The sequence below is a fragment of the Enterobacter sp. ku-bf2 genome (assembly GCF_001742765.1).
Classification (GTDB): Bacteria; Pseudomonadota; Gammaproteobacteria; order Enterobacterales; family Enterobacteriaceae; genus Enterobacter; species Enterobacter quasiroggenkampii.
Genome location: NZ_MDVW01000012.1, coordinates 340602 through 398272 on the forward strand (window position 1 = coordinate 340602; position 57671 = coordinate 398272).

Annotated in this window: 51 protein-coding genes, 1 other RNA gene and 2 pseudogenes (2 of these 54 cut by a window edge); 25 read left to right on the forward strand and 29 right to left on the reverse strand. The window is 55.2% G+C overall.

Annotated elements, in window-relative coordinates:
• The 3 genes from mltC to mutY all read right to left on the reverse strand — a co-directional run.
• A protein-coding gene (gene mltC, locus BFG58_RS14005; RefSeq protein ID WP_014885201.1) for a membrane-bound lytic murein transglycosylase MltC crosses the window boundary here: on the reverse strand, window positions 1-750 show its 5' portion. It extends 327 nt beyond the left edge of the window; 750 of the gene's 1077 nt are visible here — the first part of the coding sequence; its start codon is at window positions 748-750; its stop codon lies off the left edge, out of view.
• 124 nt (window positions 751-874) lie between these two features.
• Entirely contained in the window at window positions 875-1147 is a 273-nt protein-coding gene (locus BFG58_RS14010) for an oxidative damage protection protein (protein ID WP_008499765.1), read from the reverse strand.
• A 25-nt stretch (window positions 1148-1172) separates the two neighbouring features.
• Window positions 1173-2225, reverse strand: coding sequence for an A/G-specific adenine glycosylase (mutY, locus tag BFG58_RS14015; protein ID WP_175430174.1), 1053 nt, complete (start codon window positions 2223-2225; stop codon window positions 1173-1175).
• 144 nt (window positions 2226-2369) lie between these two features.
• Here mutY and trmB point away from each other — a divergent pair, with 144 nt between their 5' ends.
• Genes trmB through BFG58_RS14030 form a run of 3 tightly spaced genes read left to right on the forward strand, consistent with a single transcriptional unit; the run spans window position 2370 to window position 4188 of the window.
• On the forward strand, window positions 2370-3089 hold the full coding sequence (gene trmB, locus BFG58_RS14020; RefSeq protein WP_045909936.1) for a tRNA (guanosine(46)-N7)-methyltransferase TrmB: 720 nt from the start codon (window positions 2370-2372) through the stop codon (window positions 3087-3089).
• Window positions 3089-3415, forward strand: a complete 327-nt coding sequence (locus BFG58_RS14025) for a YggL family protein (protein WP_003862421.1) — start codon at window positions 3089-3091, stop codon at window positions 3413-3415. The genes trmB and BFG58_RS14025 overlap by 1 nt, the downstream gene beginning before the upstream one ends.
• Window positions 3416-3471: 56 nt before the next feature.
• A complete protein-coding gene (locus BFG58_RS14030) occupies window positions 3472-4188 on the forward strand; it encodes a DUF2884 domain-containing protein (RefSeq protein WP_008499762.1) in 717 nt (238 codons plus the stop codon).
• An 85-nt stretch (window positions 4189-4273) separates the two neighbouring features.
• Here BFG58_RS14030 and BFG58_RS23355 read toward each other — a convergent pair.
• The 6 genes and pseudogenes from BFG58_RS23355 to BFG58_RS14055 form a co-directional block, all read right to left on the reverse strand.
• A pseudogene (locus BFG58_RS23355) lies at window positions 4274-4609 on the reverse strand (endonuclease domain-containing protein); the annotation flags it as partial.
• 63 nt (window positions 4610-4672) lie between these two features.
• A complete protein-coding gene (hemW, locus tag BFG58_RS14035; protein WP_069719979.1) occupies window positions 4673-5815 on the reverse strand; it encodes a radical SAM family heme chaperone HemW in 1143 nt (380 codons plus the stop codon).
• Window positions 5808-6401: an XTP/dITP diphosphatase gene (locus tag BFG58_RS14040; RefSeq protein WP_069719980.1), complete on the reverse strand. Its 594-nt coding sequence runs from the start codon at window positions 6399-6401 to the stop codon at window positions 5808-5810. The genes hemW and BFG58_RS14040 overlap by 8 nt, the downstream gene beginning before the upstream one ends.
• A gap of 3 nt (window positions 6402-6404) precedes the next feature.
• Complete coding sequence (gene yggU, locus BFG58_RS14045; protein ID WP_045909934.1) at window positions 6405-6701, reverse strand: DUF167 family protein YggU; 297 nt, start codon at window positions 6699-6701, stop codon at window positions 6405-6407.
• Window positions 6698-7264: a YggT family protein gene (locus BFG58_RS14050; protein ID WP_045909933.1), complete on the reverse strand. Its 567-nt coding sequence runs from the start codon at window positions 7262-7264 to the stop codon at window positions 6698-6700. Before BFG58_RS14050 ends, yggU begins: the two co-directional genes overlap by 4 nt.
• Before the next feature lie 21 nt (window positions 7265-7285).
• Window positions 7286-7987 (reverse strand): YggS family pyridoxal phosphate-dependent enzyme, encoded by a 702-nt coding sequence (locus tag BFG58_RS14055; protein ID WP_069719981.1) that lies wholly within the window; start codon window positions 7985-7987, stop codon window positions 7286-7288.
• Between the two features lie 17 nt (window positions 7988-8004).
• On the opposite strand from BFG58_RS14055, the gene BFG58_RS14060 reads away from it, so the two are divergent.
• A complete protein-coding gene (locus BFG58_RS14060; RefSeq protein ID WP_069719982.1) occupies window positions 8005-8985 on the forward strand; it encodes a type IV pilus twitching motility protein PilT in 981 nt (326 codons plus the stop codon).
• A gap of 10 nt (window positions 8986-8995) precedes the next feature.
• Here the strand turns inward: BFG58_RS14060 and ruvX are convergent, their stop codons facing one another.
• From ruvX to metK, 8 genes are all read right to left on the reverse strand, one after another.
• Window positions 8996-9412 carry a Holliday junction resolvase RuvX gene (gene ruvX / locus BFG58_RS14065; RefSeq protein ID WP_021242076.1) on the reverse strand — a complete coding sequence of 139 codons (417 nt, stop codon included), beginning with the start codon at window positions 9410-9412 and terminating at the stop codon, window positions 8996-8998.
• Window positions 9412-9972 (reverse strand): YqgE/AlgH family protein, encoded by a 561-nt coding sequence (locus BFG58_RS14070; RefSeq protein ID WP_008499752.1) that lies wholly within the window; start codon window positions 9970-9972, stop codon window positions 9412-9414. The genes ruvX and BFG58_RS14070 overlap by 1 nt, the downstream gene beginning before the upstream one ends.
• Before the next feature lie 87 nt (window positions 9973-10059).
• Complete coding sequence (gshB, locus tag BFG58_RS14075) at window positions 10060-11007, reverse strand: glutathione synthase (protein ID WP_024906557.1); 948 nt, start codon at window positions 11005-11007, stop codon at window positions 10060-10062.
• A gap of 19 nt (window positions 11008-11026) precedes the next feature.
• Complete coding sequence (rsmE, locus tag BFG58_RS14080) at window positions 11027-11758, reverse strand: 16S rRNA (uracil(1498)-N(3))-methyltransferase (RefSeq protein WP_021242075.1); 732 nt, start codon at window positions 11756-11758, stop codon at window positions 11027-11029.
• Between the two features lie 52 nt (window positions 11759-11810).
• Window positions 11811-12518 (reverse strand): deoxyribonuclease I, encoded by a 708-nt coding sequence (gene endA / locus BFG58_RS14085; protein ID WP_069719983.1) that lies wholly within the window; start codon window positions 12516-12518, stop codon window positions 11811-11813.
• Window positions 12519-12612: 94 nt separating this feature from the next.
• Window positions 12613-13110, reverse strand: coding sequence for a SprT family zinc-dependent metalloprotease (locus tag BFG58_RS14090; protein ID WP_021242073.1), 498 nt, complete (start codon window positions 13108-13110; stop codon window positions 12613-12615).
• A 58-nt stretch (window positions 13111-13168) separates the two neighbouring features.
• Entirely contained in the window at window positions 13169-14566 is a 1398-nt protein-coding gene (galP, locus tag BFG58_RS14095) for a galactose/proton symporter (RefSeq protein ID WP_008499747.1), read from the reverse strand.
• Window positions 14567-14993: 427 nt separating this feature from the next.
• Window positions 14994-16148 (reverse strand): methionine adenosyltransferase, encoded by a 1155-nt coding sequence (gene metK, locus BFG58_RS14100; RefSeq protein WP_014885184.1) that lies wholly within the window; start codon window positions 16146-16148, stop codon window positions 14994-14996.
• Between the two features lie 138 nt (window positions 16149-16286).
• On the opposite strand from metK, the gene BFG58_RS24095 reads away from it, so the two are divergent.
• The 4 genes and pseudogenes from BFG58_RS24095 (at window position 16287) to speA (ending at window position 18928) form a co-directional block, all read left to right on the forward strand.
• Window positions 16287-16457, forward strand: coding sequence for a hypothetical protein (locus tag BFG58_RS24095; RefSeq protein WP_045335271.1), 171 nt, complete (start codon window positions 16287-16289; stop codon window positions 16455-16457).
• A gap of 170 nt (window positions 16458-16627) precedes the next feature.
• Window positions 16628-16717: pseudogene (locus tag BFG58_RS24410) on the forward strand (hypothetical protein); the annotation flags it as partial.
• A 94-nt stretch (window positions 16718-16811) separates the two neighbouring features.
• Complete coding sequence (gene yqgB / locus BFG58_RS23360) at window positions 16812-16943, forward strand: acid stress response protein YqgB (protein WP_127312443.1); 132 nt, start codon at window positions 16812-16814, stop codon at window positions 16941-16943.
• Between the two features lie 8 nt (window positions 16944-16951).
• Window positions 16952-18928 carry a biosynthetic arginine decarboxylase gene (speA, locus tag BFG58_RS14110; RefSeq protein WP_008499744.1) on the forward strand — a complete coding sequence of 659 codons (1977 nt, stop codon included), beginning with the start codon at window positions 16952-16954 and terminating at the stop codon, window positions 18926-18928.
• 53 nt (window positions 18929-18981) lie between these two features.
• Here speA and BFG58_RS14115 read toward each other — a convergent pair whose 3' ends face one another.
• The 6 genes from BFG58_RS14115 to BFG58_RS14140 all read right to left on the reverse strand — a co-directional run bounded on the left by BFG58_RS14115 (window position 18982) and on the right by BFG58_RS14140 (window position 33975).
• Window positions 18982-27219: a hemagglutinin repeat-containing protein gene (locus BFG58_RS14115; protein ID WP_069719984.1), complete on the reverse strand. Its 8238-nt coding sequence runs from the start codon at window positions 27217-27219 to the stop codon at window positions 18982-18984.
• A 14-nt stretch (window positions 27220-27233) separates the two neighbouring features.
• Window positions 27234-28967, reverse strand: coding sequence for a ShlB/FhaC/HecB family hemolysin secretion/activation protein (locus BFG58_RS14120; protein WP_069719985.1), 1734 nt, complete (start codon window positions 28965-28967; stop codon window positions 27234-27236).
• A 17-nt stretch (window positions 28968-28984) separates the two neighbouring features.
• Window positions 28985-29896, reverse strand: coding sequence for a fimbrial protein (locus tag BFG58_RS14125; RefSeq protein ID WP_231597130.1), 912 nt, complete (start codon window positions 29894-29896; stop codon window positions 28985-28987).
• Between the two features lie 105 nt (window positions 29897-30001).
• Window positions 30002-32584 (reverse strand): fimbria/pilus outer membrane usher protein, encoded by a 2583-nt coding sequence (locus BFG58_RS14130; RefSeq protein WP_069719986.1) that lies wholly within the window; start codon window positions 32582-32584, stop codon window positions 30002-30004.
• A 32-nt stretch (window positions 32585-32616) separates the two neighbouring features.
• Entirely contained in the window at window positions 32617-33351 is a 735-nt protein-coding gene (locus BFG58_RS14135) for a molecular chaperone (protein ID WP_080474241.1), read from the reverse strand.
• A 63-nt stretch (window positions 33352-33414) separates the two neighbouring features.
• Entirely contained in the window at window positions 33415-33975 is a 561-nt protein-coding gene (locus tag BFG58_RS14140) for a fimbrial protein (protein ID WP_045909925.1), read from the reverse strand.
• Window positions 33976-34423: 448 nt separating this feature from the next.
• Here BFG58_RS14140 and speB point away from each other — a divergent pair, with 448 nt between their 5' ends.
• Entirely contained in the window at window positions 34424-35344 is a 921-nt protein-coding gene (gene speB / locus BFG58_RS14145; RefSeq protein ID WP_069719987.1) for an agmatinase, read from the forward strand.
• Between the two features lie 51 nt (window positions 35345-35395).
• On the opposite strand, the gene BFG58_RS14150 is transcribed toward speB, so the two are convergent.
• On the reverse strand, window positions 35396-36664 hold the full coding sequence (locus BFG58_RS14150; RefSeq protein ID WP_069719988.1) for an OprD family outer membrane porin: 1269 nt from the start codon (window positions 36662-36664) through the stop codon (window positions 35396-35398).
• A 209-nt stretch (window positions 36665-36873) separates the two neighbouring features.
• Window positions 36874-37632 carry a M48 family metallopeptidase gene (locus BFG58_RS14155; RefSeq protein ID WP_021242066.1) on the reverse strand — a complete coding sequence of 253 codons (759 nt, stop codon included), beginning with the start codon at window positions 37630-37632 and terminating at the stop codon, window positions 36874-36876.
• Between the two features lie 272 nt (window positions 37633-37904).
• Between BFG58_RS14155 and tkt the strand changes: the two genes are divergently transcribed.
• From tkt to BFG58_RS14190, 7 genes are all read left to right on the forward strand, one after another.
• Entirely contained in the window at window positions 37905-39896 is a 1992-nt protein-coding gene (gene tkt, locus BFG58_RS14160) for a transketolase (protein WP_039265485.1), read from the forward strand.
• A 325-nt stretch (window positions 39897-40221) separates the two neighbouring features.
• Window positions 40222-41241 (forward strand): erythrose-4-phosphate dehydrogenase, encoded by a 1020-nt coding sequence (epd, locus tag BFG58_RS14165; protein ID WP_045909922.1) that lies wholly within the window; start codon window positions 40222-40224, stop codon window positions 41239-41241.
• A 49-nt stretch (window positions 41242-41290) separates the two neighbouring features.
• A complete protein-coding gene (gene pgk, locus BFG58_RS14170) occupies window positions 41291-42454 on the forward strand; it encodes a phosphoglycerate kinase (RefSeq protein ID WP_008499732.1) in 1164 nt (387 codons plus the stop codon).
• A 92-nt stretch (window positions 42455-42546) separates the two neighbouring features.
• Window positions 42547-43626: a class II fructose-bisphosphate aldolase gene (fbaA, locus tag BFG58_RS14175; protein WP_008499731.1), complete on the forward strand. Its 1080-nt coding sequence runs from the start codon at window positions 42547-42549 to the stop codon at window positions 43624-43626.
• Window positions 43627-43812: 186 nt separating this feature from the next.
• Entirely contained in the window at window positions 43813-44667 is an 855-nt protein-coding gene (locus BFG58_RS14180) for a small-conductance mechanosensitive channel MscS (RefSeq protein ID WP_069719989.1), read from the forward strand.
• Window positions 44668-44812: 145 nt separating this feature from the next.
• Window positions 44813-45448, forward strand: a complete 636-nt coding sequence (gene argO / locus BFG58_RS14185) for an arginine exporter ArgO (RefSeq protein ID WP_021242063.1) — start codon at window positions 44813-44815, stop codon at window positions 45446-45448.
• 91 nt (window positions 45449-45539) lie between these two features.
• The gene (locus BFG58_RS14190; protein ID WP_008499728.1) at window positions 45540-46271 is read left to right on the forward strand and encodes an oxidative stress defense protein; all 732 of its coding nucleotides are present in this window, start codon (window positions 45540-45542) and stop codon (window positions 46269-46271) included.
• 43 nt (window positions 46272-46314) lie between these two features.
• Here the strand turns inward: BFG58_RS14190 and argP are convergent, their stop codons facing one another.
• Window positions 46315-47208 carry a DNA-binding transcriptional regulator ArgP gene (gene argP, locus BFG58_RS14195; RefSeq protein ID WP_008499727.1) on the reverse strand — a complete coding sequence of 298 codons (894 nt, stop codon included), beginning with the start codon at window positions 47206-47208 and terminating at the stop codon, window positions 46315-46317.
• Between the two features lie 127 nt (window positions 47209-47335).
• Here argP and rpiA point away from each other — a divergent pair, with 127 nt between their 5' ends.
• Both rpiA and serA read left to right on the forward strand, forming a co-directional pair.
• Window positions 47336-47995, forward strand: a complete 660-nt coding sequence (rpiA, locus tag BFG58_RS14200; protein ID WP_014885151.1) for a ribose-5-phosphate isomerase RpiA — start codon at window positions 47336-47338, stop codon at window positions 47993-47995.
• 266 nt (window positions 47996-48261) lie between these two features.
• On the forward strand, window positions 48262-49494 hold the full coding sequence (serA, locus tag BFG58_RS14205; RefSeq protein WP_021242062.1) for a phosphoglycerate dehydrogenase: 1233 nt from the start codon (window positions 48262-48264) through the stop codon (window positions 49492-49494).
• 154 nt (window positions 49495-49648) lie between these two features.
• On the opposite strand, the gene BFG58_RS14210 is transcribed toward serA, so the two are convergent.
• From BFG58_RS14210 to zapA, 3 genes are all read right to left on the reverse strand, one after another.
• Window positions 49649-50245, reverse strand: coding sequence for a 5-formyltetrahydrofolate cyclo-ligase (locus tag BFG58_RS14210; RefSeq protein ID WP_063622407.1), 597 nt, complete (start codon window positions 50243-50245; stop codon window positions 49649-49651).
• Between the two features lie 24 nt (window positions 50246-50269).
• A non-coding RNA gene (gene ssrS / locus BFG58_RS14215) (6S RNA) lies at window positions 50270-50453 on the reverse strand.
• A 41-nt stretch (window positions 50454-50494) separates the two neighbouring features.
• Window positions 50495-50824, reverse strand: coding sequence for a cell division protein ZapA (gene zapA / locus BFG58_RS14220; RefSeq protein ID WP_006811891.1), 330 nt, complete (start codon window positions 50822-50824; stop codon window positions 50495-50497).
• A 168-nt stretch (window positions 50825-50992) separates the two neighbouring features.
• Here zapA and BFG58_RS14225 point away from each other — a divergent pair, with 168 nt between their 5' ends.
• From BFG58_RS14225 to gcvP, 7 genes are all read left to right on the forward strand, one after another.
• Window positions 50993-51571: a YecA family protein gene (locus tag BFG58_RS14225; RefSeq protein WP_024906571.1), complete on the forward strand. Its 579-nt coding sequence runs from the start codon at window positions 50993-50995 to the stop codon at window positions 51569-51571.
• 31 nt (window positions 51572-51602) lie between these two features.
• On the forward strand, window positions 51603-52916 hold the full coding sequence (pepP, locus tag BFG58_RS14230; RefSeq protein ID WP_086374948.1) for a Xaa-Pro aminopeptidase: 1314 nt from the start codon (window positions 51603-51605) through the stop codon (window positions 52914-52916).
• The gene (ubiH, locus tag BFG58_RS14235) at window positions 52913-54091 is read left to right on the forward strand and encodes a 2-octaprenyl-6-methoxyphenyl hydroxylase (RefSeq protein WP_069719990.1); all 1179 of its coding nucleotides are present in this window, start codon (window positions 52913-52915) and stop codon (window positions 54089-54091) included. Before pepP ends, ubiH begins: the two co-directional genes overlap by 4 nt.
• Before the next feature lie 12 nt (window positions 54092-54103).
• Complete coding sequence (gene ubiI, locus BFG58_RS14240; protein WP_048029109.1) at window positions 54104-55306, forward strand: FAD-dependent 2-octaprenylphenol hydroxylase; 1203 nt, start codon at window positions 54104-54106, stop codon at window positions 55304-55306.
• 397 nt (window positions 55307-55703) lie between these two features.
• The gene (gene gcvT / locus BFG58_RS14245; RefSeq protein WP_045910150.1) at window positions 55704-56798 is read left to right on the forward strand and encodes a glycine cleavage system aminomethyltransferase GcvT; all 1095 of its coding nucleotides are present in this window, start codon (window positions 55704-55706) and stop codon (window positions 56796-56798) included.
• Window positions 56799-56821: 23 nt separating this feature from the next.
• Complete coding sequence (gene gcvH / locus BFG58_RS14250) at window positions 56822-57211, forward strand: glycine cleavage system protein GcvH (protein ID WP_008499718.1); 390 nt, start codon at window positions 56822-56824, stop codon at window positions 57209-57211.
• A 127-nt stretch (window positions 57212-57338) separates the two neighbouring features.
• A protein-coding gene (gcvP, locus tag BFG58_RS14255) for an aminomethyl-transferring glycine dehydrogenase (RefSeq protein ID WP_048029111.1) crosses the window boundary here: on the forward strand, window positions 57339-57671 show its 5' end (the start). Its footprint extends 2541 nt past the window's final position; 333 of the gene's 2874 nt are visible here — the first part of the coding sequence; it begins with the start codon at window positions 57339-57341; its stop codon lies beyond the right edge, outside the window.

Here is a 57671-nt window from a genome sequence, read left to right on the forward strand (position 1 = left end):
TTTCCCCTGCGCGCGGAAGACGTCTTTCCCGGCGCTGTGCTGCACCACCTGCATCAGCCCCAGGGCGTCGGAACGGCTTACCGCATACGGGTTAAACGAGGATTCGGTCTGCATAATCGCCAGGATCAGCGACTCATCCACGCCGTACTTACGCGAGGCCTGACGCACCATGCCCAGATATTTATGCGCTCGCTTGTCGAGGTGGTTCGGGACGAGGTTGATGGTGACGCTGTAGATAATCTTCAGACCGTTAGAGCGGCTCTTCAGGCGCGTCTGCAGCAGGTAGTCGGCAAATTTCGTGGCGCGACCTTCCCAACGGATCGGCTGACCAGTCTGATCGACAACCTGACCATACAGGAACGGCTCTTTCGAGATGGTGATATCGTCGGCATCGGAGTAGAGATCGATAGAGCCCGGATCGTCACCCATCAGCAGGGTTTTGATAATCGCCTGACGGAGTCGTGCCGCAGGGTCCGTGCCTGCGATGGTCTCAATCGTGATCGTCCCCTCATCAAAGTTGATGTGGCTACGGGTCAGATAGGCGTCGGTGTACTTAACGTAGTCCTTAGGTCCGGCAATAAGAACTTCGTTAAATCCCCATATATTCTCGATGTTATGGGCAAACTGCCCCATCAAAATGTCAAAACCGTTGGTGTCCTTGATCCAGGCCTCGTTGTAATCATCGCCTTTTTTTGACGAACACGAGACCAGCAACGGCGCAACAAGGGCTAGCGCTAAAAGTTTTTTCATCATTCCGGGAGTGCGTGTTGTGTTTGCCTGGTCGTTGCTGTTGCCCGGCGGCGCTATGCTTGCACGGGCCTACGGTTTTGTAGGCCGGGTAAGCGTAGCGCCACCCGGCAACAGCCGCTCGATATTATTTTTCCGGTGGCGTATAGCCTTCGATGTGCACGTCTTTACCTTCGAACAGGAAGCTCACCATCTCCTGCTCCAGCAGCTTGCGGTGTTCCGGGTTCATCATGCTGAGTTTCTTCTCGTTGATCAGCATGGTCTGCTTTTTCTGCCACTGTCCCCAGGCTTCTTTGGAGATTTCATTGTAGATGCGTTTACCCAGCTCGCCCGGATAAAGCTGGAAATCCTGGCCTTCAGCGTCACGCTGCAGGAAAGTACAAAAAATCGTTCTGGCCATACTCATTCCTCTTTTTTGACCGATGCTAAACCATTGCACCGGCACGTAATTGCTGTAACAGGCGCTCCACGGGAGCCGCCAGCCCGACTGATGGCGGTTGCGCTAAGTTATACCAGAGAGCGGTGCCTTCATCCATGCACGAGGCGAAGGAGGACACGGGAAGCCACATCGGCACAATATCCAGATGGAAATGGCTGAAGGTGTGGCGAAACGCGGTCAGCTGCGTCAGGTTATCGGCAGCAATCCCACGCTGTTTAAGCCATTCACGCAGCAAGTCTTCATCTTCAAACTGTGGGAAGCAGTATAGACCACCCCACAGACCGCTCGGCGGACGCTGGGCCAGGAAGACCTCGTCACCGTGCTGCATCAGCAGCATGTAGCCGGTGCGCTCCGGCAGCGTCTGTTTGGGTTTCTTACCCGGATACTGCGCCCAGGAATGGTTGGCATACGCCACGCAGAGGTTACTCACCGGGCAGAGTTCGCATTTGGGCTTTGAGCGCGTGCAGACCATCGCGCCAAGATCCATCATTGCCTGGTTGAAGCGCTCGACGCCGTTGGCCGGGGTAACCGCTTCACTGATTTCCCACAGGCGTTTTTCAACGTCCTTCTTCCCCGGCCAGCCGTCAACGGCATAGCAGCGTGCCAGCACGCGCTTTACGTTGCCGTCGAGGATCGGGAAATGCTTGCCTAAAGACAGGGAGAGAATAGCGCCTGCGGTTGAGCGTCCCACGCCGGGGAGATCGGCCACCTCGTCGAAGGTTTCCGGGAATTTTCCGTTGTGGCGCGTCGCAACCTGCTGAGCGGCCTTGTGAAGGTTACGCGCGCGGGCGTAATAGCCAAGACCGGTCCACAGGTGCAGCACCTCGTCCAGCGGGGCGTTGGCCAGATCGGTCACCGTCGGGAAGCGCGCCATAAAACGCTCGAAGTAAGGGATTACCGTGGCGACCTGCGTTTGTTGCAACATCACCTCGGAGAGCCATACTTTGTAAGGCGTTTTTTCAATTTGCCAGGGCAGGGTTTTACGCCCGTATTTGTCGTACCAGTCCAGCACCTGGGCTGAAAATTGAGAGGCTTGCATGGTCATCGATTCGCATAATCAGGGACGCAGATTGCAGCACAGCGTCAATCTGCTGTAAACCGGATCTTTCCCATGCTTGCATAGAAGCCTTAACTTTGGATAATGCCCGTTTCCCGAACATTCTCACAAGCAGACAACTCTTTTATGAAAAACGACGTCATTTCACCGGAATTTGATGAAAACGGTCGCCCGCTGCGCCGTATTCGCAGCTTTGTCCGTCGTCAGGGCCGCCTGACAAAAGGTCAGCAACACGCGCTGGACAACTACTGGCCGGTGATGGGCGTTGAGTTCAGCGAGCAGCCTCTGGATTTCAGCGAGCTGTTTGGTCGCGACGCACCGATCACGCTGGAAATTGGCTTCGGTATGGGCGCCTCGCTGGTGACCATGGCGAAAGCGCGCCCGGAGCAGAACTTCCTCGGTATCGAAGTCCACTCCCCGGGCGTCGGCGCGTGTCTGGCAACGGCCCATGAAGAGGGCGTTGAGAACCTGCGCGTGATGTGTCACGACGCGGTGGAAGTGCTGCACAAAATGATTCCTGACAATTCTTTAACCATGGTTCAGCTCTTTTTCCCTGACCCGTGGCACAAAGCGCGTCATAATAAACGCCGTATCGTTCAGGCGCCGTTTGCCGAGCTGGTTAAAAGCAAGCTGAAGCTGGGCGGTGTCTTCCATATGGCGACCGACTGGGAACCGTATGCGGAACATATGCTGGAAGTGATGTCGTCGCTGGACGGTTACAAAAACCAGTCTGCGAGCAACGACTATGTACCGCGTCCGGAATCGCGTCCGGTAACGAAATTTGAACAGCGTGGCCATCGTCTTGGTCACGGTGTATGGGACTTAATGTTCGAGAGGGTGAAATAATGGCAAAGAATCGTAGCCGTCGTCTGCGTAAAAAGATGCACATCGAAGAATTCCAGGAAGTGGGCTTCTCCGTTGCGTGGCGTTTCCCGGAAGGCACCAGCGTTGAGCAGATCGATCAGGACGTGGATGCGTTCATCAACGAGGTGATCGAGCCAAACAAACTGGCCTTCGACGGTAGCGGCTATCTGGCCTGGGAAGGCCTGATCTGCACCCAGGAAGTGGGTAAATGCACCGAAGAACATCAGGCTCTGGTCCGTAAATGGCTTGAAGACCACAAGCTCGAAGATGTCCGCGTCAGCGAACTTTTCGACGTTTGGTGGGACTAATAAAGCAGTAAGGGGCCAGCATTAGCTGGCCCGTTTTGTCTGAGGGAGTGTTTAAGATGCGCAAAACGTTGCTGGCTGTTGCTTTAATGGCAACCGGATTCACCGCCCATGCGGATTATCAATGTAGCGTCACCCCGCGTGATGACGTGGTGTTAAGCCCGCAAACCGTGCAGGTCAAAGGCGAGAACGGCAATCTGGTGATTACGCCAGAAGGGAACGTCACCTATAACGGCAAGCAGTACAACCTGACTGCCGCACAGCGCGAGCAGGCGAAAGACTACCAGTCCGAATTGCGTACCGCGCTGCCGTGGATTAATGAAGGTGCCCTGACGCGCGTCGAAAAGAGCCGCGTGGCGCTGGATAAGATCATCACCAAAGAGGTGGGGGAGAGCAGCAACATGCGCACCCGCCTGACGAAGCTGGACAAGCAGCTTAAAGAACAGATGAACCGGATTATCGAGACGCGCTCCGACGGCCTGACGTTCCACTACAAGGCGATTGATCAGGTCCGTGCCGACGGGCAGCAGCTGGTGAACCAGGCGATGGGCGGCATCCTGCAGGACAGCATCAACGAGATGGGTGCCAAAGCGGTGCTGAAAGGCGGCGGTAACCCGCTGCAGGGCGTGCTGGGCAGTCTGGGCGGCCTGCAAACCTCCATTCAGAACGAGTGGAAAAACCAGGAAGATGATTTCCAGCAGTTCGGCAAAGACGTGTGTAAACGCGTGGTGTCGCTGGAAGACAGCCGGAAGGCGCTGGTGGGGACGCTGAAGTAAGGTCTCTGCGCACTGGGCCCCTCACCCCAGCCCTCTCCCCATGGGAGAGGGTGTAATCGTTCCCTCTCCCTGTGGGAGAGGGGTAGGGTGAGGGCATCAGGCATTGCAGTCGTTGCAGAATAGCCATCAACACCACCTCCTCATTAGCTCTGAATTCATTATTCCAGAACCGTACGACTTCCCATCCGTTCGCATTCATAAACTCGGTTCGACGTGAGTCATACTTATCTTTGTTCTGATGCTGACCACCGTCCAGCTCGATAATCAGCTTCGCCTTAAAGCAGGCAAAATCGACGATATACGGCCCAATCGGCATCTGACGGCGAAACTTATACCCAAAGAAACGACGACCTCTGAGCAAATACCAGAGGTGCAATTCTTCGGGCGTCATTTGTTTGCGGAGTTGTTTTGATTTTTCCATCCCCACACTCTGCCAGCCTTTCCCTCAGCCGGCAGAGCGGGATGCAAAATCCTGAATCAGCCTTCAGGAATCTTCGGCGAGGAACAGCTCAAGAAGGGAATTGAGGAACAGTTTGCCGTGCTCGGTGATCTGCCAGTAATCATCACATTCCGTGAGATATCCCTGGGCCAGCGCCTCGTCGATCTGCGGGCGAATCACCGATTCCGGCAGCCCGGTATAACGCGCAAACTCCGCGCGCGGCGCGGCTTCCAGCAGGCGGAAGCGGTTCATAAAGAACTCAAACGGTTTATCCGCCGCCTCGACGTCGTGCTGACGCTCCAGGTAGCGGCCTTCCATATACCCGCGCGGGTGACGGGTTTTGGCGGTGCGCAGAATGCGCCCGTCCGGAAAAGTCACCTTACCGTGCGCGCCGCAGCCAATCCCGAGATAGTCGCCAAAACGCCAGTAGTTCAGGTTGTGCTGACACTGGTAGCCCGGCTTCGCATACGCCGACGTTTCGTACTGCTGATAGCCCGCAGCGGTTAAAAGCCTGTGACCCTGCTCGAAGATATCCCACAGCGCGTCGTCATCCGGCAGCACCGGCGGGCGCGAGCCAAACAGGGTGTTGGGCTCGATGGTGAGCTGGTACCACGACAGGTGCGGCGGGTTCAGCGCAATGGCCTGGCGCAAATCGTCCAGCGCCTCTTCCAGAGACTGATCCGGCAGGCCGTGCATCAAATCGAGGTTAAAGCTGCGAAGATTAAGACCGGTCGCCAGGTTTGCCGCGCGCTTCGCCTCTTCCGGGCCGTGAATACGCCCCAGGCGCTTCAGTTTCGGCTCGCTAAAGCTCTGCACGCCGATGGAGATGCGGTTCACGCCCGCGCGCTGATAGTCGACAAAACGGTCGGCCTCAACGGTGCCGGGGTTGGCTTCCATCGTAATTTCAGCATTCGCTGCCAGGTTCAGGCGCGCACGCACGCCGTCCAGCAGCGTTTGCATCGCCGGGCCTGACAGCAAGCTCGGCGTACCGCCACCAATGAAAATGGTCTTAACTTCACGTCCCTGTGCGTAAGGTACATCGGCGTCCAGGTCGGCCAGCAGATGCGCAACGTAGTCATCGTGCGGCACTTCGCCCTTCAGCGCGTGCGAGTTGAAATCGCAGTACGGGCATTTCTGCACGCACCACGGGATGTGAATATAAAGACTCAGAGGTGGCAAATTAGCCATTACGCAGTGCTTCCAGTAACAGTTTCAGCGCGCGTCCACGGTGGGAAATCGCGCTTTTCTCTTCGCGGGTCAGTTCCGCAGCGGTTTTGCCCTCGGAAGGGACAAAGAAAATCGGGTCATAACCAAAGCCGCCGTTGCCAGCCGCTTCACGGGTAATCACGCCCGGCCAACTGCCGTGGCAGACGATCGGCGTCGGGTCCTCCGCGTGACGCAGATAGACCAGCACGCAGTGGAACTGCGCGGTGCGCTGCTCGTCCGGGACGTCTTTCAGGGCGACAAGCAGCTTTTCCAGATTCTGCTGGTCGGTAGCGTCAACGCCGGAATAGCGCGCGGAGTAGATCCCCGGCGCGCCGCCAAGGGCGTCTACGGCCAGGCCGGAGTCGTCGGCAATCGCGGGCAGGCCCGTAATCTGCGTGGCATGGCGGGCTTTGAGGATCGCGTTTTCGATAAACGTCAGCCCCGTCTCTTCGGCGGAATCCACGCCAAGATCGGTCTGGGCGACCACGTCCAGACCAAAATCATTTAATAGCGAGGCCAGCTCGCGCACTTTACCGGCGTTGCCGGTCGCGAGAACAACTTTCTGCATGGTTTAGTCCTGTTCTGTCAGAGCCGCGACTTCCGTCGGGATAGATTGCGGATTAAGGATTTTTACCTGTTTATGTCGCCCCAGTTCGCCTTTTTCAATGATGACCTGGCTTTTGGCGACGCGAAACTGTTTTGCCAGATATTTGGTCAGATGCGCGTTCGCCTGGCCGTCAACCGGCGGGGCGGTGATGGCGACTTTTAACTCGTCGCCATGCAGTCCAACAATATTGTCACGGCTGGCTTTCGGCTGAATATACAGCCGTAAAACCAGCCCGTCAGCGCAGGTGCTTACTGCACTCATAGCGCCATCCACAGCCCCGGCAGCAGCATATCGCCCGTGGACTGCAGCAGTTCAGCGATCCCCATGTTGATCACATAGAGCAGCAGAACCAGGATCATCGGCGAAAAATCGATGCCGCCCATAGACGGAAGCAGGTTACGGATCGGACGCAGCAGCGGCTCGGCCAGCTGAATCAAGGCATACTCTACCGGGCTACGGCCCTGGCTGACCCAGCTCATGATCGCCATGACCAGCAGCACCCAGAAAATCAGCAGGCCGATGGTTTTGATCAGAATCAGAACGGCGGCAATCCAGATAATCGGCTGGAAGGTGATGACCATAAACAGCACGATCGCTTTGATAACGCTCAGAATAAACGCCACCAGCAGAGACGAGCTGTCGATGGGACCCATAGCCGGGATAATACGGCGCAGCGGTCCGACAACAGGTTGCGTGATTTTCACGACAAACTGCGAGAACGGATTGTAAAAATCACAGCGGGCCCACTGCATCCAGACGCGCAGCAAAAGCGCCATCGTGTACAGCTCAATGACCGTTGAGAGCAGGAAAGTCAACGTCTTCATGGCGTTCCTCAGGTTTCCTTATTATTTTGAGTAGTCGCGCGCACCGAAAATTGCCGTGCCGATGCGCACCATCGTGCTGCCTGCCGCAATAGCGGCTTCCATATCATCCGACATGCCCAGAGAAAGCGTGTCTACCTTGTGATAGCGCGCTTTAAGCGCCTCAAATGCTACAGCCATTTGCTGTGCCACGGCAAACTGCCTTTCATAACTTGACTCAGGCGCCGGGATTGCCATCAAACCGCGCAGGGTTAAGCGCGGCAGTTCGGCCACTTCGGCTGCCAGCGCATCCAGCTCGCTCAGCGCAATGCCGGACTTGCTGTTTTCGTCACTGATGTTGACCTGAATCAGCACGTTAAGCGCTGGCATCTCTGCCGGACGCTGGTCGTTCAGACGCGCCGCAATACGCAGGCGGTCAATGGTGTGACACCAGTCGAAGTGCTCTGCCACCAGACGGCTTTTGTTCGACTGCAGTGGGCCAATAAAGTGCCACTGCAGATCCGTCTTCCCCTGTTCCTGGAAGTAGCGAATTTTATCCACGCCTTCCTGCACGTAGTTTTCACCGAATGCCCGCTGGCCTGCGTCAATGGCTTCTGCGATGGCGCTCGCAGGCTTGGTTTTGCTGACTGCAAGCAGCGTAATTTCTTCTGAAGCCCGGCCGCAACGCGCTGCGGCGGCTGAGATTTTGTCCCGGACCTGTGCCAGGTTATGCGCAATGTCGTTCATTTTCCGAGGAGTAGTCTATGGATGTGGAAGAAATTGTGGCCCTTAGTGTAAAGCATAACGTCTCCGATCTACACCTGTGCAGTGATTCGCCACCCCGCTGGCGCAGAATAGGCCGCCTTGAACCGGCACCGTTTCCTCCTCCCGACGTCGGGGCGTTGTTAAAAGCGTGGCTCAACGATGAGCAGCAGGGGATATGGTGGGCCAGCGGGCAGGTGGATTTTGCCGCGACGGTGGCGGGAGGTCAGCGCCTGCGCGGCAGTGCCTTTAAGCAGATGCGCGGTGTCTCTGTAACGCTGCGGCTGTTGCCGCGTACCTGTCCGCAGCTCGCTTCACTGGGTGCGCCGAGGGCCATCCCGGAACTGTTAACCAATGCGTCCGGGTTGATTCTGGTGACGGGGGCGACCGGCAGCGGTAAATCTACGACGCTGGCGGCGATGGTTGATTTTCTCAACCACCATACTGACGGCCATATCCTCACGCTCGAAGATCCGGTGGAATTTATCTACCATAGCGAGCGTTGCCTGATCCAGCAGCGGGAGATCGGTCAGCACAGCCCGTCATTTGCCGACGCGCTGCGCAGCGCCTTACGCCAGGATCCTGACGTGATTCTGCTCGGGGAGCTGCGCGACAGCGAAACGATCCGCCTGGCGCTGACGGCAGCAGAGACCGGGCATCTGGTGCTGGCGACCCTGCATACGCGCGGGGCATCGCAGGCGATCGAGCGGCTGGTCGATACGTTCCCGGCGCAGGAGAAAGATCCGGTGCGTAACCAGCTGGCCGGCAGCCTGCGTGCGGTGCTGGCGCAGAAACTGCTTCCCGATCTTCAGGGCGGGCGCGTCGCGCTGTATGAGCTGCTGGTGAATACCGCGGCGGCGGCGAATCTCATTCGTGAAGGAAAAACGTGGCAGCTGCCCGGCATCATTCAAACCGGTCAGCAGGCAGGCATGCAGAACTTTGACCAGAGTCTGGCGGAGAGACGGGCGCAGGGGCGGCTGTAGGCCCCTGTGCTTAAAAGCCCTGCTCGAAATAGCTTTCGAGGATGATGACGGCAGAAGCGGAGTCGACGCTGCCTTTGTTCAGCGCCCGGAAGCCGCCGTGCTCAAACAGACCCGCGCGCGCTTCGACGGTGCTCAGACGCTCGTCGTGCAGCTTCACGGAGACGCCAAAGCGGCCATGGATTTTATTGGCGAACTTACGCGCCCGGGCGGTCAGCGGCTGTTCGGTACCGTCCATGTTCAGCGGCAGCCCAACAATCACGTCATCCGGCTGCCACTCCTTGAGCAGGCGCTCAATGAGGTTCCAGTCCGGCGTACCGTCGTTGGCCTTCAGGGCCGTAAGCGGGCGCGCGGTACCGGTGATGCGCTGCCCCACGGCGACGCCGATGCTTTTGGTACCAAAATCGAAGGCCAGAAGCGTTCCGCTCATCAGGCGTGCCCCGCTACGCCAGGCATGGTCAGAATATCAATACCAATCAGTTTCGCCGCGTCGCGCCAGCGATCGGCTATCGGCGTTTTAAACAGGATATTCATGTCCGCAGGCGCGGTGAGCCAGGCGTTATCGAGGATCTCCTGCTCAAGCTGGCCTTTCTCCCACGAGGAATAGCCCAGCGCCACCAGCACTTCAGAAGGCTGCTCTGCGGTGCCCAGCGTTTCGAGCACGTCACGCGAGGTCGTGATAACGGTGTTGTCGGAGATGCGAATGCTGGAAGAGAATACTGGCGGCGTATGCAGGATAAAACCGCGATCTTCTGCAAGAGGTCCACCCAGCATCACGGGCTTATCAAGCCGGATTTCCGGCAGTCGCGCTTCAGCCGGGATTTTCAGCTTGTCCAGAATCCCTTCAACCTGAAGATTTTCCAGCGGTTTATTAATGATAATGCCCATCGCACCGTCTTCATTGTATTCACAAATATAAACCACGGCGCGGCGAAAAATCGGGTCCTGGAGAGCAGGCATGGCAATAAGAAAGTGATGCTGTAAATTCATTGTCAGAGGTACTGTTTCCTGGTTTAAAAAGCGACAGCGCCCAGTATGGGGACAAACTCAGGCGCTGTCACTAATAGTATTGTTAGGTTATTTTTGTAAACGTTTTTCGATAGCGTCCATCAGCATGCCGGTGATTGAGACAGGGAATTCCGCCTCAATTTCACGAATGCAGGTCGGGCTGGTGACGTTCACTTCGGTCAGACGATCGCCGATGATATCCAGTCCGACGAAGATCAGGCCTTTGGCTTTCAGCGTAGGGCCAACGCGGCGGGCAATTTCCCAGTCGCTTTCGGTCAACGGTCGCGGCTCACCACGGCCACCGGCCGCCAGGTTACCACGGGTTTCGCCACCCTGCGGGATACGCGCCAGGCAGTAAGGGACCGGTTCGCCATCCACCACCAGAACGCGTTTGTCGCCGTCTTTGATCGCCGGAATATAGTTCTGCGCCATGCAGTAACGCGTGCCCAGTTCGGTCAGCGTTTCGGCAATCACGCCAATGTTCGGATCGCTTTCCTTCACGCGGAAAATCGACGCGCCGCCCATGCCGTCCAGCGGCTTCATAATGATATCGCCGTGCTTCTGCCAGAATTCCTTCAGCTGCGCTTTGCTGCGGGTCACCAGAGTTTCAGGCGTCAGGTCAGAGAACCAGGCGGTGTAGAGCTTCTCGTTACAGTCGCGCAGGCTCTGCGGCTTGTTGACGATTAGCGTTCCCTTCTCTTCGGCACGTTCGAGAATATAGGTGCAGTAGATGTACTCGGTGTCGAACGGCGGATCTTTACGCATCAGAATGACGTTGAGATCGGCCAGCGCAATGTCCTGCTCGGTGCCGAACTCATACCATTTGTCGTAGTTCTGCTCGACGTTAACGATACGTGTGCGGGCGCGGGCTTCACCGTTGATCAGGTAAAGATCGTTCATCTCCATATAGTGGAGTTCATAGCCGCGACGCTGCGCTTCCAGCAGCATAGCGAAGCTGGAATCTTTCTTGATGTTGATGTTTGCGATGGGGTCCATCACGATGCCGAGCTTGATCATCTTTCTCTCCAATAATGCGTCAACCCAGATCGCCAAACCGTACCTGTAGCGCGGTAATGGCCGTGAGTGCCGTTGTCTCAGTGCGCAGAACGCGTGGTCCCAACAGAATATCAGTAAACTGGTAACGTGCCGTCATCGCAATTTCGTCCGCCGACAGGCCGCCTTCGGGGCCAATCAGCAGGCGAACGCGCTCAACGGGCAGCGGCAGCGTATTGATGCTGGCGCTGGCGCGCGGATGAAGATTGAGCTTCAGCCCACTGTCCTCTTCAGCACACCACTCCTCCAGATCCATCGCCGGGCGGATCTCCGGAATCCGGTTGCGGCCACTCTGTTCGCAAGCCGCGATGGCAATTTTTTGCCACTGCTGGATCTTTTTGTTCAGACGTTCCGCATCCAGTTTAACGCCACAGCGCTCAGAAAAAAGTGGCGTAATGAGGCTTACACCCAGTTCAATGGATTTCTGGATCGTGAACTCCATTTTCTCGCCGCGCGACATCACCTGGCCCAGATGGATGTGCAGCGGTGATTCCCGGTCATCCACTTCACCGCGCAGGACGTTCACGTGTACGCTTTTTTTATCTGCCCGCGTAATTTCGGCGTCGAAAACCTGGTTAGAGCCGTCGAACAATTGTATTGCCTGACCGGCGCCCATGCGCAGCACGCGGCCAACGTGGTTGGCGGCGTCATCAGACAGGGCGATTTCGCGGCCTGCGGTAATCAGTTCAGGATGGTAAATGCGGGGAATGCGCATAGTCAGAAATTCCGTGTCTCATACGATGTAAGCGAATTGCCGCTAGTGTAGGTTAGCTCTTTTGCGCCTGGCAAGCCTGCTGGACGTAAGGGTTGTGATTCCCCTGGACTCTGGCGATACGTTCGTCGCGCTGGCATTCCCACTCCGTCACCGGGTACTGCTTGTCCCAGGCGTTGAACAGTTGCGTCTGCTGGCGGGACAGGTTGAGATCGTAACGGTCGCGCATATAGAAATAGGTGCGGGCAATGCTGCCGCGCGCGCGGGCAGGGGGCTCGGCGACTTTCTCTTTAAAATCAATCTTCATATCGCACTGGCCATACTGGCCTTCGCCACCGTTCCACTGGCTGTACATGAAGTTACCCCGGTCGCCGTTCACTTCACCCACGGCTGGCTGCAGGTTATGCATATCGCTTTCCATCTGGCGGTAAACCGGGTCTTTGGCACAGTTTTTACGTCCGCCATCCTGCCAGCACTGGCGCTGGTGGCCAAACTGCCATGCCGGAACGACATGTTCCCATTCAATACGGCTGGCGCGGTTTTCGTTTTTACGCACCTTGTAGCCGCAGGATTCAAGGTCAACGACCCCTTTTTTACCCTGCCAGTTAATTTTACAGCCGCAGTAGAAATCGCCCGGCACGTCGGCGTTGACCTTAACGCCGGCCGCTTTGGCCTGAGAGAAACTGGTGATACCGTCGGCCAGGGCGTGGCCTGAGAGCGCTGTCGTCAAAAAGGCGACCGCAAGAGAAAAATTACGGGACATCTTACACTCCGTGTCAAAACGAGCCCGCAACGTAACGAATGTTGTTCCTGTATGCAATCAGTCAGATCAGGAAAGTTCCTGAAAGTTCAGATAATTATTCCGCCACCAGCGGCTCGCCACATTTGACGCAGCGGTAGGTCGCCTCGCCGCGCACCACGCGATTATGGCGGCGGACGGTAAGCTGGTGCTGCTGGCACTGACAGCGGTAGGGGAAGGTATTGCGGCGTACCGATTCCAGCTCGAACTGATGCGTGCGGCGGGCCGGAACGCCGAGCACCGCCTCCATCATCCACTTCCACTCTTTTCCATGCGGCGCGACGCGGCCAAAGTGTTTCCACACCAGCAGATGCGCCAGCTCGTGCGGCACCACTTCATCGATAAACGCCTGCTGGTTTTCCATCATCAGCACCGGGTTAAGGCGGATCTCATACGACTCAAGCCAGGCGGTACCGGCCGAGGTGCCACGCTGCTGGTAGACGAGTTTGGGTTCAGGGTAGTTGCGACCGAGCTTCAGGTTCGCCTGGGCGAGTTTTTCCCGCAGGCTGCGCATAACGGCCTGCTGAATGGCGATGGGGAGACGGGGTGCTTTCATAGGGGCAGAGCATAAAGCGCGAAGCGGGGAGGCGCAAGAGGCGCCTCCCGCAAGAGGATCAGTCGTGGGCGCCGATTTCGCGCAGAGGACGACCTTTCATCAGGTTACGTTCAATATGTTCCAGAGACACATGTTTGGTTTCTGGAACCAGCCAGATGGTCAGCACAATAAAGAAGATGTTCAGACCGGCGTAGACCCAGAAGGTGTTCGCATTGCCCAGGGTATTGAGCATGGTCAGGAACGTTGCGCCGACGATCATGTTCGCAATCCAGTTGGTTGCGGTAGAGCAGGTGATACCAAAATCACGCCCTTTCAGCGGCTGGATCTCAGAGCACAGCACCCAGATCAGCGGACCGGCGCTCATCGCAAACCCGACGATAAACATCAGCAGCATGCCTACCGCAAAGTACTGGGCTGTTGGGGAGTGAATGCCCACATGCATCATGGTACCGAGGACGCCCATACCGGCCGCCATCACCAGGAAGCCCAGCGTCAGGGTTGGCTTACGTCCCCAGCGGTCCACCAGACCGATGGCGATAAAGGTCGCCAGCACGTTGGTCAGACCCACGATGACGGTCCCCCACATCTGCTCGGTGGTGTTGGTATAACCCGCCAGCTCAAAGATTTTGGGCGCGTAGTACATGATGACGTTCATCCCCGTGAACTGCTGCATCACCTGCAGCAGCACGCCGAGGAAAACGGCGCGACGGAAGTTGCTGTTCTCTTTAAACAGCGCCCAGCCGGACTGTTTGACCTTCAGGCTTTCGCGGATCTCTTCCAGCTCGTTTTTCGCTTCTGCGCTGGTATCGCGCAGGCGCATCAGCACGCGTTCGGCATCGTGGAAGCGACGTTTTGCAGCAAACCAGCGCGGGCTGTCCGGCAGGAAGAAAACGCCAATCAGCAGCAGAACTGCAGGGATGATGATCACGCCGAGCATCCAGCGCCATGCGCCGCTGTAGCTAAACGCCGTATCGGAAAGGTACGCGCCCAGGATACCGATGGTGATCATCAGCTGGTACATCGAAATCATACTGCCGCGGATTTTCTCCGGCGCGATTTCAGACAGGTAAAGCGGGGCGGTATAGGACGCCACGCCCACGGCCAGACCGAGCAGCACGCGGGAAACCAGCAGGACCTCAACGTTAGGCGCTGCGGCAGAGAAGAGTGAGCCGGCAACGAACAGGATCGCGCCGATCATCAGGCTCTTTTTACGTCCGAGCTTGAAGGAGAGCCAGCCGCTGCCGACGGCCCCGACGGCAGCGCCAAACATCATGGAGCTCACCACCCACTCCTGGGTGTGAGCGCTGATCTGGAACTCGTCAGTGATGAAAGGTAATGCACCGGCAATCACGCCGATATCCAGGCCAAAAAGTAATCCTGCCAGGGCGGCGAGGAAACAGACGAAGAATGTCATCGCCTTGTTGGACGTACGCCCCTGTTTTTTATTGTCAGGCATTATGCCCTCCAGTTGGGTTATCAGTTTTATTGATGTTAAGGGTAGGTGAGCGACCCGTAAAAATATGTGAGATTAATCACATTGGTGTAATCGGTTACACTCGTGTGTAACCGTAAATAAAATTAAGGCTTTGAAAATATAGAGGTAAATGAGGTGATGCGCATCGCGAAAGGACACATTTCAGACTTAACTGAAAGGGAATGTAACAGCAGAAGAAAGGCGATCACGCAAAGAGAATATTCTGAAAGCGGAAGACATCCGCTGCGGTGTAATCGGTTCCAAACGGTGCGCCTTTCAGCCGGGTGGCGGCTGCGCCTTACCCGGCCTACAAAAACTCCGTACCCCGTAGGTCGGGTAAGGCGTAGCCGCCACCCGACAAAAAAAAGGCCAGCCCGAAGGCTGGCCTTTTAAAAGCGATGTCAGTCGATTACTTCAGACCGGCAGCTTCACGCAGCAGAGCGGCTTTGTCGGTTTTTTCCCATGGGAAATGTTCGCGACCAAAGTGACCGTATGCAGCGGTTTCTTTGTAGATTGGGTGCAACAGATCCAGCATCTGAATCAGGCCGTATGGACGCAGGTCGAAGAACTCGCGCACCAGCAGGGTCAGCTGTTCTGAAGGCACTTTCTCAGTACCGAAGGTTTCAACCATGATGGAGGTGGGTTCAGCCACGCCGATAGCATAGGAAACCTGAATCTCACAGCGGTCAGCCAGGCCGGCAGCCACGATGTTTTTCGCCACATAACGTGCCGCGTACGCTGCAGAACGGTCCACTTTTGATGGATCTTTACCGGAGAATGCACCGCCACCGTGACGCGCCATGCCGCCGTAGGTATCAACGATAATTTTACGACCGGTCAGGCCGCAGTCACCCATTGGGCCACCGATAACAAAGCGTCCGGTTGGGTTGATGAAGAATTTGGTGGCGCTGCTCAGCCATTCGGTTGGCAGAACCGGCTTGATGATCTCTTCCATCACTGCTTCCTGCAGGGATTTCTGATCGATCTCTTCGGAATGCTGGGTGGACAGAACGACCGCATCAATACCGACAATTTTACCGTCGTCGTACTGGAAGGTGACCTGGCTTTTTGCATCCGGACGCAGCCACGGCAGGGTGCCGTTCTTACGCACTTCAGCCTGACGCTGCACCAGACGGTGTGCGTAGGTGACCGGCGCTGGCATCAGCACGTCGGTTTCGTTGGTTGCATAGCCGAACATCAGGCCCTGGTCGCCCGCGCCCTGTTCCAGCGGATCGGCACGGTCAACGCCCTGGTTGATGTCTGGAGACTGTTTGCCAATCGCGCTCAGTACCGCGCAGGAGTTGGCATCAAAGCCCATATCAGAATGCACATAACCGATCTCACGCACCGTGTTACGGGTGATCTCTTCGATATCAACCCATGCGCTGGTGGTGATCTCACCGCCAACCAGAACCATGCCGGTTTTGACATAGGTTTCACACGCGACGCGCGCTTTTGGATCCTGCGCGAGGATCGCATCCAGCACCGCATCGGAAATTTGGTCAGCAATTTTATCAGGATGTCCTTCTGATACGGACTCGGACGTAAACAGGTGTTTTGCCATGTTTTATTTCACCTAAGAGGAATTTGGTTAGCTCAAGCTGCTGTGTGGAATAGCCAAAGGAGATAATTCTACCAAGGCCTGCAGGTTTTTGACACTGGCAGTATGAGTGTTAATCAGTATAGATGGATTAACATCTGGATGGCTATTTTAGGTCACTTCTTCACCCGATTTCCAGTTTTTTTTGACTCATCTCTCACTCAGTTGAAATTGCTGCTGGCAAAAATTCCTGACGGTGCTGGCAACACGCGCATTTTTGTTTTGCTTTTTAGCCCCCTTCTCGGTATAAAACGCGGCGCGCGGCTCATATAAAATAAGCGCTCGATGAACTCATCGTGTCGCCACTTCCAGCCGGGTAAAGCAGTGAACTTTTAGCTTTGGCTTGGGGTCCGTTTCAGCAGAGGCGGCCGTGGAGGTGATACGAGATAATGAACCATCGTTTTCCGCTAATTCAGCGCAGCCGTTCTGGCGCGCATTTGATTCCCGCAACCCGCATTTCTAGTCTGCAAACCTGCCGATGTTATACCCATCTCGGCGCTTCTCAGGATTCCAGGGCCGGTCACGCTTTGTGAAAACTGAACAAGGGCGCTCTTGTTAATACAAGAGTTTTCTCGTGGTTTCGCCGAACCTTGTCATACAGAGTTCGGATACGTGTTTTACAATGATATGAATAAGAAACCGGTCGCACGGTCTGGATTTCAGCATACTCTGCTGGGAAACGGAGCCGTTTATGGGTTGTTATCGCCGTATAACGCTGCGATAGTAGTCAACTGTTTTACACTTAATACAAAGAGTTGAGGTTCGCTATGTCTGACGACATGTCTTCTTTTTCGCCTTCGTCAGCGGGCGAACAGGGTGTACTACGTTCTATGCAGGAGGTTGCGATGAGCTCCGAGGAAGCCAGCAAGATGCTGCGCACTTACAATATTGCCTGGTGGGGCAATAACTACTACGACGTCAACGAACTGGGCCACATCAGCGTTTGCCCGGATCCGGACGTCCCTGAAGCGCGCGTGGATCTCGCCAAACTGGTGAAAGCCCGTGAAGCTCAGGGCCAGCGTTTGCCTGCACTGTTCTGCTTCCCGCAGATCCTGCAACATCGCCTGCGTTCGATTAACGCCGCGTTCAAGCGCGCGCGTGAATCCTACGGCTATAAAGGCGACTACTTCCTGGTTTACCCCATCAAGGTAAACCAGCACCGCCGCGTGATCGAATCTCTGATCCACTCCGGCGAGCCGCTGGGTCTGGAAGCCGGCTCCAAAGCGGAGCTGATGGCGGTTCTGGCCCATGCGGGCATGACCCGTTCAGTGATCGTCTGTAACGGCTATAAAGACCGTGAATACATTCGTCTGGCGCTGATTGGCGAGAAGATGGGCCACAAGGTCTATCTGGTTATCGAGAAGATGACCGAAATTGCCATCGTGCTGGAAGAGGCCGAGCGTCTGAACGTCGTGCCGCGCCTTGGCGTGCGTGCGCGTCTGGCGTCACAGGGTTCCGGAAAATGGCAGTCCTCCGGCGGCGAAAAATCCAAGTTCGGCCTGGCGGCGAACCAGGTGCTGCAGCTGGTGGAGATCCTGCGTGAGCGCGGGCGTCTGGACAGCATTCAGTTGCTGCACTTCCACCTCGGCTCGCAGATGGCCAACATTCGCGACATCGCGACCGGCGTGCGTGAGTCAGCGCGTTTCTACGTTGAGCTGCACAAGCTTGGCGTGAATATTCAGTGCTTCGACGTGGGCGGCGGCCTGGGCGTGGACTACGAAGGGACCCGCTCGCAGTCTGACTGCTCCGTGAACTACGGCCTGAACGAATACGCGAATAACATTATCTGGGCGATCGGCGATGCCTGTGAAGAGAACGGCCTGCCGCACCCGACGGTGATCACCGAATCCGGTCGCGCGGTCACCGCGCACCATACGGTGCTGGTCTCAAACATCATCGGCGTTGAGCGCAGCGAAACCACCGAAGCGACGCCGCCGGCAGACGATGCGCCGCGTTCCCTGCAGAGCATGTGGGAAACCTGGCAGGAGATGCACGAGCCGGGCACGCGTCGTTCCCTGCGCGAATGGCTGCACGACAGCCAGATGGACCTGCACGACATCCACGTCGGCTACTCTTCAGGCACCTTCAGCCTGCAGGAGCGCGCGTGGGCGGAGCAGCTCTATCTGAACATGTGCCATGAAGTTCAGAAACAGCTCGACCCGAGCAACCGTGCGCACCGTCCGATTATCGACGAGCTGCAGGAGCGAATGGCGGATAAGATCTACGTCAACTTCTCGCTGTTCCAGTCGATGCCGGATGCCTGGGGTATCGATCAGCTGTTCCCGGTTCTGCCGCTGGAAGGGCTGAACCACGCCCCGGAACGCCGCGCGGTGCTGCTGGACATCACCTGTGACTCTGACGGCGCAATCGACCACTACGTTGATGGCGACGGTATCGCAACGACGATGCCAATGCCGGAGTACGACCCGGAGAACCCGCCGATGCTGGGCTTCTTTATGGTCGGCGCGTATCAGGAGATCCTCGGCAACATGCACAACCTGTTCGGTGATACCGAGGCGGTTGACGTGTTTGTCTTCCCTGACGGCAGCGTGGAAGTTGAGCTGTCTGACGAAGGGGATACCGTGGCGGACATGCTGGAATACGTTCAGCTCGATCCGAAAACCCTGCTGACGCAGTTCCGCGATCAGGTGAAAAACACCGGGCTGGATGATGCGCTGCAGCAGCAGTTCCTGGAAGAGTTTGAAGCGGGTCTGTACGGTTATACGTACCTGGAAGACGAATAACGCACGAATGGGGCGTTAAAAAAAGGGTCTGACGAAAGTCAGACCCTTTTGTTTTAGCTGTACTGCTGGTCGGTGAAGGTGATTGTCACCGGGGCATAGATATTAATCGGTCGATCGATTTGCAACGCCTTCCACTGGGGACGCGCGTTCATCGCACCTTTGCTCATGTCGCCGTTCCACTGCTTGTGTTCCGGCGTTTTCGGCATATCCATCCCGGTTTGACCGGTGGACGATCCCGGAGAGAGCTTAACGTCATCGCCTTTGGTGTTGCTGTACGGCGCAACGCCGTTGGTCATGTCGCCATTCCACTGCTTGTGCTCCGGCGTTTTCGGCATATCCATCCCGGTTTGACCGGTGGACGACCCCGGAGAGAGCTTGACGTCATCGCCTTTGGTGTTGCTGGACGGCGCAACGCCGTTGGTCATGTCGCCATTCCACTTCCTGTGGTCCGGTGTTTTCGGCATGTCTTTACCGGTTTTAGCCGTCGCGGAGCCCGGAGAAAGCACCGGATAGTGAGTTTCCGGTACGGCCCATTTCTTCACTGGCGTAACCGTTGCGGCCTCTGGTTTTGCTTTTGGCGTCAACGGCTGAGACGCTGACGGCACGACTTTCGGCACGGCTTCACTGTGTGCTGTTTCAGACGCGACGGCCTCTTTATGCACCACCGAAGAGGCGGACGTGGAGGTCGTTGACGCCGTCGTTTTCTCAACCGTCATGTGCTGAGAATCGGACGTGGTGCGCGTCGTCGTTGTCGTGGTCTGCTGCGCTGAGCCCGGCTTAGTCGGCGTACACTTGTGTGGACAGCCGCCACCGCCCGTATGGCCGTCGTCCGGCACCGCTGGCGTATCGCTGTCTGCATCAGCGCCGTTTTTCTTCTTCTTGCGGATGCCCGGATCGGCGAGCGTGTAGGAGATGTTATTTCCTGCTTCTTTCTCATCACGCGTCACGGTCGACATTGCCTCTTTATCGGCGTTGAGTTCACCGTTTACCGCCGCGCTGGTCGTGTCACCCACTGCGATGGTGGATTTCTGCGTTTCGTTGTAGTGAATTTCATCCACGGTATCGACGTAGATGTTCGCAGACGGCACGACGGCCTTTTTGTCCTTCACGCTCAGGCCGATACCGCCGCCGCCGTACAAACCATCCTGCTCAACGTGGTCTTCCAGCGTTTTCGCATTGATATCGCCTGCAACGTTCACCGAGCCCGTACCGTCCTGAGACACCAGGTTGGCCCCGGTCATGTTCAGGTCGCCGCCGGTTTTGACATTCAGTTCGCCCGTGGTATTGATACCGGACTGCTTCGCTGTTTTAGCCGAATCGTAACTCTCGGAGCCTCCGCCCCCGTTTACGGATACGTTAGGGATAACGCCTGTCGACGTGCCCGATATGCCCACCGAGGCGCCCCAGTTACCGCGGCTGCTTTCGGTGTGCTCGGTATCCTGCACGGAGGTGACAGTCATGTCGCCCGCGACATTCACATCGGCCTTCGCAGCATCAATGTTAGCGCCCTTCATGTGCATATCACCGCCCGCGTTCACCGTCACATTTTCGCCGGTGAGGGTACTGTTCTGGTACGACGTCGAGCTGCCGGAACCGTGCTCCGTACTGCCGTTGTAATCGACCGAAACGCCGCCGCTTATGCCGGTAATATCCACGCCTACGCCTGCGGTAATACCGCCTTTGTGTTTGTCGGTTTCACTGGTGTAAGAGGTCGTTGATTTCGCCGCGTTGATGTCCACATCGCCACCCGCATTGATCTCCGTATTCTGCGAGTTCACGTTCACGCCGTTGAGCGTGGTATCGTTGGTTGAATTAATGCTGACGTTTTTAGCATTGATATTGGTGATGTTCTCCGCCGTTGCGGTGCTCGTTTCTTTCGTTTTCGTCGTATTACCGCCGAAAGTGACGGAGGCGCCAGCAAGATCGTTCAACAGGATGTTGGACACATCACCCAGCACTTCCGCCGTCGTGGTTCCGCCGTTAATTGACTGACCTTTCTGCGATTTATCAATCAGATTACCGGTTTTGTCGATCGCGTCAGCTACAGCACTGTGAGCCTCACCTGAAATACCGACAAAGCGGTCTTTGTGTGTGGTGGTGGTTTTGGTTTCATCCTCGTATTTGGTACTGGCGACATCCTGCGCGTTAATGCTGAGCTTATCGCCGGCTGAAAGGTCAGCGCCGCCAATATCCGCCGTTTTTCCTGCATTCACGGAACCGGAATCGGCAAAATTAATGGACGCGTTGGTGTTCTGCTTGCTCTGGGTCGACACGGTATCGGTCGTGTCTTCCATACCCACCCTGAAGCCTGCCGTATCGGTGATCGGCGCGCGGCCCGGTTTGTCGCCAACCGCGGAGGTTTCAGAGCTACCGCCCGCGCTGGAGTAGTCGCCAGAAGTGGTATTTTTTGTGGTGCCCTCGTTTTTGCCGTAGGACACCGAGGCGGATTTACCGCCGCCGCTGATTGAGGCATCAGCAATAAACTGACGAGACTGCGTGGTTTGTTCCTGAACGGACACGTTTTCAGAGGTTTTTATCTCAACGTTTTCTGCCGCATTGATGGCGCCGCCGTTGGCGTTAATGCTGCCGCCTTTCATGACCACATTCTTGCTGGCATCAATCTGAACGTTACCGCCAGCCTTGACGGTTGAGCCGATAGCTTCCCCGCTGACCGTTTTGGTGTCGGTGGTGGTATAGCTGGACAGACCGGTGATCTCGGTATTGATGGTACGGGTAGAATCAATCTGATGCAGGTCGTTGAAGGTGACGTCACCTTCGCTTGCCTTCATGTTCACATCCTGGCCTGCCGTAATATCCGCCGCGTTGGAGGTGATAGTTTTCGCCTGCATATTGATACTGCCGCCAGCGGTGACGCCGTCATCGTGCGCATGAATCATCTGCTTGCCGTCTTCGCCGTGGCCGACAGACGCGGTCAGAGTGATGTCGCCTTGTTCAGCCTTCATGTCAATGTCGCCACCGGCGTTCACTGCCGCACCGTTAGAGGCAATGTTGCCCTTTTCCGACGTCATTGAGACGTTATTACCCGCAGAGATGCCGGCATTGGTCGCGTTGCTGATATTTTTGATATCACCCTCGGCCACCAGCGTAACGTCACCCCGGGAGGAGAGGGTACCGTTCACGTTGTTGATGGCGGTGGCATCAACAGACAGGCTATTCCCGGCAGCGATGGACGCTGTGCCATTGCTGATATCACCGGAAGCCAGCTGGCGAAGGGTTTCAGGGCAAAGGTAGACCACCGGCACCAGCACTTCCGTCCCTTTGATGTTCTGGCTCACGAACCAGACGATATCCTGGGTCAGCCCATTGCGCTGCTCTTCGCTCAGGGGTTGGCCCACTACCAGATTCAGATCGCTGTTTTTCGCCGCAATCCCGGCGTTATCCATCAGATTCTGCACCAGCGCATCGCCTTCGAGACCGTCTCGTATCGCAAACATGCTGCCCACGGAGCGGCTGATCTCTCGACGAATCAATTCGGAGATGAAGTAGTTATCCCCAATGACGTTAACGGTCTCGGTGGTGGTGTAATCCACCTTGTCGAAATAGTAGTCAGAGCCGCTGTACTTGCTCTGGTCGATCATTTCCGGGCGCGTTTCGAAAATTGGAATGATGTGGTTGGCCGGGCCGCTGTATTCGGAACCGTTTTTCGCTGCCGCGGAGGCTTTTTTGAATTCGTCAGTGACTTCAAACATCCCCGGCAGGGAGACCAAATCCTTTATGGTCGGCAGCGGGCTAATCCCCATGGCCAGCTCTTCCAGCGTTTTGGTATTGACGGCAACATCATAGCCCGCAATGACCGTATCTACGCTGTAGTCACCCACGTCGATATTCTGAACAGTGGCGTTCTCTCTGATCGTACCCGCGTTCGCCAGGCCGTTATCCAGGGTGCCGCCATTATGCGTGAAGTTACGACCCGCCGTGATTTCGCCTTTTTCAGACGGCACAAAGTAGATCATATTCTTCTTCAGTGAGTTAGTGCTGGCATCACCGTCGTTGAGACTGTGCCATGCTGCGCTCAGGGTATCGTACTCCTGCGCGTTCCACGTTTCGCCAAACACTTTGCTCATGACATAGCTGAGCTGGGTTGAGGTATTTGCGGCGTCGATCAGGGATTTATAGCTACGATCTCTGTTCGGATCCTCGCTGCCGCTTTTGGTCTCGGGCTCGCCGTCGCCAAAGACGAAATCGAGGTATTGATATAGCGAGCTGAAGGTCAGCGTCGTGTAGTGCTCCGATGCCACCTTCCAGAAGTCGGTCAGCACGATCGGTTCATTGAGCGTGAGGTGCAGATAATCATACATCGATTCCGACGTATATTTTGGCGAGTTCAGAAGATTACCGGTAATGGTGATATCACGTCCCGCCTGGATCAGGCCGCCGGTATTTTTGATCTCTTTGTCCGCGAAGATATCGCGCTGGTTGATATTGATATCTTTGCCCGCGCTGATTTCGCCAAGTTTGTCCATGGCGATATCGGAGCTCAATACCGGAATGTGCAGCACCGTGGTGATGCTGACCTGCGTCATCACGTTATCTACACCGGACCACTGGCCCACTGCGTCCTGCGTTTGGGTTTGCGAAATCGTGCCGCCCGTATAGGTACTTTGGTTTTCCAGATAGGCTGCATCAATATTAATATTTTGCTCGGAACGAATGATCCCGGCGTAGTTAATCAGGCTTTTCGCGATGAGCGACATGTCGCCCATGCTCAGTATGTTGCCCGTAAAATCGTTAACAAAAGTGCCATTGCGGACATCAATATCCATCTGCCCCAGCGACCAAAGCAGGCTGTTACTGTTGTTCGTCATCCCACCGGCATGGATGTGCATATCCCCGCCCGTCACGACAGACTTGCTGTTGACAAATTTACCGTCTGCCTGCAGCGTCAGGTTGCCAATCACTTCCATCATGGTGTTATTGAACAGGGAGCCTTCGGTGCTCAGCGTCATATCATGACCCGCGCGGATATTGCGGGTCATGTCATCCAGGGTGAGGGAATCTTTCACCCTGAGCATTAAATCATGGCCCGCTTCGAGGATGCCGCTGGTGTTATTTAGCGTGTCAAGGTTGAGATTCATGTCGTTTCTGGCGACCGTTACGCCAGATTCATGATTATTCAGTTTCGACGCGTTGATCGTGACGTTATTACCGGCGATCAGACCATTTCTTTCGTTGGTGATCGTTCCTCCGGCCACATTAAGGGTGGTGTTATTTGCCCCAGAAATCACTGCCGCGTCAGAGTTGATCACATTGTGAGCGACGTTAAGAGACAAGTCGCTTTGCGTCGACACAATCACCGCCTGTTCGGTGTTGGCCAGGTTTTGCGCGTTAATCGTGATGTCGCCGCCCGCCACGATAGTGGATACTGACTGCTGTCCATCATCAGCGGTGATACTGCCGAGATTACTCAGCGTGTCGGCAACTATCTCCAGCGGTCCATTAACGGCCTGGATGATGCCCGCCGTGCGGTTTGTCACAACGCCAATGGCGTTCAGGACCGTTTTCATATCGGCGGAGATCACCGCGCTGTCGCTGTTGACGAGGGACTCAACGTCTTCAATCGTCAGATTACGCAGCGCAACCAACACATGATCTTCGCCTTTGTTGGTCAGGTTTTTAACGTTGCGAATGATCAGATCCAGGCCCGCCTGAACCACACCTTCGTTATTCAGGTCGTCAACGTCGTCGATCGCAATGGTCCCGTTGCCGATCATCACGGCGCGGTTGTTCAACGTCTTCACGCCGCTGATATTCAGATCGCCAGCAGAGGCAATCACCGCATCGCTGCTGTTGTTAAGCGTGGTTGCTCCCGCGATGGAGAGAGCGGCATCCGATTTAATCATCGAGGCGCCGCTGTTATTCAGGGTACCTACGTTTCTCAGCGTGGTGTTTTCTGCGCCGAACAGGGTTGCACCTTCAGTGTTATTGAGGGTGTTCACATCGGACAATGACAGCGTGCCGTCAGAAATCACAAAGCTGCCGGTGTTATTGAGCGTGTTGAGATGGGTCAGTTGCAGCGTCTTGCTGGCATACAGCGTAGCGGCGTTCAGGTTATCGATGGCGCTAACGCGATCGAGCGTCAGGCTACCGGCCTGAATCGTTGAGGCGTCGTTAAGCAACGATGTTGCTGAAACGGAGAGGTTTTCTCTTGCCGCGATCAGTGCGTCATGCGTATTTGCGAGGGTGGAAATTCCGCTGGCATGGACATTTTCACCCTGGAACAGCCCATCGTTATTGTTTACGGCCAGCGCGCCGTCGCCATTTAGGGTCAGATTCTTTCCGGCAACAATGCTGCCTTTTTGACTGTTCAGCAGCGCTTTTTTGACATCAAGCTGCATGTCTGTGCCCGCACTCAGCGTGCCGCCCTGGTTTTTCAGATTCTCGGTGGCGATGGTCAACTTCTCGCTCGCGCTGACGCTGCCGCGGTTACTGACGGTTGCACCGGCCTTACGGGTACTTGCGGAGACATTACGCCCTGCAATACGTCCGGTATTGCTGAGGGTGTCACCGCCGGATGTCAGCGTCACGTCATGCTTGTTGCTGGCAATGGTGCCGTCGTTGACGATATTACCGTCGGCATCAATAAAGATCAGCGCATCGTTACCGCTCAGGGTACCGCTGTTTGACAGATCACCGTCGACGTTAATGCGCATCTCACCGCTATCCGCACCGATATGACCACTATTGTTAAGGGCGCTGGCGGTCATGACCAGATTGTTATCCGCGTAGAGGCGGCCTGCATTGTCAAGATGACCGACAGACAGCGTCTGGGCGTTGCTGGCATAGAGAATGCCATTGTTCTTCATCGAACCTGATGCAATCCGGATATCCCCTGTGGCGCTGACGGAACCCTTGTTTTCAAACGCGCCGGTCAGGTTGAACTGAAGTGTTCCTCTCTTCGCGAGAATAACGCCTTCATTGTTGGTCATGCTGCCCGCAGTGATGTTGATATCACCACTGTTGCTGACGACCTCCGCGTCGGAGACGAGAGTGCTGAATGGCACCTGCTGGCCATTCTGAATGACGACAAAATCGCCATTTTTTAACGTAACGACGCCACCGGAAATGACGGCTCCGTTAGCATCCAGCGCCTTGAGTTTGCCGGAAAGGGTGTACTGCCCGGCAACATTAATCTGAATCGCGGGAACCGCTGTCGTCGCACTGTTTTGCGCGAGGATTGCCGCCGTGTTTTGCAGCAGGGTAGACGCATCAATGCGGATGGTACCGGTACGGGAGATCAGGTCGTTATTCACCGTCAGGCCGGAGAGGGCATGCAGGATAATATTATTCTGCGCTTCGGTGCTCCCGGCGCCGCTGCTGTTTTTATTGAGGGCAATATTGTTGCCGCTGACGGTGACGTTTTTGTCGCTGCGTATGCCCGTCAGCGTCACGTCGCCGTTAGCGCTGATCTCAAGATCATCCGTGGCTATGATACTGCCCTGGTGACGGACGCCCGCGCCGGACTCGGTACTGATAAGCTGAATTTTACCGCCGTACATCGATCCCATTGCCCGACCATCAATCGCGACATCCGGTGCGTGTCCGTCACCCGCATTGCGAACGCTATGCACGCGGCTGGAGAGGTCGTAATCGTTCTGGCCCGCAACAACCTTGATGTCGGCCTGACCCGCAATTTCACCTTCCAGTTGAGCGCTTCGGCTGACGATGTCGAAGTAAGTCAGCCCTTCGGTAGAAATGCCTTGTCCCGTGACAGAAACGTTACCTTTCTCAACCGCAAGTTTATAGTTGCCGTCCTCTTTCATCTGTACCTTACCGGTACTTAGCGTCAGGCTGTTGGCATTAATGGTGGTGGCGCCGTTAACGCTAATGCCGTTTTCGTTGGCAACGATCACGTCCGCTTTTCTGCCAAAGACTTCCATCGTTCCGTTAATATAGGAGGCCTGGGCACCCGTCACTTCACTGATAATGGCTTTTGCTTCATGCTCAAGCTGGGCGTTTTTAACCGTATAGCCCCCGATCTTAGACACGCCATCCTGCATGCTGTTGTTAAAGATCAGACCATTTTTATCAACGTTAAACTGGTCAAATTTATTCAGTGAAACACCTTTCGCATTCGGATCGGTGATATTCACGACTGGTGTGCCGTTAGCCGCCTGGCCCATGGTTGGCCCTTTACTCTGGCTGGCATCCGGCACCGTCGCGGCTTCGGCATTAGCGGCGAGGATACCCGCTATCGAAATAAAAAGGGGACAAAGGTGTTTATGCAAATTCCCAGCGGTTAGCTTCGTTTTTGAAGTTTTATTATTGCTCATAAAAATTCCTTAAATTAGAAAGTTACTTCCATCTTGTAATAAACGACCGTGTTATCGACGGTATTCTCTTCCAGTGAATCTGGTTTTTTTATAGGCCAGCCCGCGAGGACATATGTTGAGAAATGGCTACCGGTAGCTTTAATTCCGACCGAGCCACCCATCATGAATTGGCTGTCACATACGTTGACGCCTTTAGGGCAATTATCTTTGGCAAAGCCCAGGTCATAACCTAAATAGGGAATAAGCTGATAAATACCGCCGATGCCAATATCAAAAGGAAACTGCAGCGTATTGGCGATCCAGCCGCCGCTATCAACCAGCAGGCTATCGTCCTTAAATCCGCGCACGGTGAATTCATCGCCCAGCGTTAATTTGGCATCGCTGACCAGGACGTGCGGGGTGTACTGGAACCCGGCGTTGAGTTCATAGACGCCACCCAGACGGCCAGCCTGAAAAAGCGGACGCGTCCAGCTGGCAATGCCGTTGTACTTGACGTAATCAAGGTCAAAACCTTTGAGATCGGCATCGTTTTTCCAGGCAGAACCGAACCAGGGAACCGCCGCTGTCACGCCCACATCGCCATAGAACCAGCCGTTCATCAGGGCGCCGACCCACGTTGCGCCTGACGACATCGCGGTATAGGTTTTAGAGCTGACGTCTATACGGTGGTTTTCAATGCTGTTGTCGCTGTTACGTCTTTCGACTTTTGCCCACCAGCTGGTTTTACCCGTGGCGTTACGGCCCAGCATGCGGCTGATACGCAGTGAAGCGCGGTCTGAATCTCCGTCAGACGCGTAGCTGGCGTTATTGCCGGCAAGGGTTTTATCGTAGCTGGATTTGTAATAAAGCGCGTCGAATGACCAGTAACCCAGCGGGATGCTGTAACTCGTTGACCACGAATCCTGATTATCCTGGTTATTTTTCAGGTTATTCCATGAATAATATACGTTGAAAATATCATTGATACCGGCAATGTTTTTAGCGGTTACGCTGCCATAATACTGCTGCCAGCCGTCAGCCTTAATGCCAGAGTTGTTAAGGCCCGCGGCAACGGAAAGGGGGAATTCAGGCTTGTGCAGCAGATTAAGATCGGAATAGCTGTTTACAATCGACGGCTGAATATCAATATTGTCTTTGGGATAAACGCGCAGCAAGTTTTCGACCATCTGATCGATATCCTGCATGTTCAGAATCTTGTCTTTCGCAAAAGGGTAGGCAGTGAACAGGCGCGTGCGTTCACGGAGAGACGGTTCATGCCCGTTAACCTTAAGATTGTTTATTTTTCCCCAGAGCACCCGTAGAGAGAGCGTACCCGTTTTGATATTGCCTGGCTCAATACCAATAAGCGTTGTGGCATAACCGCGAGAAATATAAAAATCGGTCAGCTCTTTAACCAGTTCAAATATTTCTGTTCTGCCGAGCATTTTGCCTTCATAGCGATCGATAATCGCCTGACGCAGTGGCGAACCGTCAAACAGGACATCATCAAGAATAACGATATGATTGATCTGAAAGCGCCAGCTCGAGTCGCTGCTGGTCAGGGTTTCTTCTCCGGCTTCACGCAATTTTTTTTGTTGCTGGATTAACCGTTCGTTCCGCTTGGCTTCTTCTATTAATGCCTGGCTGGTTTGTCTTTCGAGACGATCCAGTTCCTGTTTATTTTGCTGGCCGGGAAGTGCCGCCGTAGCGTGAGCCGCAGGAATGAGCGGCACTAATAAAAGCGCATATTTTGAAAAACGCTGAAGCACGAATCTCTCCTTGAAAATTATTGTATAGCCATGGTGTATTGAATTGCGCCGACCACCCTGCCAGCACTTAATGAATTTGCGCGATTAACTTCTGTAGGAACGTAAATCTGAGCCTGATAGTTTTTCGTTACTCGGGATGAAACCGGGAAAACAATGAGTTTCTCAAGAATAAGGGGCGTTGAAACATACGTGCTCGATTTTTCGTAAACCATAATCGCGAAGTTTTGGGCGTAGCCTTCGCCGGTCTCCACCCCCAGAATACCGCTCGATTCTGCGAATTTTGTCCTGAGCATAGAAGAGATAGTTAAGCCAACTTGTTCCGCTTCCGGGCACGTGATGGTAATAGAAAAGTCTTTTTTATCGCCCTGGTAATTTGGTGTGTTCTGGAATGAGGCAATACTGTAGGTCCCTAAATTGACGTTTGTCGACGAGGGATAAATGGAGCATGAACGCGTATTCACTTTAATCGGTACTGATAAATTGATAGTAAGAATACGAAGCTCATCCTCTGGCGTGAGCAAAGGTTTGACTTTTACGTTAACCATTTCACCGGCAGGGATCTCGGTTTCACCCTGATTAATGGTGCCGGTCTGAACAAACTCCAGTAGCACCGTGCTGTTATCGATTGAACAGCTCGGACTACAGGTCACAGGAGAGCCGGAGTTACCCGGCACCCAGGCGTTTCCGGTATTGGCTGGCCATTTCATCCGAATACCAATGCCCGGAATTTCGGTTGCATAGACTTTATCTATCGAGGAAGAGAGATAATTTCGGCTGTATGCAGTGTGCCACTGCGTTTGCGTTGATTCATCACAGCTATATTTGATGTTAGGTGCGGTATAGGTTTTAGACCATAATACCGTTCCTGCGGAGCCTTTATCCGCAGGGTTCAGCGTAATGTTGTCTGTGATATTTAACACTTTTTCCACACCGTCGATTCTGCACGCTGAGGCTTTTACTTCAAGGCTAAATATCCATAACAGTGATAATATAAGGAGATAAAGCAGAGTCGTAATGTATTTATTCATTTTCTCTTAAAGGCCTTTGCAGATAATATCTATTGCATCAAAGGAGGTGGCTTTATTCATATTGCGGTTTTTTCTGTTATCAGAAAGGTGATTGACCTCTGCTGAGCACGTATTCATCACCTTATTGCTATTCCATTTAATAACGATCGGCTTGCCAGATTCAGGCAAGGTCAACATTGCCAGGCCACCCTGGCCGACCATACCGAGCGTGGCGTCGCTACCGTCGGTAATGGATGCACCGAAGGGGATCTTCTGCCCGGAGGCATGTGTGAAGCGCACAAAGGTCTGTTGCTTCTGCTGCGTTTCCATTTTGATATGCACGGCGGCACCCGCGGTGGGCACAATGCTCTTACGCGTATCCTCGACGTCGACGCTCATTGATGTACCTTTTGGATCAATGAAGACATCGTTGTATCGGTAAGGCGTCAGATAGCCGACAATGCCATAGCCGTTATCTTTAATGACCGCATTTGAATCAGGGTAAACTCTTGCCCCTTCAGCGCCTTTGGCCTCGATTACGCCAATGGTGTCGCCTAACGTTGGGGTCAAATTGATGCCGCCACGGTGCACAACCACGCCACCGTTCATATTCAGACCGCCCATGAAGCTGTGGAGGGACTGGCTGAACGCGACGCCGCCGGAAGCGCTATCGCCCACGTAAGAAAGGTTGGTACCGAAGTTGGTTTCCGGCCTGCTGGACTCGCTGAAGTAGCCGCTGAAGCCATACTGTGAGCGCTCGCCAGCCGAGCCGCTGAGCGAGGTGCGGATGGTGGCCTCATCGCTGTTGTAGCTAAAGTTCGCCCCCAGGCGGGCCTGTTTTTCATAACGATGGCCAAGCGGCATGGATACGCTCAGGTAGATCGTATCGTCATGACCACCGTCTTCATTATTGGTTCGGCCAAGTGAAATACCCCAGGTCGACGTGCCAAACCGGTTGTTGTATCCCAGCGCGTAGTTGGATTTTTCCGTGCGGCCCAGTTCATCGTTCCAGACGTTGCCGATGAAACCACTGACGTAAAAACTTCCCCAGCCGGCAGGCAGCATCTGGTTGATGTTTGCTTCCAGGCGTTCACGGTAGCGCTCGGGTAAATATCGGTCGTTACCGTGCTCCAGCGCCTGCTTCACGCTGACGGCATCCGCCAGCGAGTAGTAATCTTTACTGGAGTAGCGGTAACCTACCAGACTGAAGTTTGTACCGGTTTCTGAAAGGTTTTTAGCAAGACTGATTCGCAGGGACATGTCACACAGTGAACCGCAGTCATCGCTCCCCATACCTGTGTTAAAGTTCGTATAAGAGCGGGTAACGTCCAGACCTAATGCCCCGAGCGGGGTATTGATGGCCACACCACCCAGCAGGGCGTTGTAATCGCCATCAAACGCGGTTTGCGCACCCACGTACCCCGTCAGATTATTCAGCAGACCGTACTGAAGCGTGCCCTCGGTCATCCATGGCGCATCGGCAAGATACGTATTACGCATTTCCCCCGACGAGAGCGAATAGCGGAAGTAACCTTCGCGCAACAGCTGCGGAACGCTGGAGTAGGGGACCGTAAAGGTGTTGATGGTGCCATCCGTCTCTTTGACGGTGACCTCCAGATCGCCGTTGTAGCCTGTTGCATAGAGATCGCTGATGGCAAACTCACCCGGCGGCACCACTTTTTCGTAGAGGGTGCTGTCGGACTGCTTAATGGTGACCGTGGCGTTGCTGTTGGCAAAACCCCGTACAACAGGCGCGTAGTAGCGCACGGAGTCCGGCAGCATGCGATCGTCGGTGGCAAGCCTTGCGCCGCGAATGGCCGTTGTATCAAACATCTCCCCGCTGGTGTTGAGATCGCCCAGCACCACTTCAGACTGCAATGCTGCAATCCCCCGGCTGGCAAATGCCTGCAGATGATCGACCCCCTCATCGTCAATATCGTTGCCGAGGTTCAGGGTGTCATAGGTCACAAAACGCCACGCCCCGAGGGTCATCGCCGTTTGCAGGTTACCAAAGAGATAGTTGCTGGTTTCGCCCAACTCACGGTTGCGCGTGCTTGAACCACTCAGCGCATAGGAGGCCATGAGGGTAGGTTCACCGTCGTCCCATAGCTCAGGGCTGATGTATCCCTCCGGCGTATTAAGCAGCATCGCCTGCGGGACGGTGACGTCCAGACGCTCATCATCCTGGTTGTAGGTCACGGTTGCGCCGGGCACAAGCGTTTCAAGGATCAGGCAGCGGCCCGTTTTCCAGTTTTCCGGCAGTTTGCGGGTGTCGACGTCAAAGCGGATAATCATTTCAGGCGTCATGCAGGCATTTACGCCCTGCTTATTTTTTGCCGGAATAAATGAAATGGGCCAGGTGCCTAATTTCCTCAGGTTGCTAAATACTTCCAGTTTGTAATCTCCGGGCTGGATTTTATCTACCCCGTCGAACTGGCTAAGGTCTAACCCACTGTTATAGAAATTCATAAAGCCGCGAGAAAAGTTTACCGCTTTTTTCTCTGCTTCGGCGTTAGCCTGGCCTGAAACGCACAATGCCAGAATAATGATCTGGCCAAGGGTGCTTTTCGCTTTTTTGAGAAGCCTGTATTTATTATGGCGTGCGGACATTTAACCTTCCCAAAGGTAGAACGTATAAAATATTAAAAGTTATAAGTGCGCTTAATATATGCGCCTAAATCAGTGATATAGTTGTATTTAAATATGCCGCGTCCGCTCACTGCGCTGACCTGCGGAAAGTGATAAACCAGCGTTCCATAAGGGACAATCATGTCACCCGGGATCTCGATGTCTTTATTGTCGGCATTCGTCAGCCAGACGCTGGTCATGCTCACGTGGAAAGGTGAGTTATTGGTTCCCACCACGTCGTAGCCTTTTGCCGCTTTACGCAATTCCCACTTCAGATCGTCGCCAGCCTGCATGGGATTGCCCTTCAGGCCCGCTGGGCGATAGAAAAATTTGATCATTGTGCGGAACGCCATTTTTATCTGGTTCTGATCCGCCTCTTCAGGCAGTTCTGGTGGAATATCCAGCACGTTTAGCCAGAGCAGCGTTTCGCGATCTTTCGGGTATTTTCCTGCGGCTTCCGCTGTCTGGAAGATACGGAAAACTTTCCCTTTTTGACCGTTAACGCGCGCAGCGGGAGGGTTGATAAAGAACGGAAGGTTCTCCTTCTCTGTTCCATCGGTTTTATCGGTGCTGGAAAGCCATACCTGCACCAACTCCGGGTTTTTACTGAGGTTATTCACGCGAACGGTTTGTTCACTCTCGTTTGCATTGAATGCCACGCGAGTCGTTAAAATTTGTATAGTGGCGTTGGCGCAGGGGAACCACGTCAATGTCACCATTAACATCACTTTCAAAATATTACTGACCATCAGGCTCAACGTTCCTATATGTGGCAGGGAAAGCAGTGGGATAAATCCCACTGCTTAGAGGTATTACTGATACTTAATGGAATAAACGACGTCAGTGGTGACTTTACCGGCCGTCGCCGCACCGCCGGTGGCAACGTATTGCGCCCAGTAGTCGAAGCGAGCGGTATTACCTGTAATGGTCGCTGTTTTCGGACTGTTGTTTGCGGTGTTCAGGTTCATAACCGCTTTGCTGGAATCTAACAGGCCGATTTCAACTTTATCGGCACCGCCCGTCGTGACGGTGTTTCTCAGGTTACCGGTGGTGGCGTTGATATTGGTGCTCTGTGCCAGTTCGAAGAAGACGCTGGCGACTTTGTTGTTGGTGCAATTTGCACCGCTCAGTTTAATGAAGAATGGCGTGTCACCCGCGCGTTGACCAGCTGTTGCCAGCGCGGTGGTGCTGACGCTTGGCAGATGCACGGTGAAATCAGGAGAGGTGGATTCACCCTGTGCATCACCGCCTGTAATAGCACAGGTTGCGTCACTGATAGTACCGTCAAAGGTAATCGTGCCATCTTCTGCCGCTGCTGCAGAACCCGCTCCCGCCAGAATGGTAAAAAGACCAATTTTTAAATATTTGTTCATAAGTAATTCCATTTAGAAATAAATTTTAATAAAGCGGCGGGATTGTAGGGAGTAAAATAAGAGAAAACTACACGCTATAACTAAATAAAATCCGAATTCGGACTATCTCATGCTGTCTATGTATGTATGAATGTGTTATGGAAAGACTTTACTCTTGAATTATAAGGGGTGAGCCCGTAATGGGAGTATTTAAATATTCATTGGGAAAATATTAGAGATGTAAAGATTATAATATTTTTATGGCTATTGTTTTATTCGATGAATGGTAGGGGTTGGCTATATAATTTGTATTTATGAGTCGCTTGAATTTAATGGAGTCAGGCGCTATTCTTAGCGCCATACAGCATTACGATATGAAACGATCCCTTCCTCGTCGGGCTTAACGACGCGGAAGGGATTTTTTTTCACCTTTAGCAACGATCGTCTATCTATGATACGAGGACAGGACATGAGCACTTTAGGTCATCAGTACGATAACTCTCTGGTATCTAACGCGTTTGGTTTTTTACGCCTTCCGATGAACTTCCAGCCGTACGACAGTGACGCGGACTGGGTGATCACTGGCGTGCCGTTCGACATGGCAACGTCAGGCCGTGCGGGTGGGCGTCATGGCCCGGCAGCGATCCGTCAGGTTTCCACTAACCTGGCCTGGGAGCACAACCGTTTCCCGTGGAACTTCGACATGCGCGAGCGCCTGAACGTGGTGGACTGCGGTGACCTGGTGTATGCCTTTGGTGATGCGCGTGAGATGAGCGAAAAGCTGCAGGCCCACGCCGAGAAGTTGCTGGCTGCCGGTAAGCGCATGCTCTCCTTCGGCGGCGACCACTTCGTGACCCTGCCGCTGCTGCGTGCCCACGCGAAGCACTTCGGTAAAATGGCGCTGGTACACTTTGATGCGCATACCGACACCTACGCGAACGGCTGTGAGTTTGACCACGGCACCATGTTCTTTACCGCGCCGAACGAAGGTCTGATCGACCCGAGCCACTCCGTGCAGATCGGTATTCGCACTGAGTTCGACAAAGATAACGGCTTCACCGTGCTGGATGCGGGTCAGGTTAACGACCGCGGCGTGGATGACATCCTCGCGCAGGTGAAGCAGATCGTGGGTGATATGCCCGTGTATCTGACCTTCGACATCGACTGCCTCGATCCGGCATTTGCACCGGGTACCGGTACCCCGGTAATCGGCGGCCTGACCTCAGACCGCGCCATCAAGCTGGTGCGCGGCCTGAAGGATCTCAACATTGTCGGGATGGACGTGGTGGAAGTGGCGCCTGCGTACGACCAGTCCGAGATCACTGCGCTGGCCGCAGCGACCCTGGCACTGGAAATGCTCTACATCCAGGCAGCCAAAAAAGGCGAATAAGCCTCTTCTGGCGTAAAAAAAACCTCTCCCTGGAGAGGTTTTTTATTGCCTTTAGAACATGTTAAACGGGTATTCCACGTAAGCGCGGATCTCGTCCCCGCCCACGTTATAGTCGCTGGCGTTGCTGGAGACGCGCAGCACGGAATAGCGCAGTTTCAGTTTCAGATCCTTCGCCGGGCCATCCTGCACCTGGTACTGGATCTGGTTAAACCACTCGTGCTCTTTGCCGTTGCTGGTTTCCGCGGTTTTGATGTTGTCCCCGCGCACGTAGGCGGTGGTCCAGCTCAGACCCGGCAGGCCAAGGCCGCCAAAGTCCAGACCGTAGGATGCCTGCCAGGAACGTTCATCTTCGCCGTTAAAATCAGACCAGTAGGAGTTTGCCAGCCAGATGGTGTTACCGCCATCACCCACGCCGCCCTGGTCGCGGTAGCCGCCGTAGTTGTAGCCGGTGCTGCCGCTGCTCTGCTGGTACGCCACTTTGAACGTGTGAATATCCCAGATGTAGCTCGCCGCCAGGCTCCAGATAGCGTTGCTGCGGCCCGTATCGAGGCTGTCCGCGTAACTCTGATCGAGACGGGAGTTATAGCCGTTGAAGTCGAGCACCAACTGCTGCCCGGTGCTGAACGGCTGTTTGAAGTTCAGGCCCAGATACTGCTTGTTCATCACCTCTTCATTGTGAGAGGCGTAAAACGCGCCGCTGAACTGATCGTTGAACTGGTAGCTCGCGCCGCCGAAGGAGAGGCTCTTCAGCCCGCTGTCGTGGCGGTCGTCACTTTTACGCTGCTCGTCGGTGAAATAACCGGCGTTAATTTCCAGACCGTCGATCTCTTTTGAGGTCAGCATAGCGCCGGTGTAGCTTTCAAAGAGCAGGCGAGAGCTGTCGGCATTGACGATGGGCAGCTCAGGACGCTGATTCCCGTAGCTCAGTACGGTATTCGAGATGCGCATTTTGGCGGTTGCGCCAAACTTTGCCAGATCGGATTTTGCCCGGCCGTCGTCTTCCTGCTTAAAGAAGTCGATGCCGCCTGCGCCGCTCTTGCCGCGACCGCCGTCCAGGCGCACGCCGTATTGAGCAATACCGTCCACACCAAAGCCCACCAGCCCTTCGGTATAGCCGGATGCAAACGTGGCGATGATCCCCTGACCCCATTCGGCTTTGTCCTGCTGGCCCTGATGATAATCACGGCTGATGTACGCATTGCGTAAAAACAGGTCCAGATGGCTGTCGTCAATAAAACCCTGGCTGTCGGATTGCTGGCTTGCAGCGGCAGGTAATGCGGAAAATAAACTTAAAGCAATTAATGATAATTCTTTTTTCACGGAGGGAACGTCTCTGTCTGGATATATTAATTGAATAACTGCAGGGGTGATAATTACCGGAAAAAGTGACCTTTGCAATAATTATGTGACCAGACGTTTCAATGTGACAGGGCAGATTTGGCGGGGCTTTCAGAGGTGTTATCGATACGTGCTGTTAAGTTAACATTTCATGCGAAATAAAAAGGAGGCAAAACTGCCTCCTTCTGAAATTATTTAATTCCGTCTGCGGCCATACGGTCGCGAATATGCTGTGCGCGCTCTTCTGAGGCAGGGTGATCGTCAAACATAGAGCTTTGACGTCCTGCTTCCAGTTTGGCCAGTTTTTCAAAGCTGGTGGCTAAACCGGATGGATTAATGCCGCGTTTGCGCAACAGATCGTAGGAGTAGTCATCCGCTTCGGACTCCTGACGCTGGGAGAACTGGGAGTTCACCAGTTTTTCACCCACGTCGCCAAGCTGTGACTGGGACAGGCTGCCAACGATACCGCCTGCTGAGGCCGCCGCTGCGCGGATGGCATTGGTGCCTAAGGCAACCTGCATCCCTTTCTTCACGTGGCCCAGCGCAACGTGGCCCATTTCATGGCCGATGACCGCTTCCACTTCGTTGTCGGTCATCATATCCATCAGGCCGCTGTAAACGCGGATACAGCCGTTCGCCATCGCGAAGGCGTTGACGTCTTTCGCCATGTAAACCTTGTAGTTCACCGGCTGGCCGTTGATGTTATCGCCCAGCGCGGAAGCAATCTTATTCAGACGCTGCGTGTAGGTACTGTTAGCCGGCGCAAGCGTGGCTTTTCCGTCCATATCTTTACATGCCTGGTCGCTCAGCGCTTTTACCTGCGCATCGCTCAGGGAATAGGCCTGAAAGGCCTCTGCGCCTGAGGTCATCAGGCCGTTAGAATCCATATTCTGACAGCCGCTCAGCAGGAGCGTTGTACCCAGGGCCAGCACTATTGCACGCATTTTCATGAGGTTGCTTCCGTACTCGTTAATCTGAATAAAATCCGAAAAGTGCACCGTCAGCGAAGCCGGTGTCGGGCTAAGTATAAGGAATATCTACAGGGCCGGGCGAGCAGATTGCGCAACATGCGAGCATGATCCAGAGATTTCTTAAGCTGCAAAAGAATGGTCCATGTACATGGCATGCCGCTTGGGTTACATTGTTGGCACTTTTTTCCGGCGTAGCCCAAAACGCGCTGTCGTCAAGGGCATGGCCTTTAACAGTCCGATCTGGAGTTAAAATGTCCTCACGTAAAGAGCTTGCTAATGCTATTCGTGCGCTGAGCATGGACGCAGTACAGAAAGCCAAATCCGGCCACCCAGGGGCCCCTATGGGTATGGCTGATATCGCCGAAGTCCTGTGGCGCGATTTCCTGAACCACAACCCGCAGAACCCGTCATGGGCTGACCGCGACCGTTTCGTACTGTCTAACGGCCACGGCTCTATGCTGATCTATAGCCTGCTGCACCTCACCGGCTACGATCTGCCTATCGAAGAGCTGAAAAACTTCCGTCAGCTGCACTCCAAAACTCCAGGTCACCCGGAAGTGGGCTACACCGCTGGCGTAGAAACCACCACCGGCCCTCTGGGTCAGGGTATTGCTAACGCTGTGGGTATGGCGATCGCTGAGAAGACCCTGGCGGCGCAGTTCAACCGTCCTGGCCACGACATCGTTGATCACTTCACCTACGCGTTCATGGGCGACGGCTGCATGATGGAAGGCATTTCTCACGAAGTGTGCTCCCTGGCAGGTACCCTGAAGCTGGGTAAACTGGTTGCGTTCTATGACGACAACGGTATCTCCATCGACGGTCACGTTGAAGGCTGGTTCACTGACGACACCGCTAAACGTTTCGAAGCTTACGGCTGGCACGTTGTGCGTGGCGTTGATGGTCACGATGCTGACTCGATTAAACGTGCAGTAGAAGAAGCGCGCGCTGTGACGGACAAACCGTCCCTGCTGATGTGCAAAACCATCATCGGCTTCGGTTCCCCGAACAAAGCGGGTACGCACGACTCCCACGGCGCGCCGCTGGGCGACGCGGAAATTGCACTGACCCGCGAAGCGCTGGGCTGGAAATACCCTGCATTCGAAATCCCATCTGAGATCTATGCTCAGTGGGATGCAAAAGAAGTAGGCCAGGCGAAAGAAGCGGCGTGGAACGAGAAGTTTGCGGCTTACGCGAAAGCCTTCCCACAGGAAGCGGCTGAATTCACCCGTCGTATGAAAGGTGACATGCCGTCTGACTTCGACGCGAAAGCGAACGAGTTCATCGCTAAGCTGCAGGCGAACCCGTCTAAAATTGCGAGCCGTAAAGCGTCTCAGAATGCCATTGAAGCGTTTGGTCCTCTGCTGCCTGAGTTCCTCGGCGGCTCCGCTGACCTGGCGCCATCTAACCTGACCCTGTGGTCCGGTTCTAAGCCAATCAACGAAGACACTGCCGGTAACTACATCCATTACGGTGTACGTGAATTCGGTATGACTGCGATTGCCAACGGTATCTCCCTGCACGGTGGTTTCCTGCCGTACACCTCTACCTTCCTGATGTTCGTTGAATATGCGCGTAACGCCGTGCGTATGGCGGCGCTGATGAAACAGCGTCAGGTGATGGTTTACACCCACGACTCCATCGGTCTGGGCGAAGACGGTCCAACTCACCAGCCGGTAGAGCAGGTGGCTTCCCTGCGCGTGACCCCGAACATGAGCACATGGCGTCCGTGTGACCAGGTTGAATCCGCGGTAGCGTGGAAATACGGCGTTGAGCGTCAGGACGGTCCTACCGCGCTGATCCTCTCCCGTCAGAACCTGGCACAGCAGGAGCGTACGCCAGAGCAGCTGGCGAACATCGCTCGCGGTGGTTACGTGCTGAAAGATTGCGCGGGCCAGCCAGAGCTGATCTTCATCGCTACCGGTTCTGAAGTTGAACTGGCTGTTGCCGCATGGGAAAAACTGACTGCCGAAGGCGTGAAGGCGCGCGTGGTCTCCATGCCGTCTACCGACGCGTTCGACAAGCAGGATGCCGCTTACCGTGAATCCGTACTGCCTAAAGCGGTTTCCGCTCGCGTGGCAGTGGAAGCGGGTATCGCTGACTACTGGTTCAAATACGTGGGCCTGAACGGCGCTATCGTCGGCATGACCACCTTCGGTGAGTCTGCGCCGGCAGAGCAGCTGTTCGAAGAGTTCGGCTTCACCGTTGAGAACGTTGTCGCTAAAGCGAAAGAACTGCTGTAATCGCCGTTTTGCCCGGTGGCGCTACGCTTACCGGGTCTACAAATGGCTCGAAAGTAGGCCGGGTAAGCGCTAGCGCGCCACCCGGCTTTTTTTGCGTCATTATTCCACCGAAAATGTGACGCAAGTCATATAGCTCGCTTATTCATCTGGACAGACATTCCTTTTATTCCCCGATTCGCTTATTCTTGCTGAAGCGTTTCAGTCGATTAAATGTTCGACAATTGACCAATCAATCGCAGTTTGTGACAGCAAGGATTCCCCTTCGGGCGTAGCTGGATTACTCTTTCAGCCACCTCACACTCAGGGATTGCTTTGCAGGAGATCTATGACCGTACGCGTAGCGATTAATGGCTTCGGTCGCATCGGGCGTAATGTGGTTCGTGCTTTGTATGAATCCGGACGTCGGGCGGAAATAACCGTGGTGGCAATCAATGAACTGGCGGATGCTGCGGGCATGGCGCATTTATTGAAGTATGACACCAGCCACGGACGCTTTGCCTGGGATGTGCGTCAGGAAAGAGATCAGCTTTTTGTGGGTGATGACGCGATTCGTGTGCTGCATGAGAATAGCATCTCCGGGCTACCCTGGCGTGAACTGGGTGTGGATGTCGTACTTGACTGTACCGGAGTGTATGGCAATCGCGAACATGGCGAAGCGCATCTGACAGCCGGCGCGAAAAAAGTTCTGTTTTCTCATCCCGGCAGTAACGACCTCGACGCGACCGTCGTGTTTGGCGTCAACCAGCATGAGTTGCAGGCCGAACACCGCATTGTTTCCAACGCCTCCTGTACCACCAACTGCATTATTCCGGTCATCAAACTGTTAGACGATGCGTATGGCATTGAGTCCGGCACCGTGACCACGATTCACTCCGCCATGCACGATCAGCAGGTCATTGACGCTTACCACCCGGATTTACGGCGCACGCGTGCAGCGAGCCAGTCAATCATTCCGGTGGATACGAAACTGGCGGCAGGGATCACCCGAATTTTTCCGCAGTTCAATGACCGTTTTGAAGCGATTGCCGTGCGTGTCCCAACGATCAACGTCACCGCAATCGACCTTAGCGTAACGGTGAAAAAACCGGTAAAAGCCTGTGAAGTCAACCTGTTGCTGCAAAAAGCGGCACAGGGGGCATTTCATGGTATAGTTGACTATACGGAATTACCGTTGGTCTCAGTAGATTTTAACCACGACCCGCACAGCGCCATCGTCGATGGCACGCAAACGAGGGTCAGTGGCGCACACCTTATCAAGACGCTGGTCTGGTGTGATAACGAATGGGGCTTTGCTAACCGAATGCTCGACACCACGTTAGCAATGGCTGCTCAAGGTTTCAGGTAAGACGCATCGTGCGTCTGCAAAACTTTAAGAATCAACGAGAGGATTCACCATGTCTGTAATTAAGATGACCGATCTGGATCTGGCTGGTAAACGCGTTTTCATCCGTGCCGATCTGAACGTACCGGTTAAAGATGGCAAAGTGACCAGCGACGCGCGTATCCGTGCATCTCTGCCAACCATCGAGCTGGCTCTGAAGCAGGGCGCGAAAGTGATGGTCACCTCCCACCTGGGTCGTCCAACTGAAGGCGAGTACAACGAAGAGTTCTCTCTGCTGCCAGTGGTTAATTACCTGAAAGACAAACTGTCCAACCCGGTTCGCCTGGTGAAAGATTACCTGGATGGCGTTGACGTAGCAGCCGGTGAACTGGTTGTTCTGGAAAACGTTCGCTTCAACAAAGGCGAGAAGAAAGACGACGAAACCCTTTCCAAAAAATACGCTGCACTGTGCGACGTGTTCGTGATGGATGCCTTCGGTACGGCGCACCGTGCTCAGGCGTCTACCCACGGTATCGGTAAATTCGCAGACGTTGCGTGTGCCGGTCCTCTGCTGGCTGACGAACTGGAAGCGCTGGGTAAAGCACTGAAAGAACCTGCTCGTCCAATGGTGGCTATCGTTGGTGGTTCTAAAGTTTCTACCAAACTGACCGTTCTGGATTCCCTGTCTAAAATCGCTGACCAGCTGATCGTTGGCGGTGGTATCGCGAACACCTTCGTTGCCGCTCAGGGCCACAACGTGGGTAAATCCCTGTACGAAGCAGACCTGGTTGACGAAGCCAAACGCCTGCTGGGTACCTGTGATATCCCGGTTCCAACTGACGTTCGCGTCGCGACCGAGTTCTCCGAAACCGCAACCGCGACTCTGAAGTCTGTAAACGACATCAAAGACGAAGAGCAGATTCTGGATCTGGGCGACGTTTCTGCACAGAAACTGGCTGAAATCCTCAAAAACGCAAAAACTATCCTGTGGAACGGTCCGGTTGGCGTGTTCGAATTCCCGAACTTCCGCAAAGGGACTGAAATCGTTGCTAACGCTATCGCAGACAGCGAAGCGTTCTCTATCGCAGGCGGTGGTGACACCCTGGCAGCAATCGACCTGTTCGGTATCGCTGACAAGATCTCCTACATCTCCACTGGTGGCGGCGCATTCCTCGAATTCGTGGAAGGCAAAGTACTGCCAGCAGTAGCAATGCTCGAAGAGCGCGCTAAGAAGTAAGCCATTCAAGGGCAGGGAAACCTGCCCAATTTTCAGCGCGCTTTTAAGAGCTCGCACCTTTTCTAACGGCCGAAGATACAGGACTAAGCAACATGTCTAAAATTTTTGATTTCGTAAAACCTGGCGTTATCACTGGTGATGACGTACAGAAAGTGTTCCAGGTAGCTAAAGAAAACAACTTCGCTCTGCCAGCAGTTAACTGCGTGGGTACCGACTCCATCAACGCCGTACTGGAAACCGCTGCAAAAGTTAAAGCACCGGTTATCGTTCAGTTCTCTAACGGCGGCGCTGCGTTCATCGCAGGTAAAGGCGTGAAAACTGACATTCCTCAGGGGGCTGCAATCCTGGGCGCTATCTCTGGTGCGCACCACGTTCACCAGATGGCTGAGCACTACGGTGTTCCAGTTATCCTGCACACTGACCACTGCGCGAAGAAACTGCTGCCGTGGATCGACGGTCTGCTGGACGCGGGTGAAAAACACTTCGCGGCAACCGGTAAGCCACTGTTCTCTTCTCACATGATCGACCTGTCTGAAGAGTCACTGCACGAAAACATCGAAATCTGCTCTAAGTACCTGGCGCGCATGGCCAAAATGGACATGACCCTGGAAATCGAACTGGGTTGCACCGGCGGTGAAGAAGACGGCGTGGACAACAGCCACATGGACGCTTCTGCACTGTACACCCAGCCAGAAGACGTTGATTACGCTTACACCGAGCTGAGCAAAATCAGCCCACGCTTCACCATCGCAGCGTCCTTCGGTAACGTACACGGCGTTTACAAACCAGGCAACGTGGTTCTGACCCCAACCATCCTGCGTGATTCTCAGGAATACGTTTCCAAGAAACACAACCTGCCGCACAACAGCCTGAACTTCGTCTTCCACGGCGGTTCCGGTTCTTCTGCTCAGGAAATCAAAGACTCCGTAAGCTACGGCGTTGTGAAAATGAACATCGATACCGACACCCAGTGGGCAACCTGGGACGGTATCCTGCAGTACTACAAAGCGAACGAAGCTTACCTGCAGGGCCAGCTGGGCAACCCGAAAGGCGAAGACCAGCCGAACAAGAAATACTACGATCCACGCGTATGGCTGCGCGCAGCGCAGACGTCCATGGTGACCCGTCTGGAGCAGGCTTTCAAAGAACTGAACGCGATCGACGTTCTGTAATTTGAGCTGCTAACAGCATCAGAAGGCCCGCAAATGCGGGCCTTTTTTTATGCTTTTTCAATACCCTGCCAGACCTGCTTTTGTGATCTGTTTGGCAAAACCAGTGCTTTTTGTTTACCCTTTACAGACCTGCCTGTCTCCATGGGGGATGGATTTTGTGTTTTGGTTTAACAAAAGGAAGAATAAATGGAACAACTCGATGTTGTAGACAGCATCAATAACGCCGGTAACTGGCTGGTGCGCAACCAGGCCCTGCTGCTGAGCTATGCCGTGAACATCGTCGCGGCGATTGCCATCATCATCGTCGGGATGATCGTGGCGCGTATTGTCTCGAATACGGTTAACCGCGTGATGCTGGCCCGTCACATTGATGCCACGGTGGCTGACTTCCTCTCCGCACTGGTGCGTTACGGCATTATCGCCTTTACGCTGATTGCGGCGCTGGGCCGTGTTGGGGTGCAAACCGCCTCCGTCATCGCCGTTCTCGGTGCCGCCGGTCTGGCTATTGGTCTGGCGCTGCAGGGCTCGCTTTCAAACCTGGCGGCAGGCGTTCTGCTGGTGACCTTCCGTCCGTTCCGCTCCGGCGAGTACGTTGACCTTGGCGGCATTGCCGGAACCGTGCTGCAGGTACAAATTTTCTCAACGACCATGCGCACCGTCGATGGCCGCATCGTGGTCGTGCCGAACGGGAAAATTATCGCGGGCAACATCATCAACTTCTCCCGTGAGCCGGTGCGTCGTAACGAACTGATTATTAGCGTGGCATACGACTCCGATATCGATCAGGTGAAGTCGCTGATTACCAACATCATTGCTTCAGACGACCGTATCCTGAAAGACAAAGAGCAGACGGTTCGCCTGAATGAACTCGGCGCTTCCTCCATTAACTTTGTGGTGCGTATCTGGAGCAAAAGCAGCGATCTGCAAAACGTGTACTGGGACGTGCTGGAACGCATTAAGCGCGACTTCGACGCCAACGGCATCAGCTTCCCGTACCCGCAGATGGACGTAAACGTCAAAACAGTCAAAGAAGCAGAATAACGTCACCCGTAGGCCCGGTAAGCGCTAGCGCCACCGGGCTTTATTTTTATAAGCTCCGCTAATACCCAATTAATATTATCCATTTCCTCTTATGTAATTCGCGCAGTATAGTCGGCTTCCAGAACAACACTGCGAGAAAATCGTCATGCTATCTTATTATTTTCAAGGGCTTGCCTTAGGTGCAGCCATGATCCTTCCCCTCGGCCCGCAAAATGCGTTCGTGATGAATCAGGGCATCCGCCGCCAGTACCATCTGATGATTGCCCTGCTGTGCGCGGTAAGCGATTTACTGCTGATCTGCGCCGGGATTTTTGGCGGCAGCGCGCTGCTGATGCAGTCTCCGTGGCTGCTGGCGCTGGTCACCTGGGGCGGCGTGGCGTTTCTGCTCTGGTACGGATTCGGCGCCCTAAAAACGGCGATGAGCAGCAACCTCGAGCTGGCGAGCGCGGAGGTCATGAAGCAGGGCCGCTGGAAGATTATCGTCACCATGCTGGCAGTGACCTGGCTAAACCCTCATGTCTATCTCGACACCTTCGTCGTGCTGGGCAGCCTGGGCGGTCAACTGGACGTTGAACCGAAACGCTGGTTTGCGCTCGGCACGGTCAGCGCCTCTTTCCTGTGGTTCTTCGGTCTCGCCATTCTGGCGGCATGGCTGGCGCCCCGCCTGCGTACGGCCAAAGCCCAGCGCATCATTAATACCCTGGTCGGCCTGGTGATGTGGTTTATCGCTTTCCAGCTGGCGAAAGAGGGGATTCATCATGTCCAGGAATTGTTCAACTAATCCTTGTCTTATGGACAACTGAACAAGACCCGCTAAGCTTGCTGGCATGCGCCCTGTTAATGGGCACTCTTCGCAACATGGAGGAATGACAGTGAAGTTTAAAGTGATGGCCCTGGCGGCATTAGTAAGTTTCGGTGCGGTGTCGGTGCAGGCAAGCGAATTGCCGGATGGCCCGCACATCGTCACGTCAGGCACCGCAAGCGTGGACGCGGTACCCGATGTTGCAACCCTGGCAATTGAGGTGAATGTGGCGGCGAAAGATGCGGCGACGGCCAAGAAGCAGGCTGACGATCGCGTTGCGCAATACCTCTCTTTCCTCGAGCAGAACGGTGTCGGTAAAAAAGATATCAACTCTGCGAACCTGCGTACTCAACCCGATTACGACTACCAGAATGGCAAAAGCATCCTGAAAGGCTACCGTGCCGTGCGTACCGTTGAAGTGACCGTGCGTCAGCTGGATAAGCTTAACTCGCTGCTGGACGGTGCGCTGAAGGCGGGCCTGAACGAGATCCGTTCCGTGTCGCTGGGCGTTGCGCAACCGGAGAAATACAAAGACGAAGCGCGTAAAGCGGCGATTGATGATGCCATTCACCAGGCGGAACAGCTGGCTTCTGGCTTTAAGAGCAAGCTCGGTCCGGTTTACAGCGTGCGTTACCACGTCTCTAACTACCAACCAAGCCCGATGGTTCGTATGATGAAGGCTGATGCCGCCCCAGTGTCCGCTCAGGAAACTTACGAGCAGCCAACCATTCAGTTCGACGATCAGGTGGATGTGGTGTTCCAGCTGGAACCCGTTGCAGCACAGCCGAAACCGGCTCAGTAATCTGTAGGCCGGGTAAGGCGTAGCCGCCACCCGGCTTTTCTTTTTAATCTTGTCTCAATACTTTATGCCCGTACGCCAGCAGCGCGTCGGTGACGTTGCGCATCATCCGGCTTTCCGGCGCAAAACGGTGCCAGTAGAGCATCCGGCGCTGATACAGCCCTGGCGTCAGGTCAATCAGCTCACCGCTTTTCAACTCTTTCTCAATCTGCAGATGCGGGATCATGCAGCAGGTGGTGCCCTGGCGCGCAAGCTGCACGAAGGCTTCAGACGAGTTAACGATATGGCACGGCACGCTGCCCGGCGGCAGATCGAAGTTTTGCTGCAGGAACGCCTGATGCATATCGTCCAGATGGTCGAAGGCCACGGCAGGGGCTTTCAGCAGCGCAGCGCGGGTGACGCCGTTCGGGAAGTAGCGCTCGGCAAAGGCTTTTGAACCCACAAACAGGTAGTCCAGGGCGCCTAACTGATCGACAAGACAGCTTGGCAGCGCCTGAGGCTGAATACTGACCGCCCCAACCACCTCACCACGACGCAGGCGCTCCTGGGTGCGGGTTTCGTCTTCAACCTGCAAATTCAGGCGGATAGGGGAGTCCGCGAGGACCGGCGCAAGGGCCGGCAGCAGCCAGGTTGCCAGACTGTCGGCGTTGACCGCCAGAGAGAGCAGCAGCGGCGTAGAGCCCGTTTGCTCGTCACCCAGCCACTCGTCTTCCAGCAGTTCAACCTGGCGCAGCAGGGCGAGGAGCTTTTGTCCTTGCTCGGTTGGACGTGGCGGCACGGTACGCACCAGCAGCGGCTGGCCGAACATATTTTCAAGCTGTTTGATACGCTGAGAGACGGCGGACTGCGTGATGCAAAGCTTTTGCGCCGCGCGCTCAAAACCTCGTTCACGAATAACTGCATCAAGTGCCTGTAGTGTTCTGTAGTCCGGACGTTTCATTGCTCTGGCTGGCTCCTTAATTTTGCTTATTCTGCACTATGACACAATTTTCCCTTTGTGGCAGACGAATTCCATTCGACGTGTTCTATAATGCGCCCTGAGTTTTCACACCACAGGCAAAACGATCATGACGCAGGATGAACTGAAAAAAGCAGTAGGATGGGCCGCTCTCCAGTACGTACAGCCGGGTACCATTGTCGGTGTCGGTACGGGATCAACCGCGGCACACTTTATCGATGCGCTGGGCACGATGAAGGGGCAGATCGAGGGCGCGGTTTCCAGCTCTGATGCTTCCACGGAAAAGCTGAAAAGCCTCGGCATTACCGTTTTCGATCTCAACGAAGTGGATCGTCTGGGGATTTACGTTGATGGTGCGGATGAAATCAACGGCCACATGCAGATGATCAAAGGCGGCGGCGCGGCGCTGACGCGTGAAAAAATCATCGCCTCCGTTGCGGACAAGTTTATCTGCATCGCGGACGCGTCCAAGCAGGTGGACATTCTGGGGAATTTCCCGCTGCCGGTTGAAGTGATCCCGATGGCGCGCAGCGCGGTTGCCCGTCAGCTGGTGAAGCTGGGTGGTCGCCCGGAATATCGTCAGGGCGTAGTGACCGACAACGGTAATGTGATCCTCGACGTTCACGGTCTGGAAATTCTCGATGCGATTGCGCTGGAAAATGCCATCAACGCCATTCCTGGCGTCGTGACCGTAGGGCTATTCGCCAACCGTGGCGCGGATGTGGCGCTGATCGGTACCGCTGACGGTGTGAAAACCATCGTAAAATGATCTGACGGGGGGAGTCCTCCCCCCGCTAAAAAATTTTTGATACGCTAAATTCGGTGACTTGTGTCACGTTTTTATGCCTCTTTTGCCGATCCTTCCGCGTTTGTAAATTTCCATAGCATTTTCCTCTGCCATTTTGCGCTGTATGACTTTCCTTCAGCGTGCCGACGCAAACGTTCATATTGCTGCAATAGTTTTTTTTGATATGTTGGCTACAGCGGATTTATATCCAGCACAACATCAGTTCAGACAAAAACAGGGTCGGGTAAATGGCAAAGGTATCACTGGAGAAAGACAAGATTAAATTCCTGCTGGTCGAGGGCGTGCATCAAAAAGCAATCGATAGCCTTCGTGCGGCAGGTTACACCAACATCGAATTTCACAAAGGCGCGCTCGATACCGAAGAGCTGAAAGCGTCCATCCGTGATGCCCACTTCATTGGCCTGCGATCCCGTACTCACCTGACTGAAGATGTGATTGCCGCGGCGGAAAAGCTGGTGGCTATCGGCTGCTTCTGCATCGGTACCAACCAGGTTGACCTGAATGCTGCCGCGAAACGCGGTATTCCTGTCTTTAACGCCCCGTTCTCCAACACCCGTTCCGTGGCGGAGCTGGTGATTGGCGAACTGCTGCTGCTTCTGCGCGGCATTCCGGAGGCTAACGCCAAAGCACACCGCGGCGTCTGGAACAAACTGGCGGCGGGCTCCTACGAAGCCCGTGGAAAAAAACTGGGTATCATCGGCTATGGCCACATCGGTACCCAGCTGGGGATTCTGGCGGAATCTCTTGGTATGCATGTCTATTTTTACGATATCGAAAGCAAGCTGCCGCTGGGCAATGCCACCCAGGTTCAACACCTGTCTGACCTGCTGAACATGAGTGACGTGGTGAGTCTGCACGTGCCGGAAAATGCGTCCACCAAAAACATGATGGGTGCAGAAGAGCTGGCGCTGATGAAGCCGGGCTCACTGCTGATTAACGCCGCGCGTGGCACGGTTGTCGATATCCCTGCGCTGTGCGATGCGCTGAAGCGTAAGCACCTGGCGGGCGCCGCCATCGACGTTTTCCCGACGGAGCCTGCGACCAACAGCGATCCGTTTACCTCTCCGCTGTGTGAGTTCGACAACGTGATCCTGACGCCACACATCGGCGGTTCAACTCAGGAAGCGCAGGAGAATATCGGTCTTGAAGTGGCGGGTAAGCTGAGTAAATACTCCGACAACGGTTCTACGCTTTCTGCGGTGAACTTCCCGGAAGTGTCGCTGCCGCTGCACGGTGGTCGTCGTCTGCTGCACATCCACGAAAACCGTCCAGGCGTGCTGACCGCGATTAACCAGATCTTTGCCGAGCAGGGCGTTAACATTGCCGCGCAGTATCTGCAGACCAACTCGCAGATGGGCTATGTGGTTATTGATATCGAAGCGGATGACGATGTGGCCGAGAAAGCGCTGCTGAGCATGAAGGCCATTCCGGGAACGATTCGCGCGCGTCTGCTGTACTGATGGTGCGGTCTGTGGTGTCGGGTGGCGGCTACGCCTTACCCGACCTACAACGGTCGTGCGGTCTGTGTGTCGGGTGGCGCTTACGCTTACCCGACCTACAATGTTCGAGGATTTATGTAGGCCGGGTAAGGCGTAGCCGCCACCCGGCTTTATTCTACCAGGTCCAGGTTTTACTGGGCGTCACCACCGCCGGTAACGGCACATCCCATTTTTCTACCGGCAACGCCTCCACGCCCTGGCAATCATGCGCGTAGCCCACCGGCTGCAATCCATACTGCTGCCAGTTTTGCAGCGTCCGGTCATAAAAACCACCACCCATTCCCAGGCGCTGTCCCTGCTCATCAAACGCGACCAGCGGCGTAATCAGTACATCCAGCTGTGACAGCGGGAGCACGTCGCGCACGTCGAGTTTCGGTTCGGTGATTTTCAGACGATTCACTACCAGCTCGCTGTGCGGGTGATAGTGTAAAAACAGCAGATTGCCTTCACTGAACGGGTGCAGCACCGGCAGGTATACCTTCTTCCCGGCGCGCCAGAGTTGCTCTATCAGCGGTTGGGTGTCCAGCTCGCCGTCAAAAGACAGAAACAGGGCAACCGTGCGCGCCATCACGACAGGGGGATACGCCATCATACGGGCGGCGGCCTGCTGGGCAAAATGCGCTTGCTGAACGGGGGTTAACGCACGACGGCGTTGACGAATGAGCTGACGAATGTCCTGGCGTGAAGCCGAAACTTCAGGGAATTGAGTCATGGTAGTCGGTAGAAGAAAAGAGAGGGAATCTCCGAGATGCCGCCGCAGGCTGTAACCCTTGAACCCTTGGTTCAAGGTGAATGTGTCGTCATAGTTTTAAGGCTTCTCGGACGGACCGAGCATGCTCACCAACCATGGAGCGCCACATTCTTGTGGTATGAAATATCGGCTCAGGGGACTGGCCCGCTTGCGAACATCTCAGAGAAATTTTGTCTTCACAGTTACTCTACCATAGTCAACTGAGAAGTGTTATTCAAACTTAGGTCCCGGTCTTTCGGGATTGCGACCTTGATCAAGCAATGCTTGTTCTATGGTCTGCTGGAGCATTTTAATGCGCTGCTCCATGCTTGCCGCGTAGTCGCGGGTCTTCGCTTTTTCCTGAGTCAGTTCATAGCTGATGTTCAACGCGGCGATGAAAACCAGCTGCTCAGTATTTGTGACTCTAGTGCGTTCTTTTAGATCTTGCAACCGCTGATTCAAATCGTCCGCAGCCTGATTCAAAGCATCCCTTTGTTCAGGCGGACAATTCACTCGCAGTGAACGGCCAAAAATCTGGAGATCGACGGGTTGTGCAGACATGCCACCTTCCTGCTGATTGACTGCGCTGCCTTCGCCTGATGCCCCGGGGGCTGCGAAGGGGCGACACTATAGCTACCCTGATGTGAAGATACAAGCCCTTTTCTGGTATCACCAGGGTCCAAAGTGGTAGCATATCATGAAACTTCCCCCCAATGATGACGAATGCGCATGTCTATACAGAACGAAATGCCTGGTTACAAGGATTTAAACCAGTTACTGAACCAGCAGGGAGTCGGTTTAACCCCTGCCGAAATGCACGGTCTGATCAGTGGCATGCTGTGCGGCGGAAACAGCGACAGCTCATGGCAGCCGCTGATCCACGACCTCACGAATGAAGGGCTGGCGTTTGGTCACGAGCTGGCGGAAGCGCTGCGTAAAATGCATGCCGCCATCAGTGATTCGCTGGAAGACGATGGCTTCCTTTTTCAGCTTTATCTGCCTGAAGGCGACGACGTCAGCGTGTTCGATCGCGCCGATGCACTGGCGGGGTGGGTAAATCACTATCTGCTGGGTCTGGGCGTCACGCAGCCTAAACTGGATAAAGTCACCGGCGAAGCGGGTGAAGCGATCGACGATCTGCGCAACATCGCCCAGCTTGGCTACGATGAAGACGAAGACCAGGAAGAGCTGGAAATGTCTCTCGAAGAGATCATCGAGTACGTGCGCGTGGCGGCACTGCTGTGCCACGACAACTTTACGCGCTCACAGCCGACTGCGCCGGAAGTCCGCAAGCCAACCTTACATTAAGAAAAATAACGCACAGGAGGGTGTCATGGTTATCTCGAGTCAAGAGTATTCGCGCCGCCGTCAGGCGCTGCTGGCAAAAATGCAGCCGGGCAGCGCCGCGCTGATTTTTGCCGCGCCTGAAGTGACGCGCAGCGCCGACAGCGAATATCCCTATCGCCAGAGCAGCGACTTCTGGTACTTCACCGGCTTTAACGAGCCGGAAGCGGTACTGGTGTTGATTAAGAGCGATGACACCCACAACCACAGCGTGATTTTCAACCGCGTGCGCGATCTGACGGCCGAAATCTGGTTTGGTCGCCGCTTAGGGCAAGAGGCCGCACCGGAAAAGCTGGGCGTCGACCGTGCGCTGGCGTTTAGCGAAATCAACCAGCAGCTCTACCAGCTGCTTAACGGCCTCGACGTGCTCTATCACGCGCAGGGCGAATATGCTTACGCCGATGAGATTGTCTTCACCGCGCTGGATAAGCTGCGAAAAGGCTCGCGGCAGAACCTGTCCGCACCGGCCACGCTGACGGACTGGCGTCCGGTGGTGCATGAGATGCGCCTGTTCAAGTCTGAAGAAGAGCTGAACGTGATGCGCCGCGCGGGCGAAATCAGCGCGCTGGCGCATACCCGCGCGATGGAGAAATGCCGTCCCGGGATGTTCGAATACCAGCTGGAAGGCGAAATTCACCACGAATTTAACCGCCACGGCGCGCGCTATCCCTCCTACAACACCATTGTTGGCGGCGGGGAAAACGGCTGTATTCTGCACTACACCGAAAACGAAAGCGCGCTGCGCGACGGCGATCTGGTGCTGATTGACGCCGGTTGCGAATATCAGGGCTATGCGGGGGACATCACCCGGACCTTCCCGGTGAACGGTAAATTCTCGCCGGCACAGCGCGCGATTTACGACATTGTTCTCGAATCCCTTGAGACGGCGCTCAGGCTGTATCGTCCGGGTACCTCCATCCAGGAAGTGACCGGTGAAGTGGTGCGCATCATGATTACCGGTCTGGTCAGGCTCGGTATCCTGAAAGGGGACGTAGATACCCTGATTGCTGAAAATGCGCATCGACCGTACTTTATGCACGGCCTGAGCCACTGGCTGGGGCTGGACGTGCATGACGTTGGCGCCTACGGCACCGACCGTTCGCGCGTGCTGGAGCCGGGCATGGTGTTAACCGTGGAGCCGGGTCTCTATATCGCGCCGGATGCCGACGTACCTGAAGCGTACCGCGGGATTGGTATTCGTATTGAAGATGACATCGTGATTACCGAGACCGGTAACGAAAACCTGACCGCCAGCGTCGTGAAAAACGCTGACGATATCGAGGCGCTGATGGCAGCGGCGCGCGCATGAGCGTGATTATCGTTGGCGGCGGCATGACCGGGGCCACGCTGGCGCTGGCCATTTCGCATTTGACGCAGGGGCAGCTTCCGGTGCACCTGGTGGAAGCCGTTGCGCCAGAGGCGTCCAACCACCCCGGGTTTGATGCCCGCGCCATCGCGCTGGCGCAGGGCACCTGCCAGCAGCTTTCGCGCATTGGGATCTGGCAGGCCATTGCCGACCGTGCCACGGCGATCGGGACGGTTCACGTCAGCGATCGCGGCCATGCGGGCTTTGTCACGCTGGACGCGCAGGATTACCGGATTGATGCCCTGGGTCAGGTTGTTGAGCTACACGACGTCGGATTGCGTCTGTTCCGCCTGCTCCATGACGCGCCGGGCGTCACGCTGCATTGCCCCGCGCGCGTGGCCAGCGTGAGCCGAAGTGAAGCGTCGGTCAGCGTGACGCTGGAAAACGGCTCTGTTCTTGAAGGCCAGCTTCTGGTCGCTGCGGACGGTTCGCGCTCGTCGCTCGGCACCCAGTGCGGCGTGGAGTGGCGCCAGCAGCCTTACGGCCAGGTGGCGGTCATTGCGAACGTCGCTACCGCAGCTGACCACAACGGCAGGGCGTTTGAGCGCTTTACGCAGCATGGCCCACTGGCGATGCTGCCGATGTCGGACGGGCGCTGTTCCCTGGTCTGGTGCCATCCGCAGGATAAGGCTGAAGAGGTGAAGGCCTGGTCCGACGAACGTTTTTGTACCGAGCTGCAGAAAGCCTTTGGCTGGCGGCTGGGGCGTATTACCCATGCCGGCAAGCGGACGGTCTATCCGCTTTCGCTGACCACGGCATCTCAGTCCATCTCCCATCGTCTGGCGCTTGTCGGTAACGCTGCACAGACGCTGCACCCCATCGCGGGGCAAGGCTTTAACCTTGGCTTACGCGACGTCATGAGCCTGGCCGAATCACTGGCGCAGGCATGGGGCGAGCAAAAAGACTGCGGGGCGTATTCGGTGCTGAGTCATTACCAGAAGCGCCGTCAGGCGGATAAAGAGGCCACCATCGGTGTGACTGATGGCCTGGTCCATCTTTTTGCCAATCGCTGGGCACCGCTGGTTGCGGGTCGCAATCTCGGGCTGATGGCGATGGAACTATTCATTCCGGCACGTGACGTGCTGGCGCAGCGGACCCTGGGTTGGGTCGCGCGTTAAGGAGTTATCACCGTGCAAAATGTTGATGTCGCCATCGTTGGCGGCGGAATGGTCGGACTGGCATTGGCCTGTGGATTACAGGGCAGCGGCCTGCGCGTGGCTGTACTGGAGCAAAAACAGCCCCAGCCCGTTGCCCCGGATGCGCCGCCGGAACTCCGCGTCTCGGCCATTAATGCGGCCAGCGAAAAGCTGCTGACGCACCTTGGCGTCTGGTCAGATATTGTGGCGAACCGCGCCAGTTGCTATCACGGCATGGAGGTGTGGGATAAGGACAGCTTTGGTCATATTGCTTTTGATGATGAAAGCATGGGCTATAGCCATCTGGGCCACATCGTTGAAAACGCGGTGATCCACCACGCGCTGTGGCAGAAAGCACAGCAGTGCAGCGACGTGACGCTGATTGCGCCTGCGCAGATCCAGCAGGTGGCGTGGGGCGAAAACGAGGCGTTTATCACCCTGCAGAGCGGCGACATGCTGACCGCGCGCCTGGTGGTCGGTGCTGACGGTGCCAACTCCTGGCTGCGTAATAAAGCCGATATCCCGCTGACCTTCTGGGACTATCGTCATCACGCTCTGGTCGCGACGATCCGCACCGAAGAGCCGCACGGCGGCGTGGCGCGCCAGATTTTCCACAACGACGGCATACTGGCGTTCCTGCCGCTTGCCGATCCGCACCTGTGCTCGATTGTCTGGTCCCTGGTGCCGGACAAAGCCCGGCAGATGCATGAGGCGACGCCGGAGGCCTTTAACCAGGCGCTGTGCGTGGCCTTTGATAACCGCCTTGGCCTGTGCACGCTTGAAAGCGAGCGTCAAGTGTTCCCGTTAACCGGCCGCTACGCGCGTCAGTTTGCGGCGCACCGTCTGGCGCTGGTGGGGGATGCGGCACATACCATTCATCCGCTGGCCGGGCAGGGCGTTAACCTTGGCTTTATGGACGCGGCGGAGCTGGTCGAGGAGCTGCGTCGCCTGCATCGCGAAGGAAAAGACATCGGCCAGCATCTCTATCTGCGTCGCTACGAGCGCAGCCGCAAGCACAGTGCGGCGATGATGCTGGCGGGCATGCAGGGCTTCCGCGAGCTGTTTGCCGGGGCAAATCCGGCGAAAAAACTGCTGCGCGATATCGGTCTTAAACTGGCCGATACGCTTCCTGGCGTCAAACCTCAACTTCTCCGTCAGGCGATGGGTCTTAACGATCTCCCTGACTGGCTGCGCTAACTTAGATCCCCGTCACACTTTATTTTCCCGGCCTCTGCGCCGGGGAAATTCCCTCGTTTGAAATATTCTAATTTCACGTCATTTTTCGCATTAGATAATCTAATGTCGCATTTTTCTCGTTACGGAAATTCGGCCCGATTTTCCGCACGAAATATCACCATGTGCTAAATCCTGTTAGATCATTGTTAATTTTGTGCGGGGTTAATCGCATTTTTCCAGTGAATAACTCTGTAGGCTTTTTAGCGATTTTTGGTCATAAGCTAATGTGATGACCCATTTTGCCTTATGGTTAACCGCCGGTTTCGGTGGTAAGTTCAGGTAAAAGAGAACGTTTGCGTCGGTGCCCGAACGCGGGGCCGATACCGGGTTTCACGGTGAATTTTTCAACGAGGACAAGATGGCTCAACAGACTCCTTTGTACGAACAACACGTGTTATGCGGCGCCCGCATGGTGGACTTCCATGGCTGGATGATGCCGCTGCACTACGGCTCGCAGATTGATGAGCACCACGCGGTGCGCACCGATGCCGGTATGTTCGACGTGTCCCATATGACAATTGTCGATCTGCGCGGTAGCCGCACCCGGGAGTTTTTGCGTTATCTGCTGGCAAACGACGTCGCCAAACTGAAGACGCCGGGTAAAGCGCTCTATACCGGCATGCTGAATGCCTCGGGCGGCGTGATTGATGACCTTATCGTCTATTACTTCACTGAAGATTTCTTCCGCCTCGTTGTAAACTCCGCCACCCGCGAAAAAGACCTCTCCTGGATCACCCAACACGCCGAACCTTATGCCATCGACATCACCGTCCGTGACGATCTGTCGCTGATCGCCGTGCAGGGACCGAACGCGCAGGCGAAAGCCGCCTCTCTGTTTAACGACGAGCAGCGCAACGCCACCGCTGGCATGAAGCCGTTCTTTGGCGTGCAGGCGGGCGATCTGTTTATTGCCACCACCGGCTACACCGGTGAAGCGGGCTACGAAATTGCGATGCCAAACGAGAAGGCCGCTGATTTCTGGCGTGCGCTGGTGGAAGCGGGCGTGAAGCCTGCGGGTCTGGGCGCGCGCGATACGCTGCGTCTGGAAGCAGGCATGAACCTCTACGGTCAGGAGATGGATGAAGGTGTCTCTCCGCTGGCCGCCAACATGGGCTGGACCATCGCGTGGGAACCGGCTGACCGTGACTTTATTGGCCGTGAAGCGCTGGAGATGCAGCGCGAGAAGGGCACTGAACAACTGGTGGGCCTGGTGATGACCGAGAAGGGCGTGCTGCGCGGCGAACTGCCGGTGCGCTTTACCGATGCTGACGGCAATCCTCGCGAAGGCGTGATCACCAGCGGAACCTTCTCACCGACGCTGGGCTACAGTATTGCACTGGCACGCGTGCCGGCGGGGATTGGCGAAACGGCGGTGGTGCAAATCCGCAACCGCGAAATGCCGGTCAACGTGACCAAACCGATTTTTGTTCGCGCCGGTAAGCCGGTCGCCTAATCATTTTTATCAGGAGAACTTCAATGAGCAATGTGCCAGCAGAACTGAAATACAGCAAAGAACACGAGTGGCTGCGCAAAGAGGCGGACGGCACTTACACCGTAGGGATCACCGAGCACGCGCAAGAGCTGCTGGGCGACATGGTGTTTGTTGACCTGCCTGACGTGGGCACGACCGTGAGCGCGGGCGACGACTGCGCCGTGGCGGAGTCCGTAAAAGCAGCATCCGATATCTACGCGCCGGTAAGCGGTGAAATTGTTGCCGTCAACGACGCGCTGAGCGATTCGCCAGAACTGGTCAACAGCGAGCCTTATGAAGGCGGCTGGATCTTCAAGATCAAAGCCAGCGACGAATCCCAGGTTGCCGCGCTGCTGGATGCGACCGCATACGAAGCACTACTGGAAGACGAATAACGTTGTGCCGGATGGCGCTGCGCTTATCCGGCCTGGAGATCAACGTAGGCCCGGTAAGCGTTAGCGCCACCGGGCAACAGCGTTACAGATAACTACGATTCACTGCACGTTTCAGGAACCATCGCTCATGACACAGACTTTAAGCCAGCTTGAAAACCGTGGCGCCTTCATCGAACGTCACATTGGGCCGGATGCTCAGCAACAGCAGGAGATGCTAAAGACAGTTGGCGCGGATTCATTAAACGCACTGATCGGCCAGATTGTGCCAAAAGACATCCAGCTTGCCACGCCGCCTCAGGTGGGGGAAGCCACTACGGAATTCGCCGCGCTGGCGGAGCTGAAGGCCATCGCCGGCCTGAACAAGCGCTATAAGTCTTACATTGGCATGGGCTACACCAACGTGCAGTTGCCGCCGGTGATCCTGCGCAACATGCTGGAAAACCCGGGCTGGTACACCGCC

Bases quoted from the DNA above. Each gene is read 5' to 3' on its own strand.
- BFG58_RS14010 (WP_008499765.1), bottom strand. From the start codon at position 1,147: ATGGCCAGAACGATTTTTTGTACTTTCCTGCAGCGTGACGCTGAAGGC.
- mutY (WP_175430174.1), bottom strand. From the start codon at position 2,225: ATGCAAGCCTCTCAATTTTCAGCCCAGGTGCTGGACTGGTACGACAAA.
- trmB (WP_045909936.1), top strand. From the start codon at position 2,370: ATGAAAAACGACGTCATTTCACCGGAATTTGATGAAAACGGTCGCCCG.
- BFG58_RS14025 (WP_003862421.1), top strand. From the start codon at position 3,089: ATGGCAAAGAATCGTAGCCGTCGTCTGCGTAAAAAGATGCACATCGAA.
- BFG58_RS14030 (WP_008499762.1), top strand. From the start codon at position 3,472: ATGCGCAAAACGTTGCTGGCTGTTGCTTTAATGGCAACCGGATTCACC.
- hemW (WP_069719979.1), bottom strand. From the start codon at position 5,815: ATGGCTAATTTGCCACCTCTGAGTCTTTATATTCACATCCCGTGGTGC.
- BFG58_RS14040 (WP_069719980.1), bottom strand. From the start codon at position 6,401: ATGCAGAAAGTTGTTCTCGCGACCGGCAACGCCGGTAAAGTGCGCGAG.
- yggU (WP_045909934.1), bottom strand. From the start codon at position 6,701: ATGAGTGCAGTAAGCACCTGCGCTGACGGGCTGGTTTTACGGCTGTAT.
- BFG58_RS14050 (WP_045909933.1), bottom strand. From the start codon at position 7,264: ATGAAGACGTTGACTTTCCTGCTCTCAACGGTCATTGAGCTGTACACG.
- BFG58_RS14055 (WP_069719981.1), bottom strand. From the start codon at position 7,987: ATGAACGACATTGCGCATAACCTGGCACAGGTCCGGGACAAAATCTCA.
- BFG58_RS14060 (WP_069719982.1), top strand. From the start codon at position 8,005: ATGGATGTGGAAGAAATTGTGGCCCTTAGTGTAAAGCATAACGTCTCC.
- ruvX (WP_021242076.1), bottom strand. From the start codon at position 9,412: ATGAGCGGAACGCTTCTGGCCTTCGATTTTGGTACCAAAAGCATCGGC.
- BFG58_RS14070 (WP_008499752.1), bottom strand. From the start codon at position 9,972: ATGAATTTACAGCATCACTTTCTTATTGCCATGCCTGCTCTCCAGGAC.
- gshB (WP_024906557.1), bottom strand. From the start codon at position 11,007: ATGATCAAGCTCGGCATCGTGATGGACCCCATCGCAAACATCAACATC.
- rsmE (WP_021242075.1), bottom strand. From the start codon at position 11,758: ATGCGCATTCCCCGCATTTACCATCCTGAACTGATTACCGCAGGCCGC.
- endA (WP_069719983.1), bottom strand. From the start codon at position 12,518: ATGTCCCGTAATTTTTCTCTTGCGGTCGCCTTTTTGACGACAGCGCTC.
- BFG58_RS14090 (WP_021242073.1), bottom strand. From the start codon at position 13,110: ATGAAAGCACCCCGTCTCCCCATCGCCATTCAGCAGGCCGTTATGCGC.
- galP (WP_008499747.1), bottom strand. From the start codon at position 14,566: ATGCCTGACAATAAAAAACAGGGGCGTACGTCCAACAAGGCGATGACA.
- metK (WP_014885184.1), bottom strand. From the start codon at position 16,148: ATGGCAAAACACCTGTTTACGTCCGAGTCCGTATCAGAAGGACATCCT.
- BFG58_RS24095 (WP_045335271.1), top strand. From the start codon at position 16,287: ATGGCTATTTTAGGTCACTTCTTCACCCGATTTCCAGTTTTTTTTGAC.
- yqgB (WP_127312443.1), top strand. From the start codon at position 16,812: ATGAATAAGAAACCGGTCGCACGGTCTGGATTTCAGCATACTCTGCTG.
- speA (WP_008499744.1), top strand. From the start codon at position 16,952: ATGTCTGACGACATGTCTTCTTTTTCGCCTTCGTCAGCGGGCGAACAG.
- BFG58_RS14115 (WP_069719984.1), bottom strand. From the start codon at position 27,219: ATGAGCAATAATAAAACTTCAAAAACGAAGCTAACCGCTGGGAATTTG.
- BFG58_RS14130 (WP_069719986.1), bottom strand. From the start codon at position 32,584: ATGTCCGCACGCCATAATAAATACAGGCTTCTCAAAAAAGCGAAAAGC.
- BFG58_RS14135 (WP_080474241.1), bottom strand. From the start codon at position 33,351: ATGGTCAGTAATATTTTGAAAGTGATGTTAATGGTGACATTGACGTGG.
- BFG58_RS14140 (WP_045909925.1), bottom strand. From the start codon at position 33,975: ATGAACAAATATTTAAAAATTGGTCTTTTTACCATTCTGGCGGGAGCG.
- speB (WP_069719987.1), top strand. From the start codon at position 34,424: ATGAGCACTTTAGGTCATCAGTACGATAACTCTCTGGTATCTAACGCG.
- BFG58_RS14155 (WP_021242066.1), bottom strand. From the start codon at position 37,632: ATGAAAATGCGTGCAATAGTGCTGGCCCTGGGTACAACGCTCCTGCTG.
- tkt (WP_039265485.1), top strand. From the start codon at position 37,905: ATGTCCTCACGTAAAGAGCTTGCTAATGCTATTCGTGCGCTGAGCATG.
- epd (WP_045909922.1), top strand. From the start codon at position 40,222: ATGACCGTACGCGTAGCGATTAATGGCTTCGGTCGCATCGGGCGTAAT.
- pgk (WP_008499732.1), top strand. From the start codon at position 41,291: ATGTCTGTAATTAAGATGACCGATCTGGATCTGGCTGGTAAACGCGTT.
- fbaA (WP_008499731.1), top strand. From the start codon at position 42,547: ATGTCTAAAATTTTTGATTTCGTAAAACCTGGCGTTATCACTGGTGAT.
- BFG58_RS14180 (WP_069719989.1), top strand. From the start codon at position 43,813: ATGGAACAACTCGATGTTGTAGACAGCATCAATAACGCCGGTAACTGG.
- argO (WP_021242063.1), top strand. From the start codon at position 44,813: ATGCTATCTTATTATTTTCAAGGGCTTGCCTTAGGTGCAGCCATGATC.
- argP (WP_008499727.1), bottom strand. From the start codon at position 47,208: ATGAAACGTCCGGACTACAGAACACTACAGGCACTTGATGCAGTTATT.
- rpiA (WP_014885151.1), top strand. From the start codon at position 47,336: ATGACGCAGGATGAACTGAAAAAAGCAGTAGGATGGGCCGCTCTCCAG.
- serA (WP_021242062.1), top strand. From the start codon at position 48,262: ATGGCAAAGGTATCACTGGAGAAAGACAAGATTAAATTCCTGCTGGTC.
- BFG58_RS14210 (WP_063622407.1), bottom strand. From the start codon at position 50,245: ATGACTCAATTCCCTGAAGTTTCGGCTTCACGCCAGGACATTCGTCAG.
- zapA (WP_006811891.1), bottom strand. From the start codon at position 50,824: ATGTCTGCACAACCCGTCGATCTCCAGATTTTTGGCCGTTCACTGCGA.
- BFG58_RS14225 (WP_024906571.1), top strand. From the start codon at position 50,993: ATGTCTATACAGAACGAAATGCCTGGTTACAAGGATTTAAACCAGTTA.
- ubiH (WP_069719990.1), top strand. From the start codon at position 52,913: ATGAGCGTGATTATCGTTGGCGGCGGCATGACCGGGGCCACGCTGGCG.
- gcvT (WP_045910150.1), top strand. From the start codon at position 55,704: ATGGCTCAACAGACTCCTTTGTACGAACAACACGTGTTATGCGGCGCC.
- gcvH (WP_008499718.1), top strand. From the start codon at position 56,822: ATGAGCAATGTGCCAGCAGAACTGAAATACAGCAAAGAACACGAGTGG.